The sequence below is a fragment of the Streptomyces sp. NRRL F-5122 genome (assembly GCF_001507435.1).
Taxonomy (GTDB): domain Bacteria; phylum Actinomycetota; class Actinomycetes; order Streptomycetales; family Streptomycetaceae; genus Streptomyces; species Streptomyces lannensis.
In genome coordinates, this window is record NZ_LMWH01000093.1 from 57,672 (window position 1) to 114,561 (window position 56,890).

At 70.9% G+C, this 56,890-nt stretch carries 50 protein-coding genes and 4 tRNA genes (2 of these 54 only partly in view); 27 read left to right on the forward strand and 27 right to left on the reverse strand.

The features are described from left to right. Positions 1-133, reverse strand: the 5' end (the start) of a protein-coding gene (locus ADL25_RS11920; RefSeq protein ID WP_059127661.1) for a universal stress protein. The gene continues 395 nt to the left of window position 1, outside the view; the window shows 133 of its 528 coding nt (coding positions 1-133); the start codon lies at positions 131-133; its stop codon lies beyond the left edge, outside the window. Positions 134-532: 399 nt separating this feature from the next. Between ADL25_RS11920 and ADL25_RS11925 the strand changes: the two genes are divergently transcribed. The 4 genes from ADL25_RS11925 to ADL25_RS11940 all read left to right on the forward strand — a co-directional run bounded on the left by ADL25_RS11925 (position 533) and on the right by ADL25_RS11940 (position 3,610). Further along, positions 533-850 carry a hypothetical protein gene (locus ADL25_RS11925; RefSeq protein ID WP_234380878.1) on the forward strand — a complete coding sequence of 106 codons (318 nt, stop codon included), beginning with the start codon at positions 533-535 and terminating at the stop codon, positions 848-850. A 377-nt stretch (positions 851-1,227) separates the two neighbouring features. Further along, complete coding sequence (locus ADL25_RS11930; RefSeq protein ID WP_059127662.1) at positions 1,228-2,460, forward strand: helix-turn-helix domain-containing protein; 1,233 nt, start codon at positions 1,228-1,230, stop codon at positions 2,458-2,460. A 349-nt stretch (positions 2,461-2,809) separates the two neighbouring features. Beyond that, on the forward strand, positions 2,810-3,412 hold the full coding sequence (gene orn, locus ADL25_RS11935; RefSeq protein ID WP_059127663.1) for an oligoribonuclease: 603 nt from the start codon (positions 2,810-2,812) through the stop codon (positions 3,410-3,412). Between the two features lie 125 nt (positions 3,413-3,537). After that, positions 3,538-3,610 (forward strand) — tRNA-His (locus ADL25_RS11940). A gap of 526 nt (positions 3,611-4,136) precedes the next feature. On the opposite strand, the gene ADL25_RS11950 is transcribed toward ADL25_RS11940, so the two are convergent. From ADL25_RS11950 to ADL25_RS11970, 5 genes are all read right to left on the reverse strand, one after another. Continuing rightward, entirely contained in the window at positions 4,137-5,192 is a 1,056-nt protein-coding gene (locus tag ADL25_RS11950) for a LacI family DNA-binding transcriptional regulator (RefSeq protein WP_059127665.1), read from the reverse strand. Between the two features lie 182 nt (positions 5,193-5,374). Beyond that, positions 5,375-6,838, reverse strand: a complete 1,464-nt coding sequence (locus tag ADL25_RS11955; protein WP_059127666.1) for a GH1 family beta-glucosidase — start codon at positions 6,836-6,838, stop codon at positions 5,375-5,377. A gap of 184 nt (positions 6,839-7,022) precedes the next feature. Next, positions 7,023-7,943, reverse strand: a complete 921-nt coding sequence (locus ADL25_RS11960; RefSeq protein ID WP_059127667.1) for a carbohydrate ABC transporter permease — start codon at positions 7,941-7,943, stop codon at positions 7,023-7,025. Between the two features lie 14 nt (positions 7,944-7,957). Then, a complete protein-coding gene (locus ADL25_RS11965) occupies positions 7,958-8,956 on the reverse strand; it encodes a carbohydrate ABC transporter permease (RefSeq protein WP_059127668.1) in 999 nt (332 codons plus the stop codon). Positions 8,957-9,368: 412 nt separating this feature from the next. Further along, the gene (locus ADL25_RS11970) at positions 9,369-10,691 is read right to left on the reverse strand and encodes an ABC transporter substrate-binding protein (protein ID WP_059127669.1); all 1,323 of its coding nucleotides are present in this window, start codon (positions 10,689-10,691) and stop codon (positions 9,369-9,371) included. 493 nt (positions 10,692-11,184) lie between these two features. Between ADL25_RS11970 and ADL25_RS11975 the strand changes: the two genes are divergently transcribed. Both ADL25_RS11975 and ADL25_RS11980 read left to right on the forward strand, forming a co-directional pair. Beyond that, positions 11,185-12,228: a LacI family DNA-binding transcriptional regulator gene (locus tag ADL25_RS11975; RefSeq protein WP_059127670.1), complete on the forward strand. Its 1,044-nt coding sequence runs from the start codon at positions 11,185-11,187 to the stop codon at positions 12,226-12,228. A gap of 159 nt (positions 12,229-12,387) precedes the next feature. Continuing rightward, positions 12,388-13,815: a GH1 family beta-glucosidase gene (locus tag ADL25_RS11980; RefSeq protein WP_059127671.1), complete on the forward strand. Its 1,428-nt coding sequence runs from the start codon at positions 12,388-12,390 to the stop codon at positions 13,813-13,815. Between the two features lie 74 nt (positions 13,816-13,889). Here the strand turns inward: ADL25_RS11980 and ADL25_RS11985 are convergent, their stop codons facing one another. From ADL25_RS11985 to ADL25_RS11995, 3 genes are all read right to left on the reverse strand, one after another. Continuing rightward, positions 13,890-15,341 carry a cellulose binding domain-containing protein gene (locus tag ADL25_RS11985; protein WP_059127672.1) on the reverse strand — a complete coding sequence of 484 codons (1,452 nt, stop codon included), beginning with the start codon at positions 15,339-15,341 and terminating at the stop codon, positions 13,890-13,892. A 110-nt stretch (positions 15,342-15,451) separates the two neighbouring features. Then, positions 15,452-16,843 (reverse strand): sensor histidine kinase, encoded by a 1,392-nt coding sequence (locus ADL25_RS11990; RefSeq protein WP_059127673.1) that lies wholly within the window; start codon positions 16,841-16,843, stop codon positions 15,452-15,454. Continuing rightward, positions 16,840-17,544 carry a response regulator transcription factor gene (locus tag ADL25_RS11995; RefSeq protein ID WP_059127674.1) on the reverse strand — a complete coding sequence of 235 codons (705 nt, stop codon included), beginning with the start codon at positions 17,542-17,544 and terminating at the stop codon, positions 16,840-16,842. Before ADL25_RS11995 ends, ADL25_RS11990 begins: the two co-directional genes overlap by 4 nt. 165 nt (positions 17,545-17,709) lie before the next feature. Between ADL25_RS11995 and ADL25_RS12000 the strand changes: the two genes are divergently transcribed. Then, on the forward strand, positions 17,710-18,237 hold the full coding sequence (locus ADL25_RS12000; protein WP_059127675.1) for a hypothetical protein: 528 nt from the start codon (positions 17,710-17,712) through the stop codon (positions 18,235-18,237). Positions 18,238-18,253: 16 nt separating this feature from the next. On the opposite strand, the gene ADL25_RS12005 is transcribed toward ADL25_RS12000, so the two are convergent. Next, positions 18,254-19,120, reverse strand: coding sequence for a spermidine synthase (locus ADL25_RS12005; protein WP_059127676.1), 867 nt, complete (start codon positions 19,118-19,120; stop codon positions 18,254-18,256). Between the two features lie 83 nt (positions 19,121-19,203). Then, complete coding sequence (locus ADL25_RS12010) at positions 19,204-19,638, reverse strand: hypothetical protein (protein WP_234380879.1); 435 nt, start codon at positions 19,636-19,638, stop codon at positions 19,204-19,206. Positions 19,639-19,940: 302 nt separating this feature from the next. Here ADL25_RS12010 and ADL25_RS12015 point away from each other — a divergent pair, with 302 nt between their 5' ends. Then, entirely contained in the window at positions 19,941-21,404 is a 1,464-nt protein-coding gene (locus tag ADL25_RS12015; RefSeq protein ID WP_107116578.1) for a hypothetical protein, read from the forward strand. Between the two features lie 24 nt (positions 21,405-21,428). Here the strand turns inward: ADL25_RS12015 and ADL25_RS12020 are convergent, their stop codons facing one another. Continuing rightward, on the reverse strand, positions 21,429-22,025 hold the full coding sequence (locus tag ADL25_RS12020; protein WP_059127678.1) for a histidine phosphatase family protein: 597 nt from the start codon (positions 22,023-22,025) through the stop codon (positions 21,429-21,431). A 199-nt stretch (positions 22,026-22,224) separates the two neighbouring features. Between ADL25_RS12020 and ADL25_RS12025 the strand changes: the two genes are divergently transcribed. The 7 genes from ADL25_RS12025 (at position 22,225) to ADL25_RS12055 (ending at position 28,773) form a co-directional block, all read left to right on the forward strand. Continuing rightward, positions 22,225-23,178, forward strand: a complete 954-nt coding sequence (locus tag ADL25_RS12025; RefSeq protein WP_059127679.1) for a phosphatase PAP2 family protein — start codon at positions 22,225-22,227, stop codon at positions 23,176-23,178. Further along, the gene (locus ADL25_RS12030) at positions 23,129-24,292 is read left to right on the forward strand and encodes a hypothetical protein (protein ID WP_059127680.1); all 1,164 of its coding nucleotides are present in this window, start codon (positions 23,129-23,131) and stop codon (positions 24,290-24,292) included. The genes ADL25_RS12025 and ADL25_RS12030 overlap by 50 nt, the downstream gene beginning before the upstream one ends. Then, entirely contained in the window at positions 24,283-25,887 is a 1,605-nt protein-coding gene (locus ADL25_RS12035) for a hypothetical protein (RefSeq protein ID WP_059127681.1), read from the forward strand. The genes ADL25_RS12030 and ADL25_RS12035 overlap by 10 nt, the downstream gene beginning before the upstream one ends. A 2-nt stretch (positions 25,888-25,889) precedes the next feature. After that, positions 25,890-27,236: an AAA domain-containing protein gene (locus ADL25_RS12040; RefSeq protein ID WP_059127742.1), complete on the forward strand. Its 1,347-nt coding sequence runs from the start codon at positions 25,890-25,892 to the stop codon at positions 27,234-27,236. A 332-nt stretch (positions 27,237-27,568) separates the two neighbouring features. Continuing rightward, complete coding sequence (locus tag ADL25_RS12045; protein ID WP_059127682.1) at positions 27,569-27,931, forward strand: hypothetical protein; 363 nt, start codon at positions 27,569-27,571, stop codon at positions 27,929-27,931. A 151-nt stretch (positions 27,932-28,082) separates the two neighbouring features. Further along, complete coding sequence (locus tag ADL25_RS12050; RefSeq protein ID WP_059127683.1) at positions 28,083-28,709, forward strand: bifunctional DNA primase/polymerase; 627 nt, start codon at positions 28,083-28,085, stop codon at positions 28,707-28,709. Beyond that, positions 28,700-28,773: transfer RNA gene (locus ADL25_RS12055), tRNA-Lys, on the forward strand. The genes ADL25_RS12050 and ADL25_RS12055 overlap by 10 nt, the downstream gene beginning before the upstream one ends. Before the next feature lie 413 nt (positions 28,774-29,186). Here the strand turns inward: ADL25_RS12055 and ADL25_RS12060 are convergent. After that, positions 29,187-30,566: a M6 family metalloprotease domain-containing protein gene (locus ADL25_RS12060; RefSeq protein WP_059127684.1), complete on the reverse strand. Its 1,380-nt coding sequence runs from the start codon at positions 30,564-30,566 to the stop codon at positions 29,187-29,189. 463 nt (positions 30,567-31,029) lie between these two features. On the opposite strand from ADL25_RS12060, the gene ADL25_RS12065 reads away from it, so the two are divergent. Beyond that, a complete protein-coding gene (locus ADL25_RS12065; RefSeq protein ID WP_059127685.1) occupies positions 31,030-32,913 on the forward strand; it encodes a putative bifunctional diguanylate cyclase/phosphodiesterase in 1,884 nt (627 codons plus the stop codon). Positions 32,914-32,953: 40 nt separating this feature from the next. Here ADL25_RS12065 and ADL25_RS12070 read toward each other — a convergent pair whose 3' ends face one another. After that, the gene (locus tag ADL25_RS12070; protein WP_181923059.1) at positions 32,954-34,036 is read right to left on the reverse strand and encodes an LLM class flavin-dependent oxidoreductase; all 1,083 of its coding nucleotides are present in this window, start codon (positions 34,034-34,036) and stop codon (positions 32,954-32,956) included. 90 nt (positions 34,037-34,126) lie between these two features. Further along, entirely contained in the window at positions 34,127-34,858 is a 732-nt protein-coding gene (locus ADL25_RS12075; RefSeq protein WP_059127687.1) for a decarboxylase, read from the reverse strand. Positions 34,859-35,217: 359 nt separating this feature from the next. Here ADL25_RS12075 and ADL25_RS12080 point away from each other — a divergent pair, with 359 nt between their 5' ends. The 7 genes from ADL25_RS12080 (at position 35,218) to ADL25_RS12110 (ending at position 40,475) form a co-directional block, all read left to right on the forward strand. Continuing rightward, positions 35,218-36,180: a D-2-hydroxyacid dehydrogenase gene (locus ADL25_RS12080; RefSeq protein WP_059127688.1), complete on the forward strand. Its 963-nt coding sequence runs from the start codon at positions 35,218-35,220 to the stop codon at positions 36,178-36,180. A gap of 135 nt (positions 36,181-36,315) precedes the next feature. Then, positions 36,316-37,221, forward strand: a complete 906-nt coding sequence (gene ehuB / locus ADL25_RS12085; RefSeq protein WP_059127689.1) for an ectoine/hydroxyectoine ABC transporter substrate-binding protein EhuB — start codon at positions 36,316-36,318, stop codon at positions 37,219-37,221. Next, positions 37,218-37,928: an ectoine/hydroxyectoine ABC transporter permease subunit EhuC gene (gene ehuC / locus ADL25_RS12090; RefSeq protein WP_059127690.1), complete on the forward strand. Its 711-nt coding sequence runs from the start codon at positions 37,218-37,220 to the stop codon at positions 37,926-37,928. The genes ehuB and ehuC overlap by 4 nt, the downstream gene beginning before the upstream one ends. After that, entirely contained in the window at positions 37,925-38,575 is a 651-nt protein-coding gene (gene ehuD / locus ADL25_RS12095) for an ectoine/hydroxyectoine ABC transporter permease subunit EhuD (protein ID WP_059127691.1), read from the forward strand. Before ehuC ends, ehuD begins: the two co-directional genes overlap by 4 nt. 10 nt (positions 38,576-38,585) lie before the next feature. After that, positions 38,586-39,362 (forward strand): ectoine/hydroxyectoine ABC transporter ATP-binding protein EhuA, encoded by a 777-nt coding sequence (gene ehuA / locus ADL25_RS12100; RefSeq protein WP_059127692.1) that lies wholly within the window; start codon positions 38,586-38,588, stop codon positions 39,360-39,362. 202 nt (positions 39,363-39,564) lie between these two features. Beyond that, positions 39,565-40,323 carry an IclR family transcriptional regulator gene (locus ADL25_RS12105; RefSeq protein ID WP_059127693.1) on the forward strand — a complete coding sequence of 253 codons (759 nt, stop codon included), beginning with the start codon at positions 39,565-39,567 and terminating at the stop codon, positions 40,321-40,323. Between the two features lie 78 nt (positions 40,324-40,401). Then, positions 40,402-40,475, forward strand: a tRNA-Lys gene (locus ADL25_RS12110). 43 nt (positions 40,476-40,518) lie between these two features. Here the strand turns inward: ADL25_RS12110 and ADL25_RS12115 are convergent. The 5 genes from ADL25_RS12115 to ADL25_RS12135 all read right to left on the reverse strand — a co-directional run bounded on the left by ADL25_RS12115 (position 40,519) and on the right by ADL25_RS12135 (position 46,032). Beyond that, a complete protein-coding gene (locus ADL25_RS12115) occupies positions 40,519-42,210 on the reverse strand; it encodes an AMP-binding protein (RefSeq protein WP_079050304.1) in 1,692 nt (563 codons plus the stop codon). Between the two features lie 69 nt (positions 42,211-42,279). Further along, the gene (locus tag ADL25_RS12120) at positions 42,280-42,747 is read right to left on the reverse strand and encodes a DUF3592 domain-containing protein (RefSeq protein WP_059127694.1); all 468 of its coding nucleotides are present in this window, start codon (positions 42,745-42,747) and stop codon (positions 42,280-42,282) included. A gap of 128 nt (positions 42,748-42,875) precedes the next feature. Further along, on the reverse strand, positions 42,876-43,499 hold the full coding sequence (locus ADL25_RS12125) for a lytic polysaccharide monooxygenase auxiliary activity family 9 protein (protein ID WP_059127695.1): 624 nt from the start codon (positions 43,497-43,499) through the stop codon (positions 42,876-42,878). Positions 43,500-43,617: 118 nt separating this feature from the next. After that, positions 43,618-44,763 (reverse strand): SPFH domain-containing protein, encoded by a 1,146-nt coding sequence (locus ADL25_RS12130; protein WP_059127696.1) that lies wholly within the window; start codon positions 44,761-44,763, stop codon positions 43,618-43,620. 93 nt (positions 44,764-44,856) lie between these two features. Then, positions 44,857-46,032, reverse strand: coding sequence for a peptidoglycan-binding protein (locus tag ADL25_RS12135; RefSeq protein ID WP_059127697.1), 1,176 nt, complete (start codon positions 46,030-46,032; stop codon positions 44,857-44,859). 224 nt (positions 46,033-46,256) lie between these two features. Here ADL25_RS12135 and ADL25_RS12140 point away from each other — a divergent pair. From ADL25_RS12140 to ADL25_RS12155, 4 genes are all read left to right on the forward strand, one after another. Beyond that, a tRNA-Lys gene (locus ADL25_RS12140) sits at positions 46,257-46,330 on the forward strand. 89 nt (positions 46,331-46,419) lie between these two features. Next, the gene (locus tag ADL25_RS12145; protein WP_059127698.1) at positions 46,420-47,130 is read left to right on the forward strand and encodes a FadR/GntR family transcriptional regulator; all 711 of its coding nucleotides are present in this window, start codon (positions 46,420-46,422) and stop codon (positions 47,128-47,130) included. A 304-nt stretch (positions 47,131-47,434) separates the two neighbouring features. Continuing rightward, positions 47,435-49,378, forward strand: a complete 1,944-nt coding sequence (locus tag ADL25_RS12150) for a glycosyltransferase family 2 protein (protein ID WP_059127699.1) — start codon at positions 47,435-47,437, stop codon at positions 49,376-49,378. Next, complete coding sequence (locus ADL25_RS12155) at positions 49,375-51,312, forward strand: galactose oxidase-like domain-containing protein (protein WP_059127700.1); 1,938 nt, start codon at positions 49,375-49,377, stop codon at positions 51,310-51,312. Before ADL25_RS12150 ends, ADL25_RS12155 begins: the two co-directional genes overlap by 4 nt. 61 nt (positions 51,313-51,373) lie before the next feature. Here ADL25_RS12155 and ADL25_RS12160 read toward each other — a convergent pair whose 3' ends face one another. The 7 genes from ADL25_RS12160 to ADL25_RS12190 form a co-directional block, all read right to left on the reverse strand. Then, on the reverse strand, positions 51,374-52,396 hold the full coding sequence (locus ADL25_RS12160; RefSeq protein WP_059127701.1) for a glycoside hydrolase family 6 protein: 1,023 nt from the start codon (positions 52,394-52,396) through the stop codon (positions 51,374-51,376). A 116-nt stretch (positions 52,397-52,512) separates the two neighbouring features. Continuing rightward, a complete protein-coding gene (locus ADL25_RS12165) occupies positions 52,513-53,178 on the reverse strand; it encodes a class F sortase (RefSeq protein ID WP_059127702.1) in 666 nt (221 codons plus the stop codon). Between the two features lie 3 nt (positions 53,179-53,181). Beyond that, complete coding sequence (locus ADL25_RS12170) at positions 53,182-53,781, reverse strand: hypothetical protein (protein WP_059127703.1); 600 nt, start codon at positions 53,779-53,781, stop codon at positions 53,182-53,184. A 99-nt stretch (positions 53,782-53,880) separates the two neighbouring features. Then, positions 53,881-54,660 (reverse strand): HAD-IIA family hydrolase, encoded by a 780-nt coding sequence (locus ADL25_RS12175; RefSeq protein ID WP_059127704.1) that lies wholly within the window; start codon positions 54,658-54,660, stop codon positions 53,881-53,883. Between the two features lie 48 nt (positions 54,661-54,708). Then, positions 54,709-55,770, reverse strand: coding sequence for a 2-aminoethylphosphonate ABC transporter substrate-binding protein (locus tag ADL25_RS12180; protein WP_059127705.1), 1,062 nt, complete (start codon positions 55,768-55,770; stop codon positions 54,709-54,711). 50 nt (positions 55,771-55,820) lie between these two features. Beyond that, positions 55,821-56,618: an ABC transporter permease gene (locus ADL25_RS12185; RefSeq protein WP_059127706.1), complete on the reverse strand. Its 798-nt coding sequence runs from the start codon at positions 56,616-56,618 to the stop codon at positions 55,821-55,823. Further along, positions 56,605-56,890 carry the 3' portion of a 2-aminoethylphosphonate ABC transporter permease subunit gene (locus ADL25_RS12190; protein ID WP_059127707.1) on the reverse strand. Its footprint extends 533 nt past the window's final position, so only the last 286 of its 819 coding nucleotides appear in the window; its start codon lies off the right edge, out of view; its stop codon occupies positions 56,605-56,607. The genes ADL25_RS12185 and ADL25_RS12190 overlap by 14 nt, the downstream gene beginning before the upstream one ends.

Consider the following 56,890-nt stretch of genomic DNA (forward strand, 5'->3'; position numbering starts at 1 on the left):
CGACCACCACACCGTGTTTGAATGCGGGGTCGCAGGACGTGCGTGGTTCTTCCGCCGCCAAGGGCTCGGCCGCCGTGGGGTCGGCGACGGGGCGCTTGCGGTCCGCGGGATCGAAGAATTCTTGACCGGCCATGGGTGTCTCGGCGTTGTGATCCTCGTGGGTGGGACGACAGTGAGCAGCGGAGCTGTGTCCGGGAATCATCTTCCCAACCCCATACCCCCAAGGGTACGGCGGCACGCCTCCTTAGCCCAGATCCCGCGCACACCCCGGCTCGCTGCTCCGCTCGAACCGGGAGACCCCCTTCGCGGGGTTCCAGGGAGCATGCACGAGGGGGCACCCGTAACGCAATGGCTGCTGCCCCGTACAGGCGGTTTGCCCAGGGTTCACTCAGGAACCGGAACGGCTTCGCGCCCCGGCGCGCGGTCCGGTGCCGTGCGCCGGGGCGCGAAGCCGTGTCCCGCGGGATCCGGCAGTGACCCGCCGGGCGGGGACGCGTTGATTCCGGTGACCCACCGCTTTAGGGAGCATGTCGTGTCCGCACCCCGCATCGCCCGGAAGCACCCCGAGCCGGACAGGGCGAGCGATGTGGTCCGCTGGGCGGCCTTCTGCTGCGTCCTGGTCCCCCTGGTGCTCGTCTGGTACGGCATCTCGACGGCCGCGGCGATCAGCGCGGCGCTGGGTCTGACGGCCGTCACCTCGGCATGTCGCGCGCTGCTGCGGCAGTCGGAGCGCGGCGCGGCGCAGTTGAGGGCCGAGGAGCGCACACCGCTCGGCGGACGGCACAGCGGGACCGGAACGGGGGCGCACAGGGGCGGGCGTCACACTGGGGAAAGCGCTCCGGTCGACTGACCGGTTTCCGCGCACGCCCCCGCTTCTTTTCAGCCAACTTCTCGACCCTGCGCACGGGAGCGTCGAACACCCCGCCACCCCCCGTTCGACCTGCACCGAAAGGGTCCCCGAAGGCGCGCGCACCCTATGCGGATTGGCCACCGAGGCGAGGCGCACTTCCCTGCACGGCCTACGAGTGCAACGCTTCGTGATCGAATGCTTCACGCCAAGTTGCCATGTCGACAATGTGCCGGATGGTGAACTGGTCACGCTGGCACCACGGGACACAGTAGATTCGATCATGACTGTCTACGGCGGGGGACTCGTGCAGGACCGAGGGGAAACGTGCAGGAACGACACAACCGAGGAGCCGCGACCACCGAGGGGGGCTTAGCAGGATGAGCCACGACTCCACTGCCGCGCCGGATGCCGCGGCCCGGAAACTGTCCGGGCGACGGCGCAAGGAGATCGTTGCGGTGCTGCTGTTCAGCGGCGGCCCCATCTTCGAGAGTTCCATACCGCTGTCGGTGTTCGGGATTGACCGCCAGGACGCCGGAGTGCCGCGCTACCGACTGCTGGTGGCGAGTGGCGAGGAGGGCCCGCTGCGGACCACAGGGGGCCTGGAACTCACCGCGCCGTACGGCCTCGAGGCGATCTCGCGGGCGGGCACCGTCGTCGTGCCGGCCTGGCGGTCGATCACCTCACCGCCGCCGGAGGAGGCACTGGACGCACTGCGCCGCGCCCACGAGGAAGGCGCCCGCATCGTCGGGCTGTGCACCGGCGCCTTCGTCCTGGCCGCCGCCGGACTGCTGGACGGCCGCCCGGCCACCACACACTGGATGTATGCGCCGACGCTGGCCAAGCGCTATCCGTCGGTGCACGTCGATCCGCGCGAACTGTTCGTGGACGACGGCGACGTGCTGACGTCCGCCGGCACCGCTGCGGGCATCGACCTCTGCCTGCACATCGTGCGCACGGACCACGGCAACGAGGCGGCCGGCGCGCTCGCCCGGCGTCTGGTGGTCCCGCCGCGCCGCAGCGGCGGTCAGGAGCGCTACCTCGACAGGTCTTTACCCGAGGAGATCGGCGCCGACCCGCTCGCGGAGGTCGTCGCCTGGGCCCTGGAGCACCTCCACGAACAGTTCGACGTGGAGACGCTCGCGGCACGCGCGTACATGAGCCGGCGGACGTTCGACCGACGCTTCCGCTCGCTCACGGGCAGCGCGCCGCTGCAGTGGCTGATCACCCAGCGGGTGCTCCAGGCACAGCGGCTGCTGGAGACCTCGGACTACTCGGTCGACGAGGTCGCCGGGCGCTGCGGATTCCGCTCGCCGGTCGCGCTGCGCGGACACTTCCGGCGCCAGCTCGGCTCGTCGCCCGCCGCGTACCGGGCCGCGTACCGGGCACGCCGCCCGCAGGGCGACCGTCCGGGGGACACGGACGGCACCGGAGGAACGACGTCACCGCATGTCCCGCAGGAGGCCGCCCCGGTGCCGATGCAGACCCGCCGCACCGCGGCCGCGAGCGCACTCGGCCCCTCCGCATCCGTCTCCACGGACAACGGCAAGCACGTCCCGGAGCTGTACGCGGCGAGCCGCGGCGGACTGCCCGGCCAGCGCAGCGCGCACTGACACCGCGGTGCCGCCGGGCACGGGCGGGAGCCGGGAAGGCCGTACAGGCCACCGGATCCCGCTCGGCCCGCGCACGTCCTGAAAGGTCTCCGGGACCGTGGGTCGTGTGACGCGTCCCACGCCGCGGCCCGGGCGCTTCCCGGCACTCCGCCGTGCCCGGCCGCCTTCGGGGGGACCGTGCAGGGTTTCCGGCCGCTCTCACGGGCTCCTGGCCGCCCCGCCGGCCCGCGGAGCGGTGGGCCGATGGCGAGGACGCCCCGGTTCCCGGACCCCCGCCGGAGTGCTCGCAGCCGCATTCCCGCATGCAGGAGCGGTCCGCACGGCCCGGCAGGGCCATAAGGTGGGACACATGAACGATCGCATGGTGTGGATCGACTGCGAGATGACCGGACTCTCGCTGTCCGACGACGCGCTCATCGAGGTGGCCGCGCTGGTCACCGACTCCGAGCTGAACGTACTCGGCGAGGGGGTGGACATCGTGATCCGGCCCCCGGACGCGGCGCTGGAGACGATGCCGGAGGTGGTGCGTCAGATGCACACCTCCTCGGGACTGCTCGAGGAGCTGGCGGCCGGTACGACGCTCGCCGACGCCGAGGAGCAGGTCCTCGCGTATGTGAGGGAGCACGTCAAGGAACCCGGCAAGGCCCCGCTGTGCGGCAACTCCGTCGGCACCGACCGCGGCTTTCTGACCCGCGACATGCCGACGCTCGAGGGCTACCTCCACTACCGGATCGTGGATGTCAGCTCGATCAAGGAGCTGGCCCGCCGCTGGTATCCGCGCGCGTACTTCAACAGTCCCGAGAAGAACGGGAACCACCGGGCACTGGCCGACATCCGGGAGTCCATCGCGGAGTTGCGCTACTACCGCGAGGCGATCTTCGTGCCGCAGCCGGGTCCCGATTCGGACACGGCGCGCACGATCGCGGCCCGTCATGTGCTGCCCGCCCGGTAGCGGTTTCCCCTCGGCCCTGACGAGACCCTGACGGACCTCGGAGAAACGCTGGCGCGAGCACCCCTTCGGACCCTGTACACTTTTTCTCGGCCGGTGGGGGAACCACTTGAAGAACACCGGTCATGGTGGGTGTAGCTCAGATGGTAGAGCACCTGGTTGTGGTCCAGGATGTCGCGGGTTCGAGTCCCGTCACTCACCCTTCGAAGTCGGTCGGTGACCCGTGGGAGCGGGTCACCGACCGATTGCGTTTCCGGCGCCTTCCGTATCCCGGCCGGCGTTTCTGACGCAGAACCGGTTGCAGTCCGGGTCCTCCGGCCGCACGAAGTCGGGGGCCTCGGGACACCGGTCCCACTGCATGCGCCGCGCCCCGAGCGCGACACCCCGCTCCGCCTGCGCGCCCCGGTCGGCCGCGTAGGTGGTGTGCGGTCCGGATGCACGCGCGGGTCTACTGGGCGAGCCTCGCGCTCGGCCCTGGCGACGGCCCGGCCCGGTCTCCCGCACCGGTCCCGTCTCCCGCCCCGGGGCCGGCACGAGCACCGCCCGATCGTCCTCGATCCCGCCCCGCAGCACATGGCCGTGGGCTTCCACCCGGACGCCCACGGCACACTGCACGTCCGGCACGCCCTGGCACGACGGATCCCATGGCCGGCACGGCCCGATCGTGCGGCCGCACCCTACCCCCGGCCGCACCGCGGCGAACTCGCGCTCACGGCCGCCTCCTTGCTCAGGAGGACGCGCGCACCACCAGCTCCGTAGGCAGGACCACCTGGCGGGGGGCCGGGCCCCGCGAGACCGACGGGCCGGGGGCCGCTATCTCGTCCTGCAGCAGGTCGATCATCGCGCGGCCCATCTCCTCGATCGGCTGGCGCACACTCGTCAGGGGCGGATCCATGTGGCGGGCTATCGCCGAGTCGTCGTAGCCCACCAGGGCCACGTCGTCCGGGATGCGCCGGCCCGCCTCGCGCAGCACCTGGCGGGCACCCGCCGCCATCACGTCCGACTCCGCGAACACCGCGTCCACGTCGGGGCGGCGGGCGAGGAGTTCCGTCATGGCGCGGCGGCCGCCCTCCTCCGTGAAGTCACCCGGCAGGATCAGGCCTTCGTCCACCTCCCGACCCGCCTCCCGCAGGGCGTCGCGGTAGCCGTCGATGCGTCGCTGCGCGCCATAGACGTCGAGGCGGCCGGTGATGGTGGCGATCTGCGCACGGCCGCGGTCGATCAGGTGCTCGACGGCCGAACGGCCGCCGCCGTAGTTGTCGGAGTCCACCGAGGGCAGCGCCTCGTGCTCCGAGCGCGGGCCGCTGATCACGGCCGGGATGTCGAGCTGCAACAGGAGGTCGGGCAGCGGATCGTGGGCGTGCACCGAGACCAGCAGGACGCCGTCGACCCGGTGGGCCGCCAGATACTGGGCCAGTCTTCGGCGTTCACGGTCGTTGCCCGCGAAGATCAGCAGCAACTGCATCTCGGTGTCCGAGAGTTCGGCACCCACCCCGCGCAGCATGTCGGAGAAGTACGGTTCGGCGAAGAACCGGGTCTCCGGCTCGGGGACGACGAGGGCGATCGCGTCCGTACGGTTGGCCGCGAGGGCGCGGGCAGCCGTGTTGGGGACGTAGCCCAGTTCCGCGACGGCCGCTTCGACGGCCGCCCGCGTCGCGTCGCTGACCCGGGGCGAGCCGTTGATCACCCGGGAGACAGTGCCCCGGCCGACACCGGCGCGTGCGGCGACCTCCTCCAGTGTCGGCCGTCGACCGTTCCGTCCCCGCCCTGCGTTGACTGCCATGGTCTCCGCCTCCCGTTCGCAGCCGCCAGGCCAGGATCGTGTTCGCGGCCGTTCGGCCAGGAATGTAACAGTCCCTGTCCTGACGCCCCCGCTCCCATCATCCTCCGCCGGCGGGCACGCCCGGCCGTGGGGCACCCGTGAGGGGCGCCGCCACTGAGCGGTGACGCCCCTCGGCCGGTTGATCAGCCGTTGTTCTGCTCGTCGACTGCGGGCAGCGCGTTCCTGCGGATCACGTCCGCGTACCAGTGGGCGCTCGCCTTGGGGATGCGGCGCTGGGTCGAGTAGTCGACGTAGACCGTGCCGAAGCGCTTCGAGTAGCCGTAGGACCACTCGAAGTTGTCCAGCAGGGACCACAGGAAGTAGCCGCGGACGTCGGCCCCGTCGGCGATGGCCCTGCGCACCGCGTCCAGGTGGGCGTGGAGGTAGGCGATCCGCTGCGGGTCGTTCACCACGCCCTCGGGCGAGATGTAGTCGTCGAAGGCGGCACCGTTCTCCGTGACCATCAGCGGCAGTTCCGGGTGCGACTTCGAGAGGTCGGTCAGCAGGGTGTGCAGCCCGCTGGGGTCGATGGCCCAGTTCATCGCCGTCAGGTTGTTGTTGGCGAGGTGGAAGGCGACGTGGTCGGAGCCGGTCCACGGCGAGTGGTCGCTCGCACCGTGACCGTCGTTCTTGGTGGTGCCGGCGCCCTCGGTCGCAAGCGAGACCACGGTCGGCGAGTAGTAGTTGACGCCGAGCACGTCGATGGGGCGGGAGATCTCCGCCAGGTCGCCGTCGTGCACCAGGCTGCCCCAGTCGACGATGCGCGCGGTGTCCTCGAGCAGGTCCTCGGGATACGCCCCGTCCAGGATGGGACCGGTGAAGACCCGGTTGCCGACCGCGTCGATACGGCGGGCGGCCTCGGCGTCGTCGGCGCTGTCGGTGAGCGGGCGCACCTGATGCAGGTTGAGGGTGATGGAGGTCTGCGCGGACGCGGGCAGAACCGCGCGCAGCGCCCCGATCGCCTGGCCGTGGGCCAGGTTGAGGTGGTGGGCGGCGCGCAGGGTGGCCGCCGGGTCGGTCCGGCCGGGCGCATGCACACCGGAGCCGTAGCCGAGGAACGCCGAGCACCACGGCTCGTTGAGGGTCGTCCACACCCCGATCCGGTCACCGAGGGTCCGGGCCATGATGTCGGCGTACTCGGCGAAACGGTATGCGGTGTCGCGGTGCGGCCAGCCGCCCGCGTCCTCCAACTCCTGGGGCAGGTCCCAGTGGTAGAGCGTGGCCACGGGGGTGACGCCCGCCTCCAGCAGCTCGTCGGTGAGCCGGCGGTAGAAGTCCAGGCCACGCTCGACGGCGGGTCCGCGCCCGGTGGGCTGCACCCGGGACCAGGAGATGGAGAAACGGTACGCCTTGAGGCCGAGGTCCTTCATCAGCGCCACGTCGTCGCGGTAGCGGTGGTAGTGGTCGGCGGCGATGTCCCCGGTGTCCCCGTTGCGGACCCTTCCGGGGGTGTGGCTGTAGGTGTCCCAGATGGACGGGGTGCGGCCGTCCTCGGTGGCGGCACCCTCCACCTGGTAGGCGGCGGTGGCGGCGCCCCAGGTGAAGCCCTGGGGGAAGGAGGTGGCCGGAGCCGACAGGGGGGTCGCCTCGGGTCGTACTGCGGTCATCGTGAGAACGCTCCCAAAGTATCGGGTGAAAAGGCCGGACAGTGGTCCGGCGAGAGGAGGATGCGGGCCGAGCGCGGGCCGGGCGGCCGTCCGGTGGAGCCTGCGTGCGGGGCGGGTCCCACCGGACGGCGGATGACGGGGCAGGCGCGTGGGCTGCCGGGGCGCCGGCCCGGCGTGGACGGGGTCAGCCCTTCACGGCGCCCGCCATGATGCCTCCGACGATCTGCTTGCCGAAGATCACGAACACCAGCAGCAGCGGCAGCGTGCTGATCAGGGCTCCGGCCATGACGATGCTCTGGTCGGGGGTGTAGGAGGCACTGAGCTGGCCGAGGGCCACCTGGATGGTGGGGTTCTCCTGGTTCAGGGCCAGGAAGGGCCAGAAGAAGTCGTTCCACGCCTGCACGAACGTGAGCATGCCCAGCACCATCATCGCGGGCCGGGCCACGGGCAGGACGACGTTCCAGACGATCCGGATGTTGCTCGCACCGTCCACCTTGGCCGCCTCGATGAGCTCGTACGGCAGGGCCTCCAAGAGGTACTGCCGCATGAAGAAGACGCCGAAGGCACCGACGAGGGTCGGGAAGATCACCGACTCCAGCTTTCCGCCCCATCCGATGTCCGACATCATCATGAAGAGCGGAACGACGCTGAGCTGCGGCGGAATGGTCAGCGTGGCGATGACGGCGGTCATCAGGGCGCCGCGCCCGCGAAAGCGCATCTTGGCGAAGGCGTAGCCCGCGAGGGTGCAGAAGAACAGCGTCGCCGCCGTGATGCAGCCGGACACGATGATGCTGTTGACGATGGCCTTCCCCAGGTGCGCCTGTTCCCAGGCCGACTGGAGGTTGCTCCACAGACGGCCGCCCGGCACGAGCGGCGGCGGGGTGTCGAGGACCCGCTGCTGGTCATGCGAGGCGGCCACCAGGGTCCAGTACAGGGGGAAGAGCGAGCCCAGGCCGACGATGACGAGGGCCGCGTAGGTGAGCGGGCCGCCCTTGAGCTGCTGGCCGGCGCCGAGCTTGAAACGGCTGCGGCCCGTGCCCTCGGTCCGGGGCTGTCCGGCCGGGAGGAGGGTCGGTGCGGTCTTGGTGGGACTGGTCGTGGTCATCGATTTCGCTCCCGTCAGGCCGCGCTCTTGCGCACGAACCGGCTGACGATCCAGTTGATCAGGGCGATGAGCAGCAGCAGGACGAGCATCGCCCAGGCCACGGCCGCGGCCGGACCCAGGTGCCCCAGCTTCCAGCCGTAGTTGAAGAGATAGATGCTGAGCGTCTCGTACTGGTGCTCGTTGCCACCGATCGAGCCGAGGGTTCCGCCCTGCAGCAGCAGCGGCTCACCGAAGAGCTGCATGGAACCGATGGTGGAGATGACGATCGTGAAGAGGATCGTCGGCCGCAGCGAGGGAATCGTCACCTTGCGGAACTGCTGCCACCGCGTCGCCCCGTCGATCGAGGCAGCCTCGTACAGATCGGTCGGCACGGCCTGCATGGCCGCGAGATAGATCAGCGCGTTGTAGCCGGTCCACCGCCAGATCACGATGACGGAGATAGCGATCTTGGACGTCCACTCACCGTTGCCCCAGTCGATGTTGCTGAACCCGACGAAGTGCAGCGCCCAGTTGAGCAGGCCGCCGTCGGCCCGGAAGACCAGGGCGAACACCAGGGCCGCGGTCGCCACCGAGGTGGCGTACGGGGTGAGGATCACCGTCCGCCAGAAGGTGCTGGCGCGCAGCTTGTAGTTGAGGAGATGAGCGAGGCCCAGTGCGACGAGCAGCTGCGGGACGGTCGAGATGACACCGATCACAAAGGTGTTGGCGACGGCCGTCCAGAACTCGGAGTCCTGGAGGATCTTGGCGAAGTTGTCCCAGCCCACCCACTCGGACTGGCTGAGGCTCGTCATCTCCACCCGGTGCAGGGCGATCCAGCCGGTGTAGAGGAGCGGATAGAGCCCGAAGGCGCCGAAGATGAGGAAGAAGGGGGCGATGTACGCGTAGGGGGAGGCCAGGTCGTCGAAGCGCCAGAGCCGACTGCGCCACGATCGCCGATCGCTTCCGTTCGACGCGGCGCCGGAGCCGCCGGGCGGCGGGCTGTAGGCGCCCCGGGTGGGGGTTGTTGTTGCCACGGAGGAAGTCCTTCTCTGGGGGTTCGGCCGGGTACGGGGCCGCAGACGCGTCCAGGGCCGGGCGCCGGTCCCGACGCGCCGCGAAGCACGTCGGTTCGGGCACCGGCCCGCTGCGCGCCCTGGCCTTGAAGTCCGTGCGGTGCGGGACCCGGCCGCCGGATGCCCGGCCCTGTGGCTCAGGTGCCGGACCCGATCGCGCTGCCGGACGTGCACCGGCGGGCGGAGGGACCACATGGCGCGTCCGGCGCTGCACCAGGGGCCGCGCCGGCGGGCGCCGCGACGCTCTCCGCCCGTACGGAGCCGGGCACTCGGCCGGACTCGGAACGGACCCTTCCTGCCGTGGGATCCGCCGGACCGGACTTCGCGCCCGGGCCGGTGCGGGCGGCCGCGGAGCCGCCCGCACCGGCGCGCGTCAGCCGATCGCCTTGTCGATCGTCTCGGTCGCGGCCTTCCACGCGTCAGCGGGCTTGGTGCCCCGCTGCTCCATGTTGTTGATCTGCGTGGAGATCGTGTCCTTGATCACGCCGTCCTTCGGGCCGAGCACCGCCTCGGGAATGGTCTTGGCCTCCTCGGCGTAGATCTGGCCGATGGGGGCGTCACTGAAGTAGGCGAGCTTGGCGTCCTTCACGTCGGGGAGCTCGTAGGCGCCCTGGTTCGACGGGAAGATGCCGGCCGCCTTGAACACGGCGGCCTGCTGCTCGGCGGCCGTCAGCCACTTCACCAGGTCGGTGGCCTCCTTGACGTGCTTGCCGCTCTTCGGGACGGCCAGGAACGAGCCACCCCAGTTGGCCGCGGTCGAACCGGGGGCGCGGGAGATGTCCCACTTGCCCTTGTAGGCGTCACCGGAGTTGTTGGAGATCTGGTTGGCCATCCACGCGGGGCACGCCACGGTGGCCACGGAGCCCTTGCGCAGCGCGGCCGTCCAGGCGTCGGTGAACTGCGGCAGGCCCTGGGTCAGCTTCTTCGAGGCGGCCTCGGCGGCCAGGTTCCAGCCCTGCTGGACGGCCGGGCTGTCCTTGTAGATCGGCTTGCCCTCGGCGTCGTAGTACTGCTTGGCGTCCGAGCTGACGACCGCGTTGTACATGGCGCTCGCGGAGTCCATGAAGTAGGTCCCGGAGGGAGCCTTCTTCTTGTACTGCTCACCGAGCTTGAGGTAGTCCTCCCAGCCGCCCGCGACGGCCTTGGCGACGGCCTCGCGGTCGGTCGGCAGACCGGCCTTCTCGAAGAGGTCCTTGCGGTAGCACAGCGACATCGGACCGATGTCGGTGCCCGCACCGATGACCGCGCCGTCCTTCGTGGTGGCCTGCTTCTCCTTCCAGGACACCCAGTCGCTCACGTTGATCGACTTGCTCAGGTCGCTGAACTTGTCGGCCTGGGTGTCGACGACCTCCTTGATGCGGCCGACCTCGATGCCGGTGACATCCGCCAGACCGCTGCCCGTGTTCAGCTGCTGAAGGAGCTTCGGGTAGTAGTCCTGCTCGTTGGCGGTGGTCTCTTCCTTCACCGTGATGTTCGGGTGGAGCTTGTGGTACTGAGCGAACAGATCGGCTTCCTTGTAACCGAACTGCCCGAAGTCCGCCACGGTGAGGGTGATCTTGCCGTCGGAGCCGGAGGCGTCCGAATCGCCGTCGTCGCTGCTGCAGCCCGTGAGCAGCAGGGCCGAGGCCGCCAGGACCGAGGTGGTCAGGACCGCCGCTCTGCGGCCGCGACCGCCGCCGGTGCCAGTTATGCGCATTCCACTACTCCTTGTTCCAGTGGGGAACGGACCTCAGGATTCGGACCGCCAGCGGTCGACGGTCCGGACCTGCCCCTCTCGGTTCGAGCAGCGGCCAGCCCACAGCACGGGCGTGCAGTGCGAAGATGCTGGTCAACGGTGTGCCATGCGAGGTAGAGGGAAAGGCCATCGGTGCTTCGGGGCCGCGCGAGACGACCCCCGGGGCTACCCGTGGGACCGCTCCCACGCGGCATGCCGGAAGACTCCTTCCTGGCGGGCCATGTGTCAAGACTTGAAAACAGCGTTGTTGCGCGAGCGTGTCCTGTACGTCACGTGAACGTGTCGCGCCGCAGGCCGTTCAATGCCGAGGTGCTCGCCGTACTGTTGGGGAATCGGCGCAGGTCACGCGCGGAATGCAGGCATGCAGGCGCAGGGCCGGCCTGCCCGTGGAAGCGTTCAGCGAAAATTCCGGGTCACAATGAAGCACCCCTTACAGAACGCCGGAAGGTGAACAATGAGTTCTGCCGCACAGCCGCCTGAGGCCGCCCGCGCCCGGCGCCCGACGCTGGACGCCGTGGCCGCTCGCGCCGGCGTCGGCCGCGGCACGGTGTCCCGGGTGATCAACGGCTCCCCCAAGGTGAGCGCCCACTCCAGGGCGGCGGTGGAGCAGGCGATCGCCGAACTCGGCTACGTTCCCAACCGCGCCGCCCGTTCCCTGGTCACGCGCCGTACGGACTCGGTCGCCCTGGTCGTCCCCGAGTCCGAGACCCGGCTCTTCTCCGAGCCGTACTTCTCGGCGATCATCCGGGGCGTGTCCTCCGGGCTCTCGGGCGCCGGGATGCAGTTGCTGCTGGTGCTGGTGCGCGACGAGAGCGAGCGAGCGCGGCTTGCGACATACCTGACCGAGCAGCGGGTGGACGGCGTGCTGATGGTGGCCGTGCACCGCGACGACACGCTTCCGGACCTGCTGGACGAATTGGCGATTCCGACCGTGCTGGCGGGACGCCGCGGCCATCCGGAGCCCCTGGGACACGTCCGCGCGGACAACGGAGGCGGCGCCCGGGCCGCGGTCCGGCATCTGCTGGAGGGAGACCGGCGGACCATCGCCACCATCACCGGACCGTTGGACATGGACGTCGCCCGGGCCCGTCTGGACGGCTACCGCGAGGCCCTGCAGACGGCGGGCATCACCGTCGACGAGGAGTTGATCGCGGTCGGCGACTTCACGGAGGAGGGCGGAAGAGCGGCCATGCGCGAGCTGCTGCGCCGGCGCCCCCACCTCGACGCCGTCTTCGCCGCCTCCGACGTGACGGCCTCGGGTGCCGTGCTCGAACTGCGTGCGGCGGGGCGCCGGGTGCCCGACGACGTCGCCGTCATCGGCTTCGACGACTCGATCGTGGCCCGGCACACCGATCCCCCGCTGACCAGCGTGCGCCAGCCGATCGAGGAGATGGGCCGCACCATGGCGCGCCTCCTGCTTGAGGAGATCGCCCAGCGGGGCAAGGGCCACCGGGAGGTCGTCCTGCCGACGGAACTGGTGGTCCGGAAGTCCGCCTGAGACGCGCCGCCCACCCGGCGGGCCCCGAGGCGGGACCCGACCGCAGCGCGGCACCGATGGCGGACGCCCGCCCCGCACGGACTTTCCGCCGCGCACCCCCTTCCGTATGGGAGCGCTCCCATGCACAATGGGGCCAGCCGACCCAGGAGAGCCCCCACGATGACCGTGTCCGCGCCGCAGGTGACGTTTCCCCGCGCCTTCCTCTGGGGTGCCGCCACATCGGCGTACCAGATCGAGGGCGCGGTGCGGGAGATCGGCCGCACGCCCTCCATCTGGGACACCTTCAGCCACACACCGGGCAAGACGGTCGGCGGCGAGACCGGTGACATAGCCGTCGACCACTACCACCGCTACCGTGACGACGTCGCGCTCATGGCCGAACTGGGCCTGGGCGCCTATCGCTTCTCGGTCTCGTGGTCGCGGGTGCAGCCGACCGGCCGGGGCCCGGTGGTCCAGCGGGGTCTGGACTTCTACCGCCGCCTCGTCGACGAACTGCTCGCGCACGGCATCAGGCCGACCATCACGCTCTACCACTGGGATCTGCCGCAGGACCTGGAGAACGCGGGCGGCTGGCCGCAGCGTGAGACCGCCTTCCGGTTCGCCGAGTACGCCCAGCTGGTGGGTGAGGCGCTGGGCGACCGCGTCGAGCAGTGGATCACTCTCAACGAGCCCTGGTGCAGCGCGTTCCTGGGTTACGGCGCCGGGGTGCACGCTCCGGGCCGCACCGACGCCGCGGCGTCACTGCGGGCGGCCCACCATCTGAACCTGGCCCATGGCCTCGGTGCGTCCGCGCTCCGGTCCGTGATGCCGGCCCGCAACACCGTGGCGGTGAGCCTCAACTCGTGCCCGGTGCGGACGGTGTCGCAGGATCCGGCGGACCTGGCGGCGGGGCGGAAGATAGACGACCTGGCCAACGGCGTCTTCCACGGCCCCATGCTGCACGGGGCCTACCCTCAGTCCCTGCTCACGGCGACGTCGTCGCTCACGGACTGGTCCTACGTCCACGACGGCGATCTGGCGACGATCAACCAGCCGCTGGACGCGCTGGGCCTCAACTACTACACCCCGACTCTCGTGTCGGCCGCGTCGCAGACGGCAGCGGGCCGTCCGCGGCCGGGCGGTCGCGGCAGGGCCGCGGGCACACCCTGGCCGGGCGCGGAGGACGTGGCCTTCCATCAGAGTCCCGGTGAGCGCACGGAGATGGGCTGGACGATCGACCCGGCCGGCCTGCACGAGCTGATCATGCGGTACAGCCGCGAGGTGCCTGGCCTGCCGCTCTACGTGACGGAGAACGGCGCGGCCTACGACGACAAGCCCGACCCGGACGGGCGCGTGCACGACCCGGAGCGGATCGCGTACCTGCACAGCCATCTGTCGGAGATCCGCCGTGCCATCGCGGACGGCGCCAATGTGCGTGGCTACTACCTGTGGTCCCTGCTGGACAACTTCGAGTGGGCGCACGGCTACAGCAAGCGGTTCGGGGTGGTCTACGTGGACTACGCGACGCTTGCCCGGCAGCCGAAGTCGAGCGCGCACTGGTACTCCCTGGCGGCCCGCACCGGAAAGCTGCCGCCTCCGCAGGTCTGACCGGCCGGGGACGCGGCGCGGGAGGGAGGCGCCGCGTCCCCGGCGGTCCGGGATCCGGTCCGGTGCGCCGAGCCCTACTTGAAGGCGGCGAACGCCTTCGAGAAGGCGAACCTGTCCTGGACGACCGAGCTGCACGTCGGGTCGGCCGTGGGCTTGGCGCCGCCGTCGCACTGCCTGTCCCGCGTGGCCGACCACATCGACAGCCCGCCGAGACCCTTGGACCGGGCGAAGTCCGCCAGCTGGGCGGCGTCGTCGACCTTGAAGATCTCCGACGACACGTCGTTGACGCCGATCATCGGGGTGACCGCGACCGCCTTCCAGGCCGCACCGTCGGGGAGTCCCAGCACGCTCTTGAGCTGGGCCTGGGTGGCGGTGGCGGCCTGGGTGGCGTAGGTGCCCATGTCACCGCCGTACGCGGCTCCGTAGTCCATCGCCATGATGTTCACGGTGGAGATCTTCACGCCGTTGGTCCTCGCGTCCGCCACGAGGTTCACGCCGTCCTGGGTCAGGCCCTCCGGCATGACGGGGAGGGTGAACGAGACGTCCAGGCCCGGGTGCTGCTGCTGGAGCTTGGTGATGGCCTGGGCTCGGCGGGTGTTGGCGGCCGTGTTCGGCAGCGCGCCGCCCTCCACGTCGAAGTCGACCTTGGTGAGCTTGTACGCGTCCACGACCTTCCCGTACGCCGCCGCGAGCGCGTCCGCCGAGGAGCAGCCCGTCGCCAGTTCCGCTCCGGAGGCGCCGCCGAAGGAGACACGGACGTCGCCGCCCTTGGCTCGCAGGGCGCCGATCTGCGCGGCCACCGCGTCGCTGCCGATGGCCGTGACACCTCCCCACTTGGGGGTGCAGCCGCCGCCGTCGGTGACGAAGGCCAGGTTGTAGTCCTTCACGCCGGTCGCGTCGGCGGAGGCGATCAGGTCGAAGGCCGGGTAGAGGGAGGTGTCCACGTACGGTGCGAAGCCGGCGCTCGTGCTCGTCCCGGAGCCGGGGGTCCCGGAGGCGGTGGGAGACGGCGTGCCGGTCGCCGTGGCGGTGGGGGTGGGGGTCGCGGTGGGGGTCGGCGACTGTGTCGGACGCCCGCTGGGCTCAGGCGTCGCTCCGTCGTCGGCGGAGCACCTGGCGCCGTCGATCAGGCAGCCTGTCGGGTTCCCTGAGCCGGTCACGACGAAGCCGACGGTCGCGGTTTCGCCGGCCGCCAGCCCGTCCTTGTCCCAGGACGGCGGCTTCACGGTGACATGCTGCCCGCTGACCGTCGACGTCCCGTTCCACAGCGAGCTGAGCTTCGCACCGGCCGGCAGGTCGAACCGGAGCGTCCAGTCGTCCTTGGTCCGGTCGCCGTCGTTCGAGACGACGTACTGCGCGGTGTACCCCGTGGACCAGTCGCTGGTCCTGGTGTAGACGGCACCGACTCCGGCGGCGTGCGCGGTGCCGGTGACCAGAAGTGCTGCGCCGCCCACGACGGAGGCGGCGACGACCCCGCCGATCACCTTGTTCCTGCCGCTGACCCTGCGCCGGTGCGTACTGCTCATCGCGTGCCTGCCTTCGCTGCTCACGGGGGGTGGGATGCGGGAGCACGCTAGCGATCCGGAATCGCGCAAATCAGATCATCCGGACGGCGTCCGGGGATCTTAGGGTGCGCTTAAGGAAGGGATCGGGGCCGGTTAAAGGTAGAGACCAATGCGCGTCTGCGGCGCACTCGGTGCCCGCGCCGCACCGGCGCCCGCCCGTCGAGCTGGAACCAGATGCGCACCTCCGTGCCGCCCAGCACGGACGAGCCGATCCGCACGTCGCCGCCGGTCGACTCGGCGAGCCGCCGCACGATGTCCAGGCCGAGGCCGGTGGATCCGGCACTGCCCGAGCCACGGCCCCGGGCCATCGCCGCCTCCGGGTCCAGGATGCCGGGCCCCGCGTCGGACACCAGCACGATCACCGCGTCCTCGCCGTTGTGCACGTCGACTGCGAACGCCGTGCCCTCCGGCGTGTGCCGGAAGACGTTCCCGAGCAGCGCGTCGAGCGCGGCCGCGAGGTCCGCCCGGGCCACGGGTGTGCGCACGGGCCGGTCGACCCCGGCCACCCGCCACTTGCGGCCCTCGTCCTCGGCGAGGGCCGACCAGAACTCCATCCGCTCGCGCACCACTTCGGCCGCGTCGCACCCGGCGCCCGGACCCGCCGCCGCGGTCTGCGGCTTGGCCTCCCGTGCCGTACGAATGATCGTGTCGACCTCGCGCTCGAGTTGCGCCACCGCCGCCCGCGTCTGCTCGGCGGCCGGGCCCTCGCCGAGCGAGGCCGCGTTCAGCCGCAGCACCGTCAGCGGGGTGCGCAGACGATGGGAGAGATCGGCCGCCAGCTCCCGCTCGTTGGCCAGCAGTTGGACGACCTGGTCGGCCATCGAGTTGAACGCGACGGCCGCGAGCCGCAGTTCGGTGGGTCCCTCCTCCGGCACCCGTGCCGCGAGTCTCCCCTCCCCCAGCTCGTGTGCGCCCTCGACCAGGCGCTGGGCGGGCTGCACCATCCGCACTCCGAGCCGGTCGGCGACCGCCACCGAGCCGACGACGAGGGCGACGCCGACCGCGGCGAGCACCGCCCAGGCCGTGGCGACGCCGTTCGACACCTCGGACTCGGGGACGTACACCTCGACGACGGCGATGTCGCCGGAGCTCAGCGCGGTGGGCTGGAGGAGTGCCGAGCCGCCCGTGACCTCCGCCATGGACGCCCGGCCCAGCCGGCGCGTGGTCTCAATGTCCCTGGCGGGCGCGCGACCGGGCCCGATGTCGATGGCCTTCGTGCCGTCGCCCGCCGGGATGTGCACGGCCATCGCGTCGCCGGGACCCGCCGAGGCGACCACCTTCTCCAACTGGTCGCGGTCGGTGGTGATGGACAGGGCGGGCGCGATCGCCGCGGCCTCCCGCTCCGCGTTCGAGAAGGCGCGGTCGCGTGCCATCTCCTTGATGACGAGCCCGAGCGGGACCGCGAAGGCCACCACGACCATGGTGGTCACCGCCACGCAGACCTTGATCAGCGCCCACCTCACGACAACGGCTCCGTCCTCGGTGGTTCCAGCTTCACGCCCACTCCCCGCAGCGTGTGCAGATAACGCGGCTTCGCCGCCGTCTCACCCAACTTCCGCCGCAGCCATGAGAGATGGACGTCGATGGTCTGGTCGTCCCCGTACGACTGCTGCCACACCTCGGCGAGCAGCTCCCGGCGCGGCACGACGACACCGGGCCGGCCGGCAAGAAAGGCGAGCAGATCGAACTCACGGCGCGTCAGGTCGAGTTGTGCGCCGTCCAGTTCCGCGAGGCGGCGCAGCGGATCGATCGCGAGGCCGCCGACCCGGATGACGGACGACGGCGCGGCCTCGGCCGCGGCCGCGCGGGTACGGCGCAGGACCGCCGCGATCCGTGCGGACAGGTGCTCGACCGAGAAGGGTTTGGTCAAGTAGTCGTCGGCGCCCGCGTTGAGCAGGCGGACGATCTCCGCCTCGTCGTCGCGGGCGGTGGCGATGATGACCGGCACGTCCGTGATGCCGCGCAGCATCTTCAGCGCCTCCGACCCGTCCAGGTCGGGCAGTCCGAGGTCGAGGATCACGACGTCGAACGGAAGATGGGCGACCTCGCGCAGCGCCTCCAGTGCGGTGCCGACGCTGCGCACGGTGTGCCCGGCCTCCGTCAGGTGCCTGATGAGCGCCGAGCGTACGAACTGGTCGTCCTCGACCACGAGCACACGTGCCATGGGCGGCACCGTACGCCATACGGGGACGACGATCCCCCCGGTCGGGCGAAGCCGGCGGGGCGACGACCGTGGTAACGGGACCGGCTCGCGGGCTCCCGCAGGGACGACCGGAACTGTGTGCGACCCGTGAGACACCGGTGGGGCGTGTGGGGCAGTATGGCGGGGATGGTCAAAGGACTCGTACACGTACTGGCGTGGTCGGTCGCCACGGGCGCCGCGGTCACGTTGTCGTGGTGGGGCGTCCACACGGTGATGACGGGGACCGCCTACGATCCGCCACGCGCCCTGCCCATCACGGCGGGCGGCGCGACCACGCAGCGCGCGAAGCCGGCGGCGTCGTCGACAAAGCGCCCCGAGCCGTCCCCGCGCACGAGCCGCGGGCCCGCCTCGGGCCCGGCGCCCACCCCGGTGAAGACGGCCGGCGCGCGTCCGAGTCCCACTTCCACGACGACCTCGTCCCCCTCCGGGTACGGCCGGGTGAAGAGTTACGACACCGACGGTGGGCGCGCGGTCTTCGACCTGGGCAGCACATCGGCGTCGTTGGTGTCGGCCACGCCGGGGCCCGGTTGGTCGATGCAGGTGTGGAAGACCGAGTCCTGGATCCGGGTCGAGTTCGCCTCGGGCGTGAACAGGGTGTCGGTGTTCTGCACCTGGCACGACGGTCCGCCGCACGTGGAGATCGGCAACTACTGAGGGGCGGGTGCCCGGATCAGCGGAAGACCGACGGCGGCGGCGCGGGTGATGCCACGGCCGCCGCGTCCGTGACCGCCGCGGCGCCTCCGGTGAAGTCGGTGAGCGCCCTGCCGTGCTCGACACGTGCCGGGTGGGGGTCCGAGGCGGCCCGGCGGGTCAGTTCGGCGACCGGAAGCGGATGGGCCGAGGCCACGAGGACCGCGTTCCCGAAGCGCTTGCCACGCAGTACGGCGGGGTCGGCGATCAGGGCGAGTTCGGGGAAGACGGCCGCGGCGGTGGAGATCTGGCCGCGCAGATGGGCGAGCGGTGGCCCGTCGGCGAGGTTGGCCGCGTACTGACCGCCGTCGTTCAGCACCCTGCGCACATCGGTGAGGAACTCGACCGACGTCAGGTGCGCGGGCGTGCGCGCCCCGCTGAACACATCCACGATGACCAGGTCCGCCCAGCCGTCCGGAACCTTGCCGAGCCCTTCGCGGGCATCCGTGGAGCGCACCCGTATACGGGCGTTCGGGTCCAGGGGGAGGACGCGCCGCACGAGTTGGACGAGCGCACCGTCGCGCTCGACGACCTGCTGGGTGGAGCGGGGCCGGGTGGCGGCGGTGTAGCGGGCGAGGGTGAAGGCACCGCCGCCGAGGTGCACGGCGTGCACCGGACGGCCGGGTGGTGCAGCCAGGTCGATGACATGACCGAGGCGGCGCTGGTATTCGAACGCGAGGTACGACGGGTCGTCGAGGTCGACGTGCGACTGAGGTGCGCCGTCGATGAGGAGGGTCCATGCGCGCACCCGTTCCCGGTCGGGTATCAACTGCGCGAGCCCGCCCTCGACCGTCTCGACGACGGCCTCTGCGGCCTGCCCGCGCCGCGCGTTCCGTGACCTGCCCATTCAGCCATTATCGAGGGGACGGCGATGGCGGGCCCACCGGCGGTGCGCGGGGAGCCCGGCCGACGCGAACCGTCAGCGCGCACTCACCGACAGTTGTCGGCGGCCTCGAGCATGCGCGCCGCTTCCCCGAGGGCCTCGCGGAGCACGGTGGGGTCCGTGGCCAGTTCCACGTCACCCGGAGGCAGAAGCCAGCCCGTGCCCTCGACGGGAGGGACCGGAGCGGCCTGACCGACCCCGCGCCCCTGGGTCTGCGTGCAGGTGCTGCCGGGGACGTCCCAGGCGTCCGCGGTGCCGGGAGGGACCAGGAAACCCAGGGTGTCGCAGCCGTCGTCGTGGATGACGGGCCCGACGCAGTCGCCCGCGCCTCGACGCAGGATGTCGACGGCCTCCAGTCCTTGCCGGGTCGGCACGGTCACGAGGTCCGGGGCCTGCTGCGGCGGTGCGCTGCACTCCCGGGTCGGCATGTGCCGCGCGGTCGACTGCGACGTACGGAAATCGGTGCTCTGCGTGCTCTGCATCCCGGCCTCCATGGCGGAACCCCTCCTCGACGCGTGAGTTGGGTCGGGAGTTCGGGGGGCTCCCGGTCCATCGGGTTAAACGCTCCGGAACGTCAACGGCAACGGGCACAACGCCGCCGCAAAGGATGGCAGTTCATGGCAGATCGCGCATGAGATATCCGGTTTGTAGGCAAACCTCGCGTGACGACTCTCGCGGGACGGGTACGTTCGTGCACCGCCGGACGCAGGGAACAACTTGCACCACGCGGGCAAGTCGTCCCGAATCCGGCATGGTTCGACGGTTCGCACGAAGGAGCCCGACCATGACCTCGTCCCAGCACCCCCGGCCACCACGGCCGAACCTCGCCTTCCGGCAGCTGCGCGGGCAGCGCTCACCGGGCGAGTTCGCCGCGGCGGTACGACGCGCCGCACGGGAGATCGGCGAGCGGGTCAGCTGTGACGCCCGGTACATCGGACGTGTGGAGGCCGGCGAGATCCGTTGTCCCAACTACGCCTACGAACGGGTGTTCCTCCATATGTTCCCCGGACGCACTCTCACGGACCTGGGGTTCGCACCCCGCTCCGCGGTGCGCGGCCGGGGGGCGCGAACCACCCATGAGGCGCCCCCCGTCAACACCATCCGCCGTCCGTTCGCCTCATGTGAGACACGCGAGGCCTTCGAGACGTATGAGACGCCAGACACCTACGAGAAGCACGAGTCGTACGACGGACACGCGTACGGCGAACAGAACCACGAGGAGAGCGACGTGCTGCGTCGCGCATTCATGACCGGCGGCACCGTCACGGTGGCGACCGCATCCCCCGGCCCTTTCGGGCTCACCTTCGGCGGTGCGGCAGCGGCCGCCCAACGCCCCGTCCATCGCGCGGGCTCGTCCGAGGCGAGCGCACTCGAGGAGGCCGTACGGAAGATCAGACTGCTCGACGACCGGCACGGTGCGGACGGCCTGTACCGCCGTGCGGCGGCCCCGTTGCGCACCGCCTACGCGCTGCTCGACGCGGGCACGACCCGGCAGTCGGTCACCGACCGGCTGTATGTGGGCGCAGGCGAACTGGCCATCTCGGTCGGATGGTTGGCACACGACTCCGGGCGGTTCGACGACGCCCGCTCGCACTACGCGGAGGCACTGGCCACGGCCCGGATGTCCGGGGACCCGGCCCTCGAGGCGCACGCGTTCTGCAACACCGCGTTCCTCGCCCGTGACGCCGGCCGGCCCCGCGAGGCGGTACGGGCGGCGCAGGCGGCCCAGCGCGCCGCGCGCCCACTGGGCTCCCAGCGCCTGATGTCGCTGCTCGCGCTGCGCGAGGCGGGCGGCTGGGCGGGGCTCACCGACCGGGCGGGCTGCGAACAGGCGCTGGCCCGGGCGCAGGCCCTGTTCGAACGCGGGCCGTCGGAGGCCGACCCGGAGTGGATGACGTTCTACGGCGAGGCCGAACTGGAGGGCCTGGAGGCGCAGTGCTGGTCGGCCCTGGGCGACTGGCCGCGCGCCGCCCGGCACGCCCGGCGCGCCGCCCATCTCCAGGACCCGCACTTCTCCCGGAACATCGCCCTGTACGCCGCGGAGCTCGCCGACGACCTGGCCCGCGGCGGCCGCCCCGACGAGGCGGCCGAGGCCGGGCTGCGCGTCCTGGACCTCCTGGACCAGGTCCAGTCGTCCCGGATCCAGACGATGCTGGCGGGCACGGCGCGGGTCCTGCTGCCGCACCGCCGGGCAGCGGGCGTGTCGGCGTTCCTGGACCGCCACGCGTCCCTGCCGCGCACGGCCTGAGCCGTGCCCGCGCGGGGACCGCGGTCATGCCATGAGGTGACCGCAGTCGTTCCAGGACTCGATCGCCGGCTCCCCGTAGGCCCACCCGAGGACCGACAGGGAGGTGGGGTTGAGACGGATGCGGGCCGCGAACTCCAGCGGCAGCCCGAGCCACCGCGCCCCTATGGAGCGCAGGATGTGCCCGTGCGCGAAGACCAGCACGTCGCGATCCGCCGCGCGGGCCCAGGCGACGACCTCGTCCGCCCGCGCGCCGACCTCGGCCAGGGTCTCCCCCTCGGGCACCCCGTCGCGCCAGATGAGCCAGCCCGGCCGGACCTCCTGGATCTCGGCCGGCGTCAGGCCCTCGTACGCGCCGTAGTCCCACTCCAGCAACGTGTCCCAAGTGCTCGCCCGCTCGCCGAAACCGGCGATCTCGCACGTCTCACGCGCGCGTGCCAGCGGACTCGTGCGCACCTCGACACCGTCCAGCCCGTCGAACGGCGCCCGGTGCAGGCGCCGGCCCAGCAGCTCGGCACCCCGCTTGCCCTCCTCCAGGAGCGGCACGTCGGTCCTACCGGTGTGCTTGCCGGACAGCGACCACTCCGTCTGTCCGTGCCGGGCCAGCAGGATGCGCGGTGCCATGAGCGACCTTTCGGGATGAATCCATCAGAAGTCAACAAGGACGTCACACCATCATCGCTCACCCCGCCCCCGGGCAACCCGGTGGGCGATCTCTGCGTCTTGTCCGCCGGGGTGCCCCTCAAGAGGGGGCGCATACGCCGTAAGGTGGCAGACCGGGCAACGGGAGCCGCAGCAGAGCAGAACGGGGAGGGCGAATCGTATGCCGCAGGCCGAGACACGAGGCATCGGGGGAAGCCCGCTGACCCGGCTGCGCTGGTGGACCGAACTGCCCCTGATCCTGCTGGTGTACATGTGCTACTCCGCCGGCCGGCTGCTCGCCCGGGGCGACGTCTCCTCCGCCGTCGACCACGGCCTGGCGATACTGCGCCTGGAGAAGCTGCTGCGCATCAACGCCGAGCACCCGCTGAACCGTCTGTTCACCCGAGAGGCGTGGCTCGGCATACCTGCCGACTTCTGGTACGCGTCACTGCACTACGTGGTGACCCCGGTGATCCTGGTGTGGCTGTTCAGGTGCCGCCAGGAGCACTACCGCGCGGCCCGCACCTGGCTGATGACGTCCACGTTCATCGGTCTGATCGGCTTCACGCTGCTGCCGACCTGCCCTCCCCGGCTTCTCTCCCCGGGCCACGGCTTCGTCGACACGATGGCCCAGTACAGCTCCTACGGCTGGTGGGCCGGTGACGCGAGCGCACCGCGCGGGCTCGGCGGGATGACGAACCAGTACGCCGCGATGCCGAGCCTGCACGTCGGCTGGGCGCTGTGGTGCGGCGTGATGCTGTGGCGGTTCGGCGGCAGGCGCTGGACCAGGGTGGCGGGCGTCGCCTATCCGCTGCTGACCGCGATCGTGGTGATGGGCACCGCGAACCACTACTCGCTCGACGCGGTCGCGGGTGTCGCCGTCATGGGCGCCGGCTTCCTGCTGGCCCCGTCGGTGATGCGTGCGGCGGACGTGGTGCGCACCCGGCTGCGGCGGCCGTTCGTGCCCGCGGCGGACACCCCGCGCGCCACAGGTTCCCCAATTGTCAGTGCCGGGTGCCAGACTTCGACGGGTGAGCGAATTCCCCGACAGCGCATCTCCCGCTCCGGACCGGGAGCCGAGCCGGGTGCCTCTTCCGCGGACGCGGGGGACGGCGCTGCGGCAGCGGCTCGCTGACCTGCGCGGCCCCTCCGTACCGCCCAAGCCGCTGGACGCGCGCGCCCTCGCCGCACTCGCCGCGAACCCCGGGTGCAGACGCCGCGCGCTCCTGGACGGGGCCGGGGTGGACAAGGCGGCGCTGGCGGGAGCACTTGGAGCGCCCTCGGCGTTCGGTCAGTCGCAGTTCGCCTTCGTGCGGGGCAACGCGTTCGAGGCCAGGGTCAAGGCCGACGGCGGCTCGGAGCTGCTGCGGCTGGTGCACGAGATGCTGGACCCGGCCGCCGACGCGCCCGAAGGGGCGCGTGTCCCCGACCTCACCGCCGCCGGTCCCGAAGGGCGCACGGCCCGGACGGCGCTGGCGTTGCGCGAGGCCGTCCAGGAGGGCGGCTGGACCCTGCTCGACCACCCCATGCTCGCCCTCCCCGTGGCGGGCTCCCTCGCGTTCCTCGAGCCGGACGCCGTGGTGGTGCACCCGGACGGCAGCTGGACCGTCGTGGAGATCAAGTCCTTCCCCATGCTGGACGGGTCGGCCGACCCGGCGAAGGTGGGAGCGGCCGCCCGCCAGTCCGCGGTGTACGTGCTGGCTCTGGAGGAGGTCGCCGCCCGCCTCGGCACGGAGCCGGAAGGGCGCGGCACCGAGGGCGGCGCACCTCCCGCGGTGCGCCAACGGGTCCTGCTGGTCTGCCCGAAGGACTTCAGCAATCTGCCGACCGCCTCCGCGCTCGACGTCCGCAAGCAGCGTGCGGTCACCCGGCGCCAGCTGACCCGTCTCGTCCGTATCGAGGAGATCGCCGACGGCCTCCCGCAGGGCACGTGCTTCGCGCCCGACCTCCCGCGGCACGAGCTGACCACCGCGGTGGAGTCGGTCCCTGCGACCTATGCACCCGAGTGCCTGGCCGCGTGCGAACTGGCCTTCCACTGCCGGGACCATGCACGCGCCGAGGGCGCGGTCACCTCCTTCGGAAGGTCGCTGCGGGCCGAGCTGGGCGGGCTGACCACGGTGGACGAGGTCCTGGCCGCCGCCCACGGAACGGCCGGCGACCCGGACGACCCGGCGGTGGCGGCGCTGCGCAGGGCGGCGGAACTGCGGGCGGAGGCACTCGCCGGCCGGGAGGACCCCGTATGTCGCTGATCGCGACCCTCGCCCGGCTCGAGGCCGTCCGGTCGGGCCGCGCCCAGGCCCTCGCCACCGTCCGGCACCGACACCTGTCCGAGCGGCCCCTCGTGCTCGTTCCGCTCACCACCGCGGGCGAGGCCGGAGCACCGCTCGGAGCGCTCGTCGGCACCGACCGGGACGCGCCGCGGCTGCTCGTGGTGCCGCAACCACGCGACCGCGACCTGAGGTTCGCGTTCCTCGCCGACCTCGCGGACGTCGTCCTGCCGTACATCGACGGGTTCGCCGAGGCGGTCGAGGCCGCCGAGCGCTCCGAGACCGATCCCGAGACCGGCAAGCGGGTCAAGGTCGAGGTCGACCTGTGCGCGGACGCGCCGCAGCTGATCGTGCCGAGCCGCGCGGGCATCGACTTCGTCCGGCTCCTCGGCCGCTCCATGCGTTTTCGCCGCACCGCCGAGCAGGACCCCGAGACCCCGTTCCCGGCACCCACCCGCGTACCTCTGCTGGGCCGGTGGTTCACCCACTTCGGGGAGCGCTCCCGGGTCCCGGGATCCTCCCTGCTGCTCGCCGTCACCGATCTGCTGCCGCGGCACTGGGCGACCGGGCAGTCCCATCTGGAGGACCAGCACCTGGGAGCACTGCTGGCCTGGATCGACCCGCCGGAGGGCACATCGGGCGCGGACGCGGCGCTGCGGGCCGAGCTGGCCCGGGACGGAAGCGGTCAGTTGCTGTGCCCACCCTCCGGGCCGGCCACCGACCCGGCCTTCGACAACAAGCTGCTCGCCCCGGCCATCGAGCGCTACGACCAGGTGCGGACCCGGCTCGCCGCCGCCGAGGACGGTGTCGAGGCGGACGACCGCTTCGGTGAACTCACCGCCGCCGAGCACTCGATCCGCGCGCTCGTCGAGAGGTGCACGCGTCCGATCTGGGACGCGGTGTGGCGCGGACTCGACCTGCTGCGCGAGCTCGAGGAGGGCGGCCATGTGGCCGACCGCTGGACGCGTGACCGCTGGTCGTTCACCGGCCACCGGGACCGGGTGGCCGCGGGCGAACCACCGCAGCCGCGCCGGGACGACGCGGTCACGGCGGCGAACAAACTCGCCGCGCGCGAGCGCGAACAGGCCCGCCTCGACGCCCAGGAGGCACTCGACGACCCGCTTGTCATGGCCGGGCGGCGGTTGTCGGGCGAGGCGTTCGCGGGCGAGGTCACGGACGTCGTGATGACGTACAGCGAGGGCAAGCGGCCGAGCCCGCGCCCGCTGCTGACCGTACGGACCGAGGACCGGCCCCATCTCGGGGAGCGCACCAAGGTGTACCGGTCGCTGGCCGGCAAGCCCCAGGCCGCCGAGTTCGTCGGGCACGAGGAGCTCGCCCAGGGCGACGGTCTCGTGGTCCTGCGGATCGTGGACAAGATGGGGCGCGGCAAGGAGCCGGAGGCGGGCACCGTGCCCGAGAAGGGCGACCGCGTCTGCTTCACGCTCTTCGAGCACGAGCAGCGCGGCGGGGCGAAGCTGCCCGAGCCCGAGGAGACGCCCTGGACGCACGGCGGGCCTCCGGGTGAGGCCGACACCGTGCCACGGCCGGATCCGGTGACCGAGGAGGACGTTCTGTGACCGTGTTCGCCCAGCCGGGCGGGGCCCTCGATCCGGGGGCCGCGGCCGCCCGGGCCACGGAGGCGATCCTCCACGACACGCTGCACGGGGCGCACCGCGGTGTCGTCGTCGACTCGCCGCCGGGCGCCGGGAAGTCCACACTCGTGGTCCGGGCCGCGCAGGAACTCGCGGCCGCGGGACGGCCGTTGATGGTCATCGCGCAGACCAACGCGCAGGTGGACGACCTGGTGCTGCGGCTGGCGGAGAAGGACCCCGGGCTTCCGGTCGGCCGGCTGCACAGCAGTGACCCGGACCCCTACGACAGAGCTCTCGACGATCTGCCGCACGTCCGCAAGTCGGCGAAGGCGGGCGATCTGGCCGGCCTGGACGTCGTCATCTCCACCGCCGCCAAGTGGGCGCATGTCAAGGACGTCGAGCCGTGGCCGCACGCGATCGTCGACGAGGCGTACCAGATGCGGTCCGATGCGCTGCTGGCGGTGGCGAGCCTGTTCGAGCGGGCGCTGTTCGTCGGTGATCCGGGGCAGCTGGACCCGTTCGCGATCGTCGGCGCGGAACAGTGGGCCGGGCTGTCGTACGACCCCTCGGGGTCCGCCGTGACCACGCTCCTCGCCCACAACCCCACGCTCCCGCAGCACCGGCTGCCGGTGTCATGGCGGCTTCCGGCGTCGGCGGCCCCCCTGGTGTCGGACGCGTTCTATCCGTACACACCGTTCCGCAGCGGTACCGGGCACGGGGACCGGCGGCTCACCTTCGGGGTGGACTCCGACGGTTCGGGACCCGACCGGGTGATCGACGAGGCGGCCGAGTCGGGCTGGGGGCTGCTCGAGCTGCCCGCCCGGTACACCCCGCGCACGGATCCCGAGGCGGTGCGGGCGGTCGCCCTGGTCGTACGGCGTCTGCTGGACCGGGGCGGGGCGTCGGTCTCCGAGCGGGCCACGGATCCTGCGCCGCTGACCGCCGACCGGATCGCCGTCGGCACGGCGCACCGGGACCAGGCGGCGGCGGTGCGCTCGGCGCTGACGGACCTCGGCGTGACGAACGTGACGGTGGACACGGCCAACCGGCTCCAGGGCCGGGAGTTCGACGTGACGGTGGTGCTGCATCCCCTGTCGGGCCGTCCTGACGCGACGGCGTTCCACCTGGAGACGGGGCGGCTGTGCGTGCTGGCCTCCCGCCACCGCCATGCGTGCATCGTGGTGTGCCGGGCCGGGGTCTCGGATCTGCTCGACGACCATCCGTCGACGGAACCGGTGCAGCTGGGGGTGACGGTGAAGTTCCCGGACGGATGGGAGGCGAACCACGCGGTGCTGACCCATCTGGCGGAACACCGTGTGGCCTGGCGTCCCTGACGGGCGGGGCCACCGGTACGGCCGTACGGCCGGTGACCAACGGCACACCGGGACGGCCGGGCGATACGTGAACGGCCGCCCGCCCCGAGGCCGCGGCACCGGCTGCCGGCCGGCAGGTCCTCGACCGGCGCAAACGCCCCGGCAGCCGGAAAATTCCGTTCGACGGGAACATCGCGTGAGCGGGCGGCCTTGAGACTGCGCGAGGCGTGCGGCACGGTCGGCGCCCGATCCTGCGTACTCGCGCTTCGAGGCCCTCTTGCGTCGCCGCGAGACAATGGACGGTGGCCCACCCGACGGGTGGCGTCACTCGGACCCTACGAGGAGGAGAAGACATGGCGGAGCCCACGCGTCGGAACGAGCCGCGGCTACGCCCCGCGCCCCTGCTCTTCGAGCCGGCGGAGGCGGCCTCCGACCCGGAGCACTTCTTCGACCTGGAGTCGATCGACGACCCGCGGGCCCTGCTTGCGCGCGCCACGGAACTGGCTCAGGCCTTCCGCGCGGCCGCGGACCGGGCGGTGGAGTTCCAGGCGGTCGCCGCGGCCCAGCTCGCCGATCCACGCCGCTTCGACCGGCTGACCCCCGCCGCGATCGCCGAACAGGCGGAATGGACCGAGGACTACGCCAAGAAGATGGTGGAGTTCGGCCGCGATCTGATGCGCGGTGTCGAGGCGAGCGGGCCCGAGAACCTGGGCTGAGCGGTGCGGCGGCGGGGAACCGTCCCGGCCGCCGACCCGAATGATCTTTTGGCATATGCCGGGCGGCACAATACCCCTTCCCGCCCCACCCTGTCCCGGTTTTCGGCAACCCTCGGAGACGGTTCGTTCACTGCGGGTAGACCTGGGCGTCATGAGCAGTCGAGCGCCGTCCGACGAACCCTGCCGACACCTCCCCGACCGGTTCGACGTCTCCGGCGTCACCTCGGAGGGAGCCATCTGGCTCGCCTCGGCGGGAGCCTGTCCCCGCAGCATGCTCGCGCACTGGGCGGATCGCCCCTCCGCCCCGGTCGTGCTGCCCTGCGGCACCGCGTTCGACATCATCAACGCGCCCGCGATCTTCGGGCGGCGCATGCTCGACCGGCTCTGGGACGAGGGCCCGGGCTCCGGGCCCGTCGCCGAGCACCGCGGGCGCATGCTGCTCTTCGCGGCGCCCGGCACGGCACGCCGGCTGCCCGCGCTGCTCGACTGGGAGGAGTGGGGCGGCCGGGTCCAGTCGATTCCGCCGCTGCTGTGCCACGGTCCCGGTGACGCCGTGACCGTGCCCGCGATCCGCCCCGCCGACACCGCCGCCACACGCCCCGAATCCCGCTGGCTGGTCGCGCCCGACACCTGTCACCCATGGCTTCCCGGACCGGAGGTCGTGCTGTGGGCGGCCGTCCGGGCGGCCCGTACGGCCGCCTCCGCGGCTGTACGGATATCGATTTTTCCTCCCACCGACCAGGATGCTAAGGTCTACGACGTCAGCAGGCGCCGCTAGCTCAGTTGGTTAGAGCAGCTGACTCTTAATCAGCGGGTCCGGGGTTCGAGTCCCTGGCGGCGCACGATGGCGATGGCGATCCATGTTCGCGGAAAGCGCGAACGGGGTCGCCATCGTTGTTTTTGCGCGGCGCCACCGCACGTGGTGGGGGCTTCGCCACCCACACCCCCTTTCGGCTCGGCTCCGGTGGACCGGCGTCCGCAGCCGTCCTGGGGCCTCCGGGCGCAGCCGGAGGCCTTACCGATCCGGGGCCGTGGCCGCCGAGCACCTGCCACGGCGGACCGCAGCCCCATCCCCCCGGCACAAGCCCTGTCTCCGGGACGAACCGCACCGCCCCCCCGACCGGCCACAGCGAACCGCGGTGGCGAGCCCCGCCCCTCCCCGCAGCCACACCCCGCCGCGCGGGTCGGCTCCTATGGGTGCCGGGGGGCCGCCCACCGACCGCGAGCAGACGATCCGTGGTGACCGCGCCCGGAGTCATTTCTTCGTGACCTTCACCGTCCATGCCCCGGTTGGGGTGCGGTCCTCCACCTCCACTTTCACCTTCACCGCCCCGGCCGCCACCGTGAAGCTCTCGCCGACCGGGATCGGGGCGTCCGCGAGGGCCGGATAGACGGAGTTGCCCCAGCAGGCGGCGGTCTGCGGATGGGCGTCCAGGACCTCGATCGGCCCACTGCCCGACTCCGTCTCGCCGTGGACGCGGTAGACGAGGACGCCCGGCAGGCAGACCCCGGTGTCGTTGCCCAGTACCCCGCGTGCCTCGATGGCGAGCACACTGTCCGACCCCGTCCGCACGACCGCCAGTTTGGTGCCGCGTCCCGAACCGAAGGCCTCCACCCCGGGCCCGAGCAACCGCTCCCCGGGGCTGCCCGCCGCACCTGTCGCCCCGCCGTCCTGCCCCGTGTCCGCATGCACCGGCACCTGCGGCACGGTCGGGCTGGACTCGAGCGGTTCCAGCGTCAGCCGTGTGACCGTACCCCGCACACACACCACCTGCCGCGGGTCCAGCCACCCCAGCTTCCACTTGTGCCAGGCGAACAGATCGGGAGCCAGACCGAACTGGCTGCCCATGAGATCCCAGTCGCCGACGTACGTGTCCCAGTCGCCCTTGCCGTCGGTGGGGCGGTGGTAGAGATCGGGCAGGTCGAAGACGTGGCCCGTCTCATGGGCGAGGACCAGGTGGTCCGGCGGATGCTTCTCGAAGACCGTGACCATCCGGCGGATGTCCGTGCCGTCGGCCTGCATCGGGGTGTCGAGGTTGACCACCTTCGTGGCGTCCGAGTCGACTCCGGGCGCGTCCGGGTCGGCCACGAAGTACACGATCTGGTACTTCGAGAAGTCGACCTCCTTGTCCGCCACGGTGACCGCGTCGTGCAGATACGCGGACCGGTGCTCGGGGTCCCAGTCCCGCCCGATGGCGTACCAGTCGGAGGGCCGGGGCATGCGGATCCAGTGGCTCAGAGGATGCGGGCGCACCGAGAAACGGCCGTAGGAGGCACGTTTGAAGAAGCGGTTGGTGGCCGGGAAGTAGTCGCTGGTCAGCTCGCTGGGCGTGGTCAGCGGAGTCGCGTCCGGGAACGACAGGAAGACCAGGACGGCGTCCAGCGGGTGGGTGGGCCGCGTGTAGTCGGCGTTCCAGGTGTCGACGCCCTCCGAGTGATGGGCCTCGCTGCGCGGGAGTTCACAGGGTGCCGTGGGCAGTCCGACCAGTGAGGGTCCGGTGATGAGCGAGGTCGCCACCAGCGCCGCCATCGACGTCGCCATGGCCGCGGTCCTGCGCAGCATGGGCGTCCTGCCCCGTACGAGCGCCTTGGGGACGTACCTGGTTGGCCCCTTGGCGGGGAGCGGACGCGGCACGTCGACCTCCGGGTGCGGTTCAGGGGCTCCGCATCCAGCTTTGTCCTACTTGTAGTACTACGCCCTGTTTGTCTGCACCGGAAGGGTGAGACCCCCTCAGACGGGGGAAAGGGCAGAGAGAAACCGCGTCGGCCAAGGGAGGGGCAGTGCGACGCGGGAGCGCACGACGGCGCAGGGAAACGGAGGGGGCGGCCGACAGGGGCCGACACCCCCACCACTCACGCAACGTCACAACCGCGGACGGCCTGATAGACCGGCGCCCGCCGCGGGCAGAAACGATCTGTCAGAGCGTGCGCCCGTTCCCGGGCACCGGACTGCGGCTGCAAGGCCTCCGGGCCGGGCTCTATGATCGGCACACTTCCCTGCACGAACACGACGCGCACGGTCGCCCGTCACGCGACCGTCGACCCCGGCGAGACACACGAGATCCGTACGAAGAACGAGTGCACTGCGGGAGCGAGCGGTGAGCGGAACCTCCGAAGGGCCGACGCCCGCGGCAGACCTCGTCGGCCCGGCCGTCACAGGAAGTAACGACCCCACGTCCGGTGCGCCCGAACCGTCGTCCCTCCCGGGGGGCCATCCGATCCCACCGGCCCCCGACGCTGCGCCGCACGCCTCCCGGTCCCACCCGCTGGGAGCGGCGTTCACCGCGGCCCCGCTCGCCATGGCGCTCGTCGACCGCGAGGGCCTGGTCGTCACCGCCAACGAGACGATGGGATCGCTGCTCGCCACCGGCACGGGCGCCCTGGCCGGCAAGGCCGCCGCCGATCTGGTGGACCTGTCCTCGGACGCCCGCACCTGGCACGCGTACCGCGAGGTGCTGCGCGGCCGCCAGGCACGGCTGCGCTGTACGCGCCGGCTCAAACATCCCGACGGCCACTCGCTCTGGGTCCAGGTGACCGTCACCCCGCTGCCCGAGACGGAGAAGGCGGTACTGCTCTCGGTCGCCGACATCGGCGCCCGCCGCGAACTCCAGGCGCAGCTACGGCACTTGCAGATGCACGATCCGGTGACACGGCTGCCCAACCGCACGTTGTTCTTCGAACGTCTGTCGGCCGCACTGGAGGTCGAATCGTACGAGGAGAGCGGCACCGGCCGGGTCGGGCTGTGCTATCTGGACCTCGACGGCTTCAAGGCCATCAACGACACCCTCGGGCATCGCGTCGGGGACCGGCTGCTCGCGGCCGTCGCGGAGCGCCTGACGGCGTGCGCGGACGAGGCGGGCTACGCGCGGGCAGCCACTCCCCTGGTGGCGCGGCTGGGGGGCGACGAGTTCGCCCTTCTCGTCGAGGACTCGACGGGCACCGACCAACTCGCCGAGCTGGCGGAGTCGGTGCTCAAGGCGCTTCAGGCGCCGTTCGACCTGGCCGGGCAGCGCCTGTCCGTCTCGGCGTCCATCGGTGTGGTGGAGCGGCACGCGGCCGGGACGACGGCGACCGGTCTGATGCAGGCCGCCGACACGACGCTGTACTGGGCGAAGGCCGACGGCAAGGGCCGCTGGACCCTCTTCGACCCCGAGCGCAACGCACACCGTATGACCCGGCAGGCCCTGTCCTCCGGTCTGCGCCCGGCCATCGAGCGGGGTGAGTTCGCCCTGGAGTACCAGCCGCTCGTCGGGATGGAGGACGGACGGGTGCGCGGGGTGGAGGCACTGGTGCGCTGGCATCACCCGCAGTTCGGCACGCTCACGCCGAACCGGTTCATCGGATTGGCCGAGGAGGACGGCTCGATCGTGCAGCTCGGACGCTGGGCGCTCAAGTCCGCCTGCCGTCAGGCGCGCCGATGGCAGTTGGAGCGCCCGGACGAGCCACCGATCTTCGTCAGTGTGAACGTGGCGGTACGTCAGGTATGGGACTCCGACCTGGTGGCCGATGTGGCGGGAACCCTCGCGGAGACGGGACTCGCCCCCCATCTGCTGCAGTTGGAGCTCACGGAGTCCGCGGTCATGGGTTCGGCCGGCCGCCCGCTCCAGGCGCTCCAGGCGCTCAGCGACATGGGGGTGCGGATCGCCATCGACGACTTCGGGACGGGGTACTCCAACCTCGCCTACCTCAGCCGGCTGCCGGTGTCGGTGCTGAAGCTGGACGGGTCGTTCGTCCGCGGTTTCCAGTACGAGGGCACGGGCGTGCACCCCAACCCCGCGGACGAGGTGATCGTCGAGGCCATGATCCAGCTCGCGCACCGGCTGGGCCTGACCGTCACCGCCGAGTGCGTGGAGACCTCCGCGCAGGCCAGCCGACTGCGACGGATCGGCTGCGACACCGGCCAGGGCTGGCTGTACTCCCGGCCGGTGCCACCGGACCGCATCTCCGAGCTGGTGGATCCGGAGGCCTGCCACCCTTCATGACCGCGCCGGCGCCGGGCGGTCCTCCCGGGTGAGGGCGGCCTCAGACGGTCGGCAGACCGTAGGCGTCCGCGATCAGCTCGTAGGAGCGCACACGTACGTCGCCGCCGTGGGCGTTGGACGTGAGCATCAGCTCGTCGGCGCCGGTGCGCTTCTGGAGGTCGTCCAGGCCCGCGCGGACCTCGTCCGCCGTGCCGTGGATGACGTTCGCCGTCCAGGACTCGAAGAACTCCTGCTCCAGCGGACCGAACTCGTAGGTCTCCGCCTCCTCCGGAGTGGGGACGAGACCCGGGCGGCCCATGCGCAGCCTGAGCATGTTCAGGGCGGCGGCCCTCACCTGGCGGCGGGCCTCCTTCTCCTCGTCGGTGGCGAGCGCGGCGACACCGATCAGGGCGTACGGGGCCTCGAGCACCGCGGACGGCCGGAAGGACTCGCGGTACAGATCGAGCGCCGGGACGGTGTTCTGCGCCGAGAAGTGGTGGGCGAAGGCGAAGGGCAGGCCGAGCATGCCGGCCAGGCGGGCGCTGAAACCGGAGGAGCCCAGCAGCCAGATCGGCGGCCGGTGCGGGGACTGGACGCCACCCGGTGAGGTGGACTGGACGGGGCCCGGGACCGCGTGGATACGGGAGTAGGGGTGACCGTCCGGGAAGTCGTCGTCGAGGAACCGGGTCAACTCGGCGAGCTGCTGGGGAAAGTCGTCCGCGCCCTCGTTCAGCCGGTCGGTGCGGCGCAGTGCGGCGGCCGTGGCGCCGTCGGTGCCCGGAGCGCGGCCGAGGCCCAGATCGACACGGCCGGGAGCCAGGGCCTCCAGCGTGCCGAACTGCTCCGCGATGACGAGCGGGGCGTGGTTGGGCAGCATCACTCCGCCCGAGCCGAGCCGGATGCGCTCGGTGCGGGCGGCGAGGTGGGCGAGGATCACGGCGGGCGAGGAGGACGCCACGCCCGGCATCGAGTGGTGCTCGGCGACCCAGAAGCGGTGATAGCCGCGGGACTCCGCGAGACGCGAGAGGTCCACGCTGGTACGGAGGGCGTCGGTGGCGGTACCGCCCGCACCGACCGTGACCAGGTCAAGTACGGACAGGGGTACGGGCGCGGTGCCCTGTGCCGTGGCTCGGATCTCGTCCACCGAACTGCCTCCTGCGTGTGTGTCGCGACTCCCACGCACAACAGGAGGCAGTCCCCGGTTATTCCCGGCCCGTCGGCCCGGACCGGGCGATCACACCTGGACGATCGGCTCCCTGGTGAACAGGGTCCCGAGGCCGGGGGCGTTCACACGGCGGTCCACCAGGCGCAGGGCCTCCCACACCGTGACCTGGTTCGCCGTGAGGACCGGCTTCGCCAGCTCCTTCTCCAGAGCCGCCAGGTGCGCGACGGTGTGCAGTGCCGTGTCGGGCAGCAGGATCGCCTCGGCGTCGGGGTGGTCCGCCTCGTGCGCGAGCGCGCTCACCTCCTTCGCGCTCCAGAGCGCCACCTCCCCCGCGGTGGCCGCCCCGGCGGAGTGGACGGACACCACCTCCACCTCCGCGGCCCGCAGGAACGCGGCGAACAGGTCCGTCACGTCGGCGGGATACGGCGCCGCGACGGCCACCCGCCGCGCCTTGATCTCCCGGGCCGCGTGCACGAAGGCGAACGAGGTGGCGGAGGCCGGCATGCCGGCCGTGCGCGCGAGGGTGCGCACCTGCTCGTGGGCGCCCTCCCAGCCGAGCACAAAACTCCCGCTGGTGGACGCCCACACCACCGCCTCGGCGCCGGAGAGCCGCAGCTCCTCGACGCCCGCCGCGAGCAGCTGCGGCGAGCCGATCCGGCGGAGCGTGTCCACGCGGTGAGCGCCCTCCCCCGCGTCGGTGTGCACGAGGTCGACACGGATGTCGCTGGCCAGAAGCTGCTCGATCCGGGGGTAGTCGTCCTCGGCGTAATGGCCCGGGTAGAGGAATCCGAGTGCGGTCATGCCCAACCTTCCTGTTCTTCCGGCAGTGCGGGACCCTGGTGTGCTGCCTGTCCCTCCCACCGCCTCCGGGGCGTGGGAGGCGTCCCCCCAGCAGAGCCTGATGGGGACGCGCCGCCCGGGTACCCAGGTGACGCTGAGCCGCCCGCCCCCGTCACCTGCTTGGCGGAGACGACGTCCGTCCCGGCGTGCTGGGACGCCTTCCCGAACCACGCGCCGAGTAACGCCCGCACGGCGGTTGCCGGGGCGTCCCGAGCGATTGACGGCCGTCGCTCCGGGTGCGACCGTGTTCCATCCGCGCATGTCGGACGCCCGCCCGGCCGCCCCCGGCCGTCTCCGCCGAACGGAGGCACGGTTCCCGAATGACCGCCCGCCCGCCCGGCCGTCCCACGTTGCTCGTCCTGGACGCCGAGCCGTTGCCCCGGCTCGGTCGGCTGACCGGACGGGTGCGGATCGAGCACGTGGACGACTCGGCCCTCGCCCGGCGGCTGCCGTACGCCGATGTGCTGCTGGTCTGGGACTTCACCTCGCGTGCCGTGCGCGACGCCTGGCCCGGTGAGGGCCCGCGGCCGCGCTGGGTGCACGCCGCGAGTGCGGGCGTGGACCATCTGCTGTGCCCCGAACTCGCCGCGTCCGACGCGGTGGTGACGAACGCGCGCGGCGTCTTCGAGCGGCCCGTCGCCGAGTACGTGGCCGCGCTCGTCCTCGCGATGGCCAAGGACCTGCCCCGGACGTGGGACCTGCAACGGGAACGCCGGTGGCGGCACCGTGAGACGACACGGGTCGCGGGCACGCGCGCCTGTGTGGTCGGCTCCGGACCGATCGGGCGGACGATCGCCCGCACGCTCAAGGCCCTCGAGGTCACGACGTCGATCGTGGGCCGCGTCCCGCGTACCGGGATCCACGGCCCGGCCGACCTCGACCGCCTGATGGCCCGTGCCGACTGGGTCGTCGCGGCGGCGCCGCTCACCGAGCAGACGCAGGGCATGTTCGACGCACGCCGCTTCGGCGTCATGCAGCCTTCGGCCCGCTTCGTCAACGTGGGACGCGGGGGCCTCGTGGTCGAGGGGGCGCTCACCGAGGCACTGACCAAACGATGGATCGCGGGCGCGGCACTGGATGTCTTCCAGAACGAGCCGCTGGCCCCCGACAGTCCGCTGTGGCACGTGCCGGGGCTGCTCGTCTCCCCGCACATGAGCGGCGACACGGTCGGCTGGCGCGACGAACTGGGCGCACAGTTCGTCGGGCTGTACGAGCGCTGGGAGGCGGGGAAACCGCTTGTGAACGTGGTCGACAAGAAACGTGGATACGTGCCCGGTCACTGAGTGCACACCGAGTGCAGTCGTGGCCGGTCAGCGCCGCGGCGGAGCGGGGACACGGCCCTCGTGCACACCACCGCTCGGGCGCGGGGCCGAAAATCGGCCTGAATACATCGCATGGTCCCGGGTAGCCGCGCGCCCATGGCTCCACCACGGACGAATGACGCAGAAAAACCCGGAACCACCAGACGGTCACTGCTCGCCGGCCTCGCCGCAGTCGGCGCGCTGGGCGCCGCCGGCTGCAGCCGTGTGGCAACGGCGTCGACGACGCGCGGCGGAGATCTGCTCAGCCGGCTCAAGGCCCAGGGCGTCGTTCGCCTCGGCATCGCCGGCGAGATCCCCTTCGGTTACATCGACAAGAACGGAAACCTCACCGGCGAGGCCCCGGAGCTGGCGAAGGTCATCTTCAAACGCCTCGGCGTCGACCGCGTACAGCCCGTGCCGACCGAGTTCGGCTCCCTCATCCCCGGGCTGAACTCACAGCAGTTCGACGTCGTCTCCGCCGGGATGTACATCAATCCCGAGCGCTGCCAGCAGGTCATCTTCGCCGATCCGGACTACCAGATGCTCGACTCCTTCATCGTGCGCAAGGGAAACCCCAAGGGCCTGCACTCGTACAAGGACGTCGTCGCGAAGAAGGCGAAATTCGCCACCGGGACCGGATACGCGGAGATCCAGTACGCCGTCGAGGCCGGCTACAAGGAGAGCGAGATACTGATCGTCCCCGATCAGGTCGCCGGGCTGAACGCCGTCGAGGCCGGCCGGGTCGACGTGTTCGCGGGCACCGCGCTCACCGTCCGTGAGGTCGTCAAGAACTCCCCCAAGACCGAGGCCACCAGGCCCTTCGCGCCGCTGGTGAAGGGCAAACCGCACGTCGACGGCGGCGGCTTCGCGTTCCGGCCCACCGAGACGGGGCTGCGGGACGCCTTCAACGCCGAGCTGAAGAAGATGAAGGCGAGCGGCGAGCTCTTCCGCGTCCTGCGTCCGTTCGGCTTCAGCAAGGCCGAGATGACGGACATGACCGCGAAGGAGCTGTGCGGCGGATGACCTCGGGACTCTGGGAGCTCGTACTGAAGGGCATATGGACCACGGTCCAGCTGCTCGTGCTCAGCGCGGCGCTCGCGACGGCCGTGTCCTTCACGGTGGGCATCGCACGCACCCACCGGCTCTGGATCGTCCGATTCCTCGCCGGCTTCTACACCGAGGTGTTCCGCGGGACCTCGGCCCTGATCATGATCTTCTGGGTGTTCTTCGTACTGCCGCTCGCCTTCGGCTGGCAGCTGGTGCCCCTGTGGGCGGGCACACTCGCCCTGGGCCTGACGTACGGGGCCTACGGTGCCGAGATCGTGCGCGGCGCCCTCAACTCCGTCGACCCCGCACAACGCGAGGGCGGGATAGCACTGAGCTTCACGCCGTGGCAGCGGATGCGGAAGATCCTGCTGCCGCAGGCCGTGCCCGAGATGATCCCGCCGTTCTCCAACCTTCTGGTCGAACTGCTCAAGGGCACCGCCCTGGTCTCCGTCATGGGCATGGGCGACCTGGCCTTCAGCGGCAACCTGGTACGACTCGCACTGCAGGAGAGCGCACAGATCTACACGTACATCCTGCTCATCTACTTCGTGATCGCCTTCCTTCTCACCCGGCTGATGCGCGGGCTGGAGAACCGGCTCAAGGCCGGGGTCGGCAAGGCGCCTGAGCCTGCCGTCTCCGTACGGCGGTCCGAGACGACGACGGTCGGAGGTGGTGTCTCGTGAAGTGGGACTGGGGTGCCGTCCGCGATTTCCTGCCGCACTTCTGGGACGGCTTGCTCGTCACCCTCCAGGCGCTGGTCCTCGGTTCGCTGATCGCCTTCGTCCTCGGTCTCGTGTGGGCGCTGCTGATGCGCACGCCGACCCGGTGGGTGCGCTGGCCGGTGGGGGTCGTGACCGAGTTCATCCGTGACACGCCGCTGCTGGTCCAGCTGTTCTTCCTCTTCTACGTGCTGCCCGAGTGGGGACTCGCCTTCTCCGCGCTGACCACCGGCGTGGTCGCGATCGGACTGCACTACTCCACCTACACGATGCAGGTCTACCGCGCCGGCATCGAGGCGGTTCCGGCCGGCCAGTGGGAGGCCGCCACCGCGCTGAGCCTGCCGATGCGCCGCACCTGGACGGCTGTGATCCTCCCGCAGGCGATCCGCCGGGTCGTGCCCGCCCTCGGCAACTACGTGATCTCGATGCTCAAGGACACGCCGATGCTGATGGCGATCACCGTCCTCGACATGCTCGGTGAGGCGCGCCTCTTCTCCCAGCAGCACTTCCAGTTCACCGAGCCGCTCACGGTCATCGGTGTGGCCTTCGTCCTCATCTCCTATCCCGCCTCCCTCCTCCTGCGAGCCCTGGAGCGACGCCTTGTCCGCTGACACCCCTCTCATGAAAGAACCCGACGCCCACGCCAACCCTCAGGCGGCCACCGGCGAGCTGATCCGGCTGGACAAGGTGACCAAGCGCTTCGGCGACCACACGGTGCTCGACCGGCTCGACTTCACGGTCGACGCGGGCAAGCACGTCACCCTGATCGGCCCCTCGGGCTCGGGCAAGACCACCATCCTGCGGATGCTGATGACCCTGACGAAGCCCGACGAGGGCACGATCACGGTCGCCGGGCAGAAGCTCTTCCCGGCCGACGGGAAGCAGGTCCGCGAGATCCGCAAGAGCATCGGCATGGTGTTCCAGCAGTTCAATCTGTTCCCGAACATGAGGGTGCTGCGGAACATCACCGAGGCGCCGGTCACCGTCCTCGGCATGTCGAAGGACGAGGCCGAGCAGCGGGCACGCGAGTTGCTCGACCTGGTCGGGCTCGGCGACCACCTCGACAAGTACCCGAGCCAGCTCTCGGGCGGGCAGCAGCAGCGGGTGGCGATAGCCCGGGCCCTGGCGATGCGCCCCCAGGTGCTGCTGCTCGACGAGGTGACGTCCGCGCTCGATCCGGAACTGGTCGCCGGTGTGCTCGACGTCCTCCGTGACATCGCTCACTCCACGGACATCACCATGCTCTGTGTGACCCACGAGATGAACTTCGCCCGCGACATCTCCGACCGGGTCCTGATGTTTGATTCCGGCCAGGTCATCGAGGCGGGCGCGCCGGAGAAGATCTTCAGCGAGCCGGAGCAGCCGCGAACCCGGGAATTCCTCAGCGCGGTGCTGTGACGTCGGGAAGCGGATCGCGGCGCCGTCCGGCACGGGCGGTCGGTTCATGACCATGGCATATGCCAGCGTGATGGGCCCCTGCTGAGGGGGCCGAATCACGCCACGAAGTTCGTCAACTCCCACCCCCCGGCGAGCTCTTGAGCCTTATCGTGGAGGCAGCCAAGCTGTCCCGAGTACGGCCCAAGAAGCGCAGGGGGAGACCGTGGCGCTGACCCATGAGCCGACCGCTCCGTACCACTCGGCCCAGGACGCACTGCGCGTCCTCGAGACGGTGGCGGGGCGCCCCGCCGGCGTCACCGACACCGAGCTCGCCCGCCGGACCGGTTTCGGCACCCACCGGCTGACCTCGCTCCTGCGGATGCTGCGCCGGGAGGGGTACGTCGAGCAGACCGCCGACGGCGCATACGTGACCGGCACCGCCCTGAGCCGTCTCGGCTCCGCCCACGACCGCGAGCAGGCACTGCGCGAGAAACTCCAGCACACGCTCGACGATCTGCGCGAGTCGGTGGGCGCCGCGATCTACATGAGCCGCTACGTCGACGGCGAGGTGCTCGTCACCCAGTGCGCCGAGAGTCCGGCGACACCGGCGGTGCACGAGTGGGTGGACTTCCGCTCCTCGGCCCACGCCAGCGCGGTCGGCAAGAGCCTGCTCGGTCAGCTGGACGTCAACGGCCGCCGGGACCACCTCGCCCGGCACAAGATGGCCCGGCTCACCTCGCGGACGATCACCAGCGAGAAGCTGCTGCTGTCCCGCCTCGACGCCCATCCACCGACGGTCCCGGTCCTTGATCTGCAGGAGTACGCGGTGGGCACGGTCTGCGCCGCCGTCCCGATCACCGCGGGCTCCGCGGTCGGCTGTCTGGCCCTGTCCCTGCCGGTGGAGCACGCTCACCGGCTGCGGCAGGCAGCGGACCGACTGAACAAGGGCGCGGCCCCGGTCCTGCTGTCGCTCGCGATCTGAGGGTGGTCACAAGCACCCCGGCGGACCAGGTAGTATTTCTTTTGTCGCCGGACGCCGAAGCGAAACGCGACAGAGTCTGCGCCGCTAGCTCAGTTGGTTAGAGCAGCTGACTCTTAATCAGCGGGTCCGGGGTTCGAGTCCCTGGCGGCGCACGGACGAGAGGCTCCTCGCGAAAGCGGGGGGCCTCTTCTCGTGTCACGGACGCCGATCCCTCACAGCGGGACGCACGACAGCCGGCGGCAGCAGCTCCTCCCGCCCCCGGGCCCGGTACTCCGCCACGAGCCCGGCCACGTCCTCGTCGGTGAGGCGCCGGTAGCCGGACTCCCCCGGCGGCCTCCACCACACCGGATCCGCGCACCGGAATCCCTCCCGTCGCAGCCCCACCCGGTGGATCTTGTTGGTGGCGGTGACCGGCATCACCTCCACCAGCCGCACGAAGGGGGGCGCCATCTTCGTCCCCAGATCCGGCTGGGCTGCGAGGAACGCGGCGAAGACGCCCGGATCGAAGGACGCGGCGTCGTCCAACGCCATCACCGCCATCACCTGGTCCCCCGCCACCGGGTCCGGCACCGCGTACACCGCCACGGACAGCGCGCCCCGATACCGGGCGAGGATGCCCTCGATCATCGCGGCGGCCAGGTTCTCGCTGTCGACGCGGAGCCGGTCGTCGGTCCGGCCGGCGAAGTACAGGAACCCGTCCGCGTCCCGGTAGAAGAGGTCACCCGTCCAGTACCAGCCCTCGCGGCGGCGTGCGGTGTCCGCGGCCGGGTTGCGCCAGTACCCCTCGAAGTGATGGGGCCCGCGATTGACCAGTTCCCCTATGGCATCGTTGCCGTTCATCAGCCGGCCGTCCCCGGTGATGACCGCGGGCGGGCACTCCTCGCGCGTGACGGGATCGACGACGGCGAGGTCGTCGCCCGGCGCAGCCCTGCCGATCGCACCGGCCGGTGTCCCCGCCGTCCGCTGCACGGCGCGCCGCCCTCCGACGAGCCGTAACCCTCCACGAGCCGCGCCCCGAAGCGCCGCTCGAAGGCGGCGGCGTCCACCACGCCGGCCTCCGTGCCGAAGCCCAGCCGCAGGGGGGTTGTCCCGGTCGTCGGGCCGCTCCTTCGTCGCCAGGACGCAACTCACGGCACGTCCGACATAGGTGAAGTACGTGGCCCCGCAGGCACGCACGTCCTCCAGGAATCCCGAGGCCGAGAAGCGCCGCCTGAGCGCGATCGCGGCGCCCGAGACGAGCGCGGGTGCCCAGTCGGCGATCACCGCGTTGCCGTGGAACATCGGCATGCAGATGTAGTGGACGTCGTCGGCGCCGAGCCCGAGGTGACGGACCAGGGAGCGGCCGGCTGCCGCGAGCCGCCCCTGGGTGCAGATCGCGGCCTTGGGTGCGCCGGTGGAACCGGAGGTGAAGTACAACAGGAGGCGGTCGGCGGGGGTGGCCCGGTCGTCCGGCTCGGCCCCCTCGTACCCGGCGAGGAGGTCCGCGCAGTCGTCCGTGTCGGTCACGAGCACCCGGACGCCGGGCAGGTCGAGCCTGTCCAGCAGGGGGCGGAAGGCCTGTTCGGTGACCAGGACGCGGCACTCGGTGTGCAGCAGGTCGCGGGCCCACTCCGCCCCTCCGCGGGTGGGGTTGATCCCGGCGACGGCCGCACCGGCGAGGGCCGCCGCGCTCAGCCACAGCGGGTACTCGGGTGTGTTGTGGCGCAGCACCCCGAGGTGCGGCCGGTCCCCCGGCTCGAGCAGATCGGTGAACAGCGCCGCCCTGGCCGCGGCCCCCGCGGCCACCTCGTGCCGGGTGAGCGACCGCCCCTCGAACCACAGTCCCGTCCGGTGGTCGTTCCACCCCTGCATGACCAGTTCCGCGACGGTACCCCTCGTGGATTCCATGGGCGCGCAGATTAACTGACATGCCGTCAGATGGGGAGACCCGTGGGACCGGCCGGGAGCGGGGCCTCCCTACGGCATGCCCGCGAACGGACCGTCCGCGGCGAAGACCTCGGCGTAGGTCACCATGAAGCCGACACAGAACGCGACGATCACCGAGAGGAACACCAGTATGCCCACGGCGCCCGCCAGGACCCTGCCCCGGCCCGGGGCGTGCGCGGTGGCGCGTTCGGGGTGGGCTGCCGTGTAGTGCACCGGGACGATGTCGCCCTCGACCGTGGTCCGCGGGCCGCCCGCCTCCTCGAAGCGCACGGTACGGCCCTCACGGGTGGCGAACTCGTACACATGGTGCAGCGTGGTGCTCACGGAGGTCTCTCCGCCCCCGCTGGTCGTCGTGTACGTCCGCAGACAGCGTGCCTCGGCGGTCAGGCCGCTGTTCCAGTTGCTGCGCAACCGCAGCGAGCGGCGGACCACCGCCACCGCCTGGGCCAGCGCCCCGATCATGATGAGGCCGGGCACCACGTAGAACAAGTAGTCCATGACTCCCCCGAGTTGAGTACGACTCCACGCACGCCGCATGGTCATGTCGACGTGCGTGGAACGTACCCGCCCGGAGTGCCGGTGCTCCTCAAGGAAGGCTCAGAAAGCGAGCCGGGAGGCAGTACCGGTCAGAACGTGACGTCAGCGCACGAGTAGAACGCGTTGGCGGTGTCCGCGATCGTCCACACCCCGAGGATGACGTGGTGCCCGCTCAGCCCGGTCGGCAGCGTGCCGGCGTGGCTGAGCGTGGACGGCGGACGCTGACCGTTGTACGGGACCGTCAGGAACGGGGTGGTGTTGAGATCGGCCCTTGTCAGGGCGTGGTTCTGGTTCCAGCCCTGTTTGGTGACGTAGTACTTGAAGTCGGTCGTCGAGTGCGAGGCGGTGAACTGCCAGCGGAAGGTGTAGCTCTGCCCGCCCGTCACCTTGGTCGTCGGCCAGGCGGTGCCCGAAGGCGTCCTGGGCTGGTCGAGCGCGCCGAAGTTGGTGTGGTTGGCCGAACAGATCTGCCCGTCGCCGGGCCCCGCGGCCGGGAAGCCCTTGGGGCCCTCGACACTCTGCGGCTCCCACTGGATGTCGCCGCAGCCGGAGACGGTGCCGCCGTTCGCGGCGCACATCTTCTGCCGGCTGAGCGGCTGGTCGGTGTAACCGTGGGCGCTGGCACCGCCCGTGGAGAGCACGAACGTGCCCGCGGTGGCGAGGCCGAGCACGGCCGCGTACCACTTCGCCTTCCTGGTCGTACGGATGCGCATGCTGCCGCTCCTGGAGGATGTGGGGAGTTCCTTGAGCCGTGCGCGCAGCGTTCAGGTCTAGACCAAGTCTCACAGTATTACCGGAAGTTGAACATGTCCATACCAATTCAACTCCCTTTCACGCCCCGTCACCCGTGCGCCCCGTGTAGAAGGCCACGGTCAGGTCCTTCACCAGCGCCTTGCGCTCGTAGTCGTCGAGCTCGACCAGGCCCCGCGTGGTCAGCCGGATCACCGTGTCCTCCACCGAGTCCACGAGCGAGCTGAGCACCGTGTCGCGGTGTTCGGCGTCGAGCGCGGCGATACGGCGGCGCTGCATCCGCGCCGCGACCTCGGGGGCGTACTCGATCCGGGTCGGCTGCACCGCGAACACCTCCAGGCCGACCGGCTCCACCTCAGCGGCCACCAACCGGCTGAGCGCGTCCCCGACCGCCTCGACGTTGCGCAGGCTCACGACGGCCGTCGTCCCGGGCAGGTCGGCCGGCACCTGGGGCAGCACCCGCGCCAGCGCGGACTCGACGCACTCCCGCAGATAGGTCTCGTGGTCGTCGATGCCGAGCACGGCCCGCGCGGTGTCGCTGACCCGCCAGGTCACCAGCACCACCACCTGCAGCGCGAGCCCGTTGGCGTCGACCGCCGCCATCGGCTCGCTGCGCCAGTGCCGCAGCCGTACGTCGGCCCGCCGGCGCAGCACCAGCGGGTTGACCCACACCAGCCCGGTGCGGCGGATGGTGCCCCGGTAGCGCCCGAACACGCTGAGCACCCAGGCGCCCCCGGTCTGCCCCCGCATGAGTCCGCCGAAGCCGAGGAGGAAGAGCAGACCCGCACCGATGTACGCCGCCACCTGTGGCAGCCCCAGGCCCGTGGACGCCGATGGAGGCAACTCCAGCAGGCGCACGGCGGACGGCGACACGAAGCCCGCCCACCACGAGATGACCCCGCTGCCGACCGCTCCGCAGAGTCCGACCAGCACGCCCAGCAGCCCGGGCAGCACCCGTGCGGGCCGCTCGACGAGTTGGGGGTCGACGTCGGGCGGCTGACGGCGCGGCGGAGCGGGCGGACGCACCCGCGGCTGTTCGCCGGTACCGAGCCGCCGCCCCACCACCGCAGGGGGGACGGTCGGCGCGCCGATGTCGGAGTCCTCCCGGAACAGCAGGTGGACGGGGATGTCGGTGGTCGACTCGCTCTGGATGAGCCGGGCGGGCGGAGTGTCGGCCTCCTCCGGCGCCCCTTCGGGCTCCGGATTCTGCGGTGTCTTCGTGTTCATGCGTGCCTCCATGCCTCCGCGCCGGCAGTCGTCGTGCTCGGTGCGTCGGGTTACGGACCGGGAGAGGGGATCGGGAACAATGCGGGAGAAGAGTCAGGAGAACAGGCGCCGCCAGGTCTCCGGCCCGGGAAAGCCGTCGGCCGCACCACCGCGCCAGCCCTGGGCACGCTGGAACGCCTCCACGCTGCGCCGGTCCATCTCGCCCCAGCGCGGCCCGGGTCCTTCGGTGTAGTGCTTGCCGAATCCCTTCTCGATCAGCCGGCGACCCAGCCGGGTGATGTGCGGGTTGTCCGCGCCCGGACGGAACACGCCCGGGCCCGGAAAGTCGGGCGCCCCGCCCGGGGGGACGGATCGCGACCCGACGGCCAGGGCGGAACCGGCCGCGGCCACGCCCCCGCCGTTCTTCTGCGTCAGGGGCCAGGCCGAGGAACCGGGCAGCGCGACGGCGCCCGGACCGGCGACGGCGCCGCCCGAGTCGCCGGGCAGGCCGGGAACACCGTCGGTCGCCGACGGCTGCTCGCCCTTGCTCTCCACACCGGCCTTGCCGTCGCTCAGGTTCTTGTAGCGGTAGGGCACATAGCGGCTGGAATTGGTCCAGTACGCGTACGGGGTGGCCAGCTTCCGCGCCCTCGGCGGGGTCTCCTCGTAGGCCGTGTACCTCTTGTGCGTGGAGTCCGTCCAGCCGCCGAAGATGACGACGTGTGAGCCGCGCTCCGGGTTGGCCGCGTTGTGGAACAGCAGGATGTCGCCGGGCTGCAGCTGCGCCTTGGAGATCCGGACGCCGAACTTGTCCAGACTGCCCGTCCATTCGTTGCTGCCGAGGTTCCAGGCCATCGAGACGTATCCCGAGCAGTCCTGCCGGTAACCGTCCGACCAGTAGTCGTCCATGCTGTACGGGACCTTGGCCGCGACCCACACCTTGGCCCGGTTGATGATCTGGGCACGGGTCGTCGCGGGGGCCAGGTCGGGGGCCGATGCCCCGGCACTGCCGTGCAGTGGAGCCGTCCGGCCCTGCGGGGTGTCCGGTGGCTGGTCACCCCTCGGGACACTCGGGCGGAGCGGAGCCTGGGCGGCGGCGGCCGCGGGCATCGCCTGGCCCGCGGCGAGGGTCGCACCGGCGACTGCGGCAAGCGCGACGGCCTTACGGGCCGTCAGACGGCCGGTGCGTCCGGAGCGGGAGGATGCGGAGACGGCACGGCGCCAGTGGACGCAGCCCGCACACGCGCAGCCGGCCCTGGGGGCGAATTCCTCGAACTCCGGAGTCTCCATGCGACGCCCTTCACACTCCCTGTCCACACCCGGAATGATATGTCCTGTTTTCTGCATGTACGTCACTTTCCCCAACTGTGTACCGGAATCGTGTGGTGACGGCCCGAATGATGTACGTGTGCCGTTCCTCCGGGGGTACGAGGCGCCGCCGGACGGGCGCGGCCATGCGGTGTCCGTGGCCGGGGGCACCCTCAGGTGTCGGGTAAAGTTCTCCGGGTCGACAGGCGCCGCTAGCTCAGTTGGTTAGAGCAGCTGACTCTTAATCAGCGGGTCCGGGGTTCGAGTCCCTGGCGGCGCACGACCGGGAAGGCCTCTCGCATGAGCGGGAGGCCTTTTGTGTCCGCCCGCACCCGGGGCCCGCACCGATTGGCCGGATACCCTCTGGCCATGGCGCGGGACCTGCAGGAGCGGATCAAGAGGCTCATCATCGAGCGTCGGCTGCCCTCGGGCGCCGTGCTGCCGACCGAGCCCGAGCTGATGACACTGCTCGGCGCCAGCCGGAACTCCGTGCGCGAGGCCCTCAAGGCGCTCCAGGCGATGGGCATCGTCGAGATCCGGCACGGCTTCGGAACCTATGTCGGCCCGATGTCCCTGGCCCCCATGGTCGAGGGCCTCGCCTTCCGCACGGTCGCCGGGCACCACCGCGGCGAGGACAGCCTGCTGGAGCTTCTCGAACTGCGCGAGGCGGTGGAGACGGGGCTGATCTCCCGCCTGGCGGGCCTGCTGCCGGAGCGGGACCTCGCCGAACTGGACTCGCTCGTCGATCGTATGGAAGAGGAGGCCGCACGGGGCGCCGGCCTCACGGAGACCGACCGCGCCTTTCACGCCACGCTCTACCGGGGGCTGGGAAACGTACTCCTGAGCGAAGTACTGGAGGCGTTCTGGGACGCGTTCCACCGCGTCCGCACCGACCTGGCCGAGGTGCCCCAGGACCCGAAGGTCACCTGCCGGCAGCACCGGGAGATCGTCGACGCCGTGCGGTCCGGTGATGCCGTGCGAGCGGAGGCGGCCATAAGGCACCACTTCCTCAACATCCGTACACGTGCGACCTCGACTGCCCCACTGGATTCCAACAAGCGTCCCATTGAGCCGGTATGAGCGGTAAACACCGCGTTTCGCTCTTGCGATCATGCCGGAAGCCATAGAACCCTGGGCTCCAAGGGACTGCCGATGCACGGCAGTTGGGGGTAATTGGCCGGTTGTGCCGCTCGGGGAGGGTGGCCCGGCCGAGGGGATGCCGAGGGGGGCGTTCACGCAGGCGGGAGGTCGCGTTCCCGTGTCCGCAGCGTGCAGGTGACGCGGTGGCGGCGACCAGTCACTGACGCCCGTCATGGTCTAGGGGGACCTGACGCGGGCGAAACAACCACACAGACACGCAGCCGTGCGTGCGGGGGGATGACTCATGACGTCGACGCCGACGGGCGCCCGGCAGAACTTCGACCCGTCAGAAACGACCCGGTCGAGACTGCCATCACACCGGACGGGGCACACCGGCACCGATCATCGGAGCCGGAGGGCACTGCCGAGATACGACTACGAACACTACAGCCGGCTCGCGGGACCACTCACCCACCCGGACCCGTCCAAGCCGTACAGGGTCCGCTACCGCTCACTGCTCTCCCAGGAGCCGCACCGTGTCCGCGCCGCCCTGATGCTGTGCGCGGCGCCCCTGCTGTCACTGCTCCTGCTGGCCTGGCTGCTCCAGCCCAAGCACTGGACCGAGCGCCAGTACCCGGCCTACGACTTCCTGCCCGCCCTCGACGTGGTGATGCTCGTCTCGATCGGCCTGATCGAGTTCTTCCGCTGCATGACCGTACTGTCGAACGCGCATGCAACGCTGGTCGCCCGCGACCCCGTCCCGGTGGTGCCGCAGACCGGCACGAGAGTCGCCTTCCTCACCACGTACGTCCCCGGCAAGGAACCCCTGTCGATGGTGACGAAGACCCTGGAGGCGGCCGTACGACTGCGCCACCGGGGGCTTTTGCACATATGGCTGCTCGACGAGGGCGACGATCCCGGGGTGAAGGCGGTCTGTGAGCGTCTGGGCGTGCACCACTTCACCCGCAAGGACGTCCCCGAGTGGAACCGGCCCAAGGGCCCGCACCGCGCCCGGACCAAGCACGGCAACTACAACGCCTGGCTCCAGGCGCACGGCGACGACTACGACTTCTTCGCCTCCGTCGACACCGACCACGTTCCGCTGCCCAACTACCTGGAGCGGATGCTGGGCTTCTTCCGCGACCCGGACGTGGGCTTCGTCATCGGCCCGCAGGTGTACGGCAACTACGACACCTTCGTCACCAAGGCCGCCGAGTCGCAGCAGTTCCTCTTCCACGCCCTGATCCAGCGGGCCGGCAACCGCTACGGCTCCCCGATGTTCGTCGGCACGTCCAACGCCGTGCGGATCTCGGCGCTCAAGCAGGTCGGCGGCCTGTACGACTCGATCACCGAGGACATGGCGACCGGCTTCGAGATCCACCGCCACAGGAACCCGGCCACCGGGAGAAAGTGGAGGTCGGTCTACACCCCCGACGTGCTCGCCGTCGGTGAGGGCCCCGGCGCCTGGACGGACTTCTTCACCCAGCAGCTGCGCTGGTCGCGGGGTACGTACGAGACGATCCTCAAGCAGTATTGGAAGGGCTTCTTCTCACTGCCGCCGGGCAAGCTCTTCAACTACACGATGATGATCGTCTTCTATCCGATGTCGGCCCTCAACTGGATCCTCGCGGCGCTCAGTTGTGCGCTGTTCCTGGGGCTGGGCGCCTCGGGTGTGAACATCGACCCGACGGTGTGGCTGATGCTGTACGGCAATGCGTCGGCGCTGCAGATCGGCCTGTACGTCTGGAACCGCCGGCACAACGTCTCGCCGCACGAGCCGGAGGGCTCCGGAGGCGTGGCCGGCATGGTGATGTCCGCGCTGTCCGCACCGGTCTACGCCCGCTCGTTGCTGGACGCAGTGCTGCGCCGCAAGAGCCGGTTCGTGGTGACCCCCAAGGGCGATTCGGCGAGTCCCGACACGCTTTTCGGGACCTTCCGGATCCATCTGTTCTTCATTCTGGTCTTCGGCGGCTCGATCGTCGCCGGCTTCGTCCTCGGCCACGCCCACCCCGCGATGCTCGTCTGGGCCTCGATCGCTCTGCTGATCACCGCGTCCCCGGTCTTCGTGTGGCGCTGGACCCTGCGTCAGGAGCGGCGGAGGCGGGTGATCGCCGAGGAACCGCAGGACACCGTGGTGACTCCCGGGCAGCCCGCCGGGGCCCACGCACCGGCGCCGCGCACCGCGTGGAGCGGCCACCCGGGCCATGACCAGACCATGCAGATCGCTCTCGGGGGACACAAGAAATGAATGACCCGGCCGGTCACCGTCGTGTTCGTCGTCTCGCGATCGGCACGGCGGTGGTCATCGCACTGGGCGGAATGAACGGACCGTGGCTGTACCGCTTCGGGTCGGAGCGGTACCACGACTACACGATCAACAAGCCCGAGTACAAAGCCCGGAACGGCTACTGGCAGATCGTCGAGTTCCCCGAGGAGTACCGGCAGGACACCATCCACGCCGTGCTGCTGCACACGGGGAAGGTGCTGCTGATCGCCGGCTCGGGCAACAACCAGGACAACTTCGACAAGAAGCAGTTCGACAGCCGTCTCTGGGACCCCGTGAAGGGCACGATCAAGAAGATCCCGACGCCGAACGACCTGTTCTGCACCGGCCACACGCAGCTGGCGGACGGCAGGATCCTGATCGCGGGCGGCACCAAGCGCTACGAGAAACTGAAGGGGGACGTCACCAAGGCCGGCGGCCTGATGATCGTGCACAACGAGAATCCGGACAAGCCGATCACGCTGCCCGCGGGCACCACGTTCACCGGCAAGGCGAACGGCAAGACCTTCCTCTCCAAGGACCCCGTCCTGGTGCCGCGGGCCAAGAAGGTCTTCGACAAGAAGACCGGACGCTTCCTGCGCAACGACCCGGGGCTCGGCCGTATCTACGTCGAGGCCCAGAAGAGCGGCTCCCGGTACGAGACCGGCACCCAGGACAACTACCGCGTCAAGGGCCTGACCGGCTCCGACGCGCGCAACACCTATGGCATCGCGCAGAAGCTCGGCCTCGACAAGAAGGACTTCCAGGGCATCCGTGACGCCTACGAGTTCGATCCGGTCGCCGAGAAGTACATCAAGGTCGACCCGATGAAGGAGGCCCGCTGGTACCCCACGCTCACCACCCTGAGCGACGGCAGGATCCTCAGCGTCTCCGGGCTCGACGACATCGGGCAGCTCGTCCCGGGCAAGAACGAGGTCTTCGATCCGAAGACCGGGAAGTGGACGTACACCTCGAAGATCCGCCAGTTCCCGACCTATCCCGCACTCTTCCTGATGGAGAACGGCAAGCTCTTCTACTCGGGTTCGAACGCGGGATACGGCCCGGACGACGTGGGCCGTGACCCCGGCATCTGGGACGTGGACACCAACAGCTTCACCGAACTGCCCGGGCTGAGCGCCCCCGGGATGATGGAGACGTCCGGCACCGTACTGCTGCCGCCTGCCCAGGACGAGACGTACATGGTCATCGGCGGCGGCGGGGTGGGCGAGTCCGAGCTGTCCACCAACAGGACCCGGCTGATCGACCTCAAGTCGGCCGCCCCCCGCTTCGTCGACGGACCCGCCCTGGAGAAGGGCACCCGCTATCCGCAGTCCTCGGTCCTGCCCGACGACACCGTGCTGGTGTCGGGCGGCTCGGAGGACTACCGGGGCCGCGGCGAGTCGAACATCCTCCAGGCGCGGATCTACCACCCGGACACCAACACGTTCCAGCGGGTGGCCGATCCGCTGGTGGGCCGCAACTACCACTCGGGCTCGATCCTGCTGCCCGACGGCCGCGTGATGTTCTTCGGCTCGGACTCGCTCTACGCCGACAAGGCCGACACCAAACCCGGTGTATTCGAACAGCGCATCGAGATCTACACGCCGCCGTATCTGTACCGCGACTCGCGGCCTTCCCTCTCGGGCGGACCGCAGACCATCGCACGCGGCGCGTCGGGCACCTTCACCTCGCAGCACGCCCCGACGATCAGGAAGGTCCGGCTCATCAGGCCCAGCGCCTCCACACATGTCACGGACGTGGACCAGCGCTCGATCGCGCTGGACTTCACGACGTCCGGGGACAAGATCACGGTCACGGTCCCGAAGAACCGCAACCTCGTCCAGTCGGGCTGGTACATGCTGTTCGCCGACGACGACCAGGGGACGCCGTCGACCGCGCAGTGGGTCAAGGTGCCGTAGCCGTCCCGTGCTCGGGGGCGCCCTGCGTCCGGCGGAGGGCGCCCCCGGCTCCGCACAGGCTCTACGAGCCGCCGTCGGTGAGGTCGAGCGCGTAGGACGGCCACCACTGCCCGGCCTTCGGGCCGCCCTTGCACGTGCCGTCCGACTCGCCCGGACGCTTCACCCACAGGTAGGCGTCCACCAGCGGGTCAGCCGTGTCGGTCGTCGGGGCCTCGCCCAGGGCGCGGCCCGGCGGATTGCACCACCGCTCCTGTGGATCCCCGCCCGTGTAGGGACCGTTGCCGTTGCGGCTGGTGTCGATCACGAACGGCTTGCCGCCGATCCTCGCCGACAACTGCTTGCCGTACCCGGTCGAATCCTGTGTCGAGTAGAAGTTGGAGACGTTCACCGCGAAGCCGTCCGCCTGCTCGACACCCGCCCGCTGGAGGGGCTCGAAGATCCGGTCGGCGTGCTGCCAGCCCGCGTTGCCCGCGTCCAGGTACACCTTGGCGTTCTTCAGCGCCTTGAGCGTGGTGATCGCCCCCTTGAGCAGGTCGTACCGCTCCTCGTGGAACTCGGCCGGGGTGCAGCCGTCCACCATGTGCAGCACCGCGTCCGGCTCCAGGACCACCATCGCCCGCCGGTCCCCGATCCCGCGGGCCACGCCGTCGATCCACGCCCGGTACGCGCCGCCGTCGGCCGCGCCGCCCTGCGAGAACTGGCCGCAGTCGCGGTGCGGGATGTTGTAGAGGACCAGGAGTGCCGTACGGTCCGCCCTCGCCGCGGCCTCGGTGAACCCCCGCGCCTCCTGCGCCGGGTTCTCCGGGCCGATCCACTCCCCCGTCGGCTGCTCGGCGATCCTTCTTATCCGGTCCGCCTCGGCCGCCCTGCCGGCCTTCTCGTACGCGGCGACCTGCCGGGCCGCGTTCCCTTCCGGGTTGACCCAGAACGGGTCCGAAGCCTTCGGTTGCTGGGTGACGGTCCCGCTCGGGCGCTCTTTGCGGTCCTCCCCGTTCCCGGCGGAGGAACACCCGGCCAGCAGCAGCGCGGCCCCCACCGCCGCCGCCGCCGCGGCCCGCGGCCCCCCACCCCTCGTCCCGTACATCCAACTCCCCCTTGGGTGTACCACTTTGGGCGTTCCGCCTTACCCCCCAATCCTGACATACCCGTCGCGTCCCGCCCATGAGATCGCGCGGCTGTTGCCCGAGACCTGTGGCCGCGTCACCGGCCCACGCCCGTCAGATACGCCGACACCACCACGTTCGCCGAGTAGGTGTGCCTCGCCCGGTCGTAGCTCCCGCCACAGGTGATCAGCCGGAGTTCGGCCCGTCCCGGCTCCCGCGGGCCGTACGCCTGCCGGGCGTCGAAGGTGTCGCGGGCAAGGACCTTGACGTCCTCCACGGTGAACCGGGCGACCCGGCCGTCGTCACGGGCCACGCGCACCACCGCGCCCGGCCGCAGACCGCTCAGCCGGTGGAACACCGCCGGTTTGCTCTCGGTGTCCACATGCCCGACGAACAGCGCGGTCCCGGCGACCCCCGGTGCCACTCCCGCCTGGTACCACCCGACCGCGCCCGGCTGGTCGTAGGACGGCGGATCCACCGCTCCCCGCCCGTCCAGGCCCCGCGGCACGACCGGCGCCTGCACCCCTATGTCGGGGATGTCGACGCGCAGCGGTGCCGCCTGACTCAACGGTGTGGCGGCAGACGGCAGTTCGGTCTGCGGGGGACGTCCTACGGCGGCCATGTCGCCGGTCATGGGCGCGGAGATCCCCTGGCGCACATCGGTGATCTCACTCCCCCACTGCCACAGCCCGAGCAGCAGGACCACCCAGGCGAGCCCCATCAGCAGTCGTCCGGTGCCGCAGGATCGTTCGTCTCTGGCCATGCTTCACTCCGTGTCGCGACTGCGGCGGACACCCCGGGCGACGACTGCGGCGAACGCGACGCCCGCAAGAAGGAGCCCGAAGACCGCATGCCAGGTGCCGGGTGCCGCGACCCGGGCGTCCGAGGGGGAGGCGTTCGAGGTGCCGCCGCCGCCCGCCTGGACCGGCGCGGTGGGCGAGGAGGGCGCGGACGGCGTGGCCGTGGTGGTGGGGAACGCCTGGGCGCTCACGCTCGCGCTCGGGGCGGCCGTGGCGGCCGGCGACGGGGGCGCCGACGGCCCGGCCACGGTGATCATGCCCTTGATCTCCTGGCCGTCGCAGTCGACGGTGACGGCGTGAGGGCCCACGGTCGACGAGGAGCGGATGCGGGTGTCGCCGGTCAGCGTGCCGTCCTCACCGACGAGCCGTGTGTCCGCGACGAAGGCGTCGGACACCGCGGTGCCCGACGTACCGGCACAGCCCCGCACGGACAGCCTGACGTCGGTACCGGGCGTGGGGATCGCAGGGGTCAGCCAGACACCCTGCTCGTCCGCCGCGTGCGCCGTGGGCGCAAGGGCGGCCGCGACGGCGACCACCGCACAGAGAGTGAGCCGTAGTGAGCCCATCGTGAACCTCCCGATACCAGGAGGTTCTCTCGTCGGGCACTCGGGCGCATCCGGACGGGGCCCGCCACTACTCCGTTGGAGGGTCGGCCCCGGTGCCGGTCAGACGATGTCGACCAGGTCCGCGATGGAGTCCACGACATGGGAGGGACGGAAGGGGAACCTGTCGATCTGCTCCCGCGTGGTCAGTCCGGTGAGCACCAGGAACGTCTGCATTCCAGCCTCCATACCGGCCAGTACGTCGGTGTCCATGCGGTCGCCGATCATCGCGCTGGTCTCGGAGTGGGCCCCGAGTGTGTTCAGGCCGGTCCGCATCATGAGCGGGTTCGGCTTGCCCGCGAAGTACGGCTTCTTGCCGCTCGCCTTGGTGATCAGCGCGGCGACGGCGCCGGTGGCGGGCAGCGGGCCCGCGGGCGAGGGGCCGGTCTCGTCGGGGTTGGTGCCGATGAACCGCGCCCCGTTCTTGATCAGCCGCACCGCCGTGGTCATGGCCTCGAAGGAGTAGGTTCGGGTCTCGCCGAGCACGACGTAGTCCGGGTCCTGGTCGGTCAGGACATAGCCGATGTCGTGCAGCGCCGTGGTCAGCCCGGCCTCCCCGATCACGTAGGCCGAGCCGCCGGGGCGCTGGTCGTCCAGGAACTGGGCGGTGGCCAGCGCCGAGGTCCAGATGTTCGCCACCGGTACCTCGAGACCCATGCGGCTCAGGCGGGCGTGCAGATCGCGCGGGGTGTAGATCGAGTTGTTGGTCAGGACCAGGAAGGGCTTGCCGGACTCACGCAGCTTCTTGAGGAACGCGTCGGCACCGGGGATCGGAACACCCTCGTGAATGAGCACACCGTCCATGTCGGTGAGCCATGACTCGATGGGCTTGCGCTCTGCCATCTGCGATCTCCTGCCGTACGTCTCGCTGCGTGAGTCCCAGCGTAGCGATCAGCTGTTCGTGGCGGATTTCCAGTCGTCGACGTAGGACTGAAGGTTCTTGTCGATGTCGGACCAGTCCGGCTCGAAGACGTCGACGCCGTCCATCAGTTTGGTGAGGGCGATGGCGTTGGCGTCGGTGGTCTTGACGTCCGTGCGGGCGCTGAAGCCGCCGCCGATCTCGCTGACCTGTTGCTGCGCCGTCTGGCCGAGCATGTAGTCGAGGAGCTTCTTGCCGTTCTCGCTGTGCGGGGCCTTGCCGATGAGGCCGGCCGCGTACGGCAGCGCGAAGGTGGTCGCCTTGCCGCCCTGGGTGGCCGGGAACCAGATGCCGAGGTTCGGCATGGACTTGGACTGGGCGAAGTTCATCTGGACGTCACCGTTGGCGACGAGGAGTTCGCCCTTGTCGACCTTGGGCGCGAGCTTGCCCGTGGAGGCCGACGGGCCGACGTTGTTGGCCTGGAGCTTCTTCAGGTAGTCGAGCGCAGCCTGCTTGCCGCCGAAGTCGTGCATCGCCTTGACCAGCACGGCGGTTCCGTCACCGGCGACACCCGGGGTGGAGTACTGGAGCTTCTCCTTGTACTTGGCGTCCAGCAGTTCCTCCCAGGTGGTGGGGGCCTGCTTCAGCTCCTTCTTGTTGTAGACGAACCCGAAGTAGTTGTTGACGACGGAGGTCCAGGTGCCGTCCTCCGCCTTGTCGGCACCGGAGACCTGGTCGGAGCCCTGGGGCGCGTACTTCGCCAGGAGTCCCTTGTCGTCGGCCTGCTGGATGAAGGGGGGCAGCGTGACGATCACATCGGCCTGGGGGTTGCTCCGCTCGCGCAGGGCGCGCTGGACCACCTCGCCCGAGCCGCCCTCGACGTACTCGACCTTGATTCCGGTCTGCTTCTCGAAGTCCTTGAAGACACGGTCGTACCAGCCGTCGCCGTTCTCGCCCTTGAGGCCGTCCGCGCTGTAGACGGTGACGGTCTTGGCGTCGGCAGCGGAGGAGTCGCCTCCGCAGGCGGTGAGGGATCCGGCGAGGACCAGGCTGCCGAGGACGGCGGCGATCGGCTTGGCGGTGTTCGTGGGCATGGCGAGATGAACTCCTTGCGGGAAAAGGGTGATTCGGGTGGTCGGGACGGTCAGCGGTAGGAGGCCCGGGTGCGGATACGTGCCACGGCGAACAGGACGAGCAGGGTGGCCGCCATGAGGACGACCGCAAGGGCCGATCCGGTGAACAGCGAGCCCCGGTCGGTGGCGGCGTAGATCTGTACCGGCAACGGGACCCAGTCAGGCGGATAGAGCATCATCGTGGCGCTCAACTCGCCCATGGACAGGGCGAAGCAGAGACCCGCGGCGGCCGTGAGGGACGGCAGCAGCAGTGGCAGCCGTACCCGCCACAGGACGTATGCGGGCCGGGCGCCGAGCGAGGCCGCGGCCTGCTCGTAGGCGGGGTCGAGGCGGAGTACGGCCGCGGAGACGGACTGGTAGGCGAAGGCCGTGACGAGCACGGTGTGGGCGAGAATCACGATCCACCGGGTGCCGTTGAGCAGCACGGGGGGCTGAGAGAAGGCGACGAGGACCGCGAGCCCGACCACGACCGAGGGCACGGCGACGGGCAGTACGAACAGGGCGTCCAGCACCCGGCGCAGGGGCCGGGGCAGAGCATGCGCGCCGAGCGCGCCCCAGGTACCCACGGCGAGCGCGAGCAGGCTCGCGGTCACCGCGGTGACCAGGCTGGTGATCAGCGCCTGGAGCGATTCGCCGCTGGTGGCGGCGGTGTAGTGGGCGGTCGTGAAATCGGAGGGAAGCACGCCCGACCAGTGCCCGGCGAACGAGGCCGCGAGGATGACGAGCAGGGGCAGGGCGAACAGGGGGAGGAAGAGGAGGAGGAAGAGCACCCACAGGGTCCACTTCCCGGTGCGGCTATGCACCAGCACGGCGGCTCACCACCCGGTAGAGGCCGTACAGGCCCACGGAGACGAGGACGTTGACGACGGCGACCACACAGGCGCCCGGGTACTCGGACTCCAGGATCGCCTTGCTGTAGACGAGCATCGGCAGGGTGGTGACGCCCTTGGCCCCGGTGAACAGCACGATGCCGAACTCGTTCAGGCACAGCACCAGGACGAGGCCTCCGCCGGCGGCGAGCGCGGGCAGCGCCTCCGGGAGGATCACCCGCCCCACGATCTGCCCGGGCCGCGCGCCGAGT

Excerpts from the sequence above, each read along its gene's own strand:
- ehuB (WP_059127689.1), top strand. The coding sequence starts at position 36,316 with ATGGCTCCACCACGGACGAATGACGCAGAAAAACCCGGAACCACCAGA.
- ehuA (WP_059127692.1), top strand. The coding sequence starts at position 38,586 with ATGAAAGAACCCGACGCCCACGCCAACCCTCAGGCGGCCACCGGCGAG.
- ADL25_RS12160 (WP_059127701.1), bottom strand. The coding sequence starts at position 52,396 with ATGTACGGGACGAGGGGTGGGGGGCCGCGGGCCGCGGCGGCGGCGGCG.
- ADL25_RS12165 (WP_059127702.1), bottom strand. The coding sequence starts at position 53,178 with ATGGCCAGAGACGAACGATCCTGCGGCACCGGACGACTGCTGATGGGG.
- ADL25_RS12025 (WP_059127679.1), top strand. The coding sequence starts at position 22,225 with ATGCCGCAGGCCGAGACACGAGGCATCGGGGGAAGCCCGCTGACCCGG.
- ADL25_RS11970 (WP_059127669.1), bottom strand. The coding sequence starts at position 10,691 with ATGCGCATAACTGGCACCGGCGGCGGTCGCGGCCGCAGAGCGGCGGTC.
- ADL25_RS12045 (WP_059127682.1), top strand. The coding sequence starts at position 27,569 with ATGGCGGAGCCCACGCGTCGGAACGAGCCGCGGCTACGCCCCGCGCCC.
- ADL25_RS12150 (WP_059127699.1), top strand. The coding sequence starts at position 47,435 with ATGACGTCGACGCCGACGGGCGCCCGGCAGAACTTCGACCCGTCAGAA.
- ADL25_RS12075 (WP_059127687.1), bottom strand. The coding sequence starts at position 34,858 with ATGACCGCACTCGGATTCCTCTACCCGGGCCATTACGCCGAGGACGAC.
- ADL25_RS11950 (WP_059127665.1), bottom strand. The coding sequence starts at position 5,192 with ATGGCAGTCAACGCAGGGCGGGGACGGAACGGTCGACGGCCGACACTG.
- ADL25_RS12170 (WP_059127703.1), bottom strand. The coding sequence starts at position 53,781 with ATGGGCTCACTACGGCTCACTCTCTGTGCGGTGGTCGCCGTCGCGGCC.
- orn (WP_059127663.1), top strand. The coding sequence starts at position 2,810 with ATGAACGATCGCATGGTGTGGATCGACTGCGAGATGACCGGACTCTCG.
- ADL25_RS11980 (WP_059127671.1), top strand. The coding sequence starts at position 12,388 with ATGACCGTGTCCGCGCCGCAGGTGACGTTTCCCCGCGCCTTCCTCTGG.
- ADL25_RS11975 (WP_059127670.1), top strand. The coding sequence starts at position 11,185 with ATGAGTTCTGCCGCACAGCCGCCTGAGGCCGCCCGCGCCCGGCGCCCG.
- ADL25_RS12135 (WP_059127697.1), bottom strand. The coding sequence starts at position 46,032 with ATGGAGACTCCGGAGTTCGAGGAATTCGCCCCCAGGGCCGGCTGCGCG.
- ADL25_RS11995 (WP_059127674.1), bottom strand. The coding sequence starts at position 17,544 with ATGGCACGTGTGCTCGTGGTCGAGGACGACCAGTTCGTACGCTCGGCG.
- ADL25_RS12155 (WP_059127700.1), top strand. The coding sequence starts at position 49,375 with ATGAATGACCCGGCCGGTCACCGTCGTGTTCGTCGTCTCGCGATCGGC.
- ADL25_RS12125 (WP_059127695.1), bottom strand. The coding sequence starts at position 43,499 with ATGCGCATCCGTACGACCAGGAAGGCGAAGTGGTACGCGGCCGTGCTC.
- ADL25_RS12035 (WP_059127681.1), top strand. The coding sequence starts at position 24,283 with ATGTCGCTGATCGCGACCCTCGCCCGGCTCGAGGCCGTCCGGTCGGGC.
- ADL25_RS12015 (WP_107116578.1), top strand. The coding sequence starts at position 19,941 with ATGACCTCGTCCCAGCACCCCCGGCCACCACGGCCGAACCTCGCCTTC.
- ADL25_RS11955 (WP_059127666.1), bottom strand. The coding sequence starts at position 6,838 with ATGACCGCAGTACGACCCGAGGCGACCCCCCTGTCGGCTCCGGCCACC.
- ADL25_RS12130 (WP_059127696.1), bottom strand. The coding sequence starts at position 44,763 with ATGAACACGAAGACACCGCAGAATCCGGAGCCCGAAGGGGCGCCGGAG.
- ADL25_RS11960 (WP_059127667.1), bottom strand. The coding sequence starts at position 7,943 with ATGACCACGACCAGTCCCACCAAGACCGCACCGACCCTCCTCCCGGCC.
- ADL25_RS12050 (WP_059127683.1), top strand. The coding sequence starts at position 28,083 with ATGAGCAGTCGAGCGCCGTCCGACGAACCCTGCCGACACCTCCCCGAC.
- ADL25_RS12115 (WP_079050304.1), bottom strand. The coding sequence starts at position 42,210 with ATGGAATCCACGAGGGGTACCGTCGCGGAACTGGTCATGCAGGGGTGG.
- ADL25_RS12000 (WP_059127675.1), top strand. The coding sequence starts at position 17,710 with ATGGTCAAAGGACTCGTACACGTACTGGCGTGGTCGGTCGCCACGGGC.
- ADL25_RS12010 (WP_234380879.1), bottom strand. The coding sequence starts at position 19,638 with ATGCAGAGCACGCAGAGCACCGATTTCCGTACGTCGCAGTCGACCGCG.
- ADL25_RS12175 (WP_059127704.1), bottom strand. The coding sequence starts at position 54,660 with ATGGCAGAGCGCAAGCCCATCGAGTCATGGCTCACCGACATGGACGGT.
- ADL25_RS12020 (WP_059127678.1), bottom strand. The coding sequence starts at position 22,025 with ATGGCACCGCGCATCCTGCTGGCCCGGCACGGACAGACGGAGTGGTCG.
- ADL25_RS12180 (WP_059127705.1), bottom strand. The coding sequence starts at position 55,770 with ATGCCCACGAACACCGCCAAGCCGATCGCCGCCGTCCTCGGCAGCCTG.
- ADL25_RS12080 (WP_059127688.1), top strand. The coding sequence starts at position 35,218 with ATGACCGCCCGCCCGCCCGGCCGTCCCACGTTGCTCGTCCTGGACGCC.
- ADL25_RS12120 (WP_059127694.1), bottom strand. The coding sequence starts at position 42,747 with ATGGACTACTTGTTCTACGTGGTGCCCGGCCTCATCATGATCGGGGCG.
- ADL25_RS12005 (WP_059127676.1), bottom strand. The coding sequence starts at position 19,120 with ATGGGCAGGTCACGGAACGCGCGGCGCGGGCAGGCCGCAGAGGCCGTC.
- ADL25_RS12145 (WP_059127698.1), top strand. The coding sequence starts at position 46,420 with ATGGCGCGGGACCTGCAGGAGCGGATCAAGAGGCTCATCATCGAGCGT.
- ADL25_RS11930 (WP_059127662.1), top strand. The coding sequence starts at position 1,228 with ATGAGCCACGACTCCACTGCCGCGCCGGATGCCGCGGCCCGGAAACTG.
- ADL25_RS11985 (WP_059127672.1), bottom strand. The coding sequence starts at position 15,341 with ATGAGCAGTACGCACCGGCGCAGGGTCAGCGGCAGGAACAAGGTGATC.
- ehuC (WP_059127690.1), top strand. The coding sequence starts at position 37,218 with ATGACCTCGGGACTCTGGGAGCTCGTACTGAAGGGCATATGGACCACG.